We start from the raw sequence: 57,671 nt of genomic DNA, 5'->3' as shown, positions 1-57,671 counted from the left end.
TCAATTTAAGTTATTTTCAATAGCAACCATCTTTTCAATAAACCAATAAAATCTCTAAGGAACAGCTTTTCCTAAAATAAATGCTCCTATTGGTCATAGGCTTGTTTTTCACGTATTATATATAGTAAATATGATGAACAAAATTTAACGAATTTAATATGGAGGAGGGTAAACCTTCAAATATGTTTTTACGTTACGAACGAAGTATTAAAGAATTTATGGAATATTACCCGATTGTTTCTACCCTAGTAATAATCCATTTTGCGCTATGGCTTATTATAGATTTCTTGGCACTGCCACTAGGACATACATTGGAAAGCTGGGGTATTGGGATGAATTTCCTCATTGCCCAAGGCCAGTATTGGCGATTATTTACCCCCATTTTCTTGCACGGGGATTTAATGCATGCTTTATTCAATTCCTTTTCCCTTGTCCTATTTGGCCCAGCGTTGGAACAGATGCTTGGAAAATCCAAATTCCTACTTGCCTATTTCGGTGCCGGTATTATTGGTAACATTGGTACATTCTTTTTCGGTCCATTAAACTATTGGCATTTAGGTGCATCTGGTGCCATTTTTGGTCTTTTTGGGATTTATATTTTTATGGTATTAAATCGAAAACATTTAATAGACCAAAGCAGTGCACAAATGGTAAGCACCATTCTAGTTATTGGCTTAATTATGACATTCCTTCGATCTGGAATAAATATTTATGCCCATATATTCGGATTTATAGGCGGATTCATCATCGCACCACTAGTATTATCAAAAGCTCAGCCTTATTCACCATGGCGGAATCAGCGTCGACGCAGAAGGTATTCTGAAGGGGAAATTCAATTCGACCCAAACAGGTGGAGAAAAAAGAGATGGATTCCAGCAAAAATACGGAAAAATTGGCTGTTAATTGTTATTGGTATTCTGGCTTTACTTGGTTTATTAAGGAGATTCTTCTAATTTTACTGACGAAGTTCTTTTCCAGAAACAGGAGGCTTGGATTACAAATCCAAGCCTTTTATTTAGGCCCTTTTCTAAAGAATTGTTGCTTTTTGTAATATGACTTTGTTTCATATTTTATATAGAATGCGAATTACTTTAATTAAAGATAAATGTAGTGCCTTGTTGATTTCCGCTCCGGGCAGTCGCTTTCCGTAGCGGCTGATGAGCCACCTCGTGCTACCGCACTGTGGGGTCTCATCTAGGCCTATCTTCCCGCAGGACAAGGAAGGCTACGGCAGCATTACATCGCACGAAGAAAATTGCCCTTTATTTTCGAGGAGTCGACTGCCCTCCGCTCCAATCAACCTGCTTAATAGTGGTCGCCTTATCTATATCTATAGAGTCTTTATAACATGCTTGGAAGTTATAAAGCACCAAATTAGCGAAGGAAATACACGGAGACTCCTGCGGGAAGAAGAGCATCGGTGAGACTGCTTTGTGCGCCAGCACGAAGGAGGCTCACCAGCTCCCCGCGGAAAGCGTAGTGTATTTCCGTAGCGGCTGTAAAGCAGAGCACTATTCGGAACTAAATAAATCACTATCAACTACGCCATTAAAAAAGCAACAAAATATAAGAAAAGAGCCTTTTATTTATTACTGACAGAATAGGAATACCAATCCGCTAACTTGTCCGCATTCTCTTTATCCAACTCTTTTACTTTATAAACCTTACCCGCTCCCATTTTCCCCAGAACAGAAACTTTAATCGTAGCTAGGTTTTCTTTTTGATGTAGTTTATGCTGTTTTTCCTCAAAGGCCTGTATCCGTTTATGATATACCATAACTGTTGTTTTGCTTAAGTTTCGATACTGGATAATCAATCGGTTCTCATCTATTTGATACGCCGCATTTTTAAAGCGTAAGTAGCCTAGACCTAAAAATACAAGTAATACCGGAATGAGGAACCAAATAATTTTCGGTAATAAAAATATAGTTCCAATACCGAGTAAAACAAATATTAGACTGGCTCTTATAAGGTAATACTTTAATCCACGTTTCGGTACCAAAATGCTCTTACTTTGATCCATCTCCACATCATATCCTGGCAAAATAGCATCAAGAAATTGTTTTACTTCTGTTTTTCTTAGAATAGGAAAGAGTACTGTGGAAAAATCCTCTCCTTTATCCAAAGAACTTCCTGCTACTTCTGCGAATAACGTTACAAATCCAAAAGGCTGTCTTATAACACTCTCATTAATTCCAACTGCTTGAATCCTTTTAATTGGTATAGTAATCTGCTTCTTCTCTAATAATCCTCTCGTTATAAACAGTTCATCATCTTTTTTTGTGATAGTGAATTTCCAGTATTTTATCATCGTTCCTAGAATACCTAAAATCCATATGAAGAATAAAAGAAATATACCTAACGTAATGATAAAAATAAGACTTAAACCAATAATCCATGCAGTCATTGAATCATAAAAATGTTCAGGGATGAATTGTTCAATTTCAGAAAAGCCAACACCCACAAACGCTAAAATAATTCCTGCACTACCCGAAGTTGCACCAGCTAACCATAATCTTCTGGATGATATACTAAAAACAGGATCTGAATCTACTTCTGGCTGATCCTCTTGTTCAGGATCTATGACATGCCCTTTAAATTGATCCCGGATTCTTTCTCCTTCAGCTAGCTTAACGGCTTTCAAAGATGCTTCTGCATCTGTTCCACTACTTGCTGTTTCTATTTGTACTTTGGTTAAGTTAAAAATACGGTGGATAACTCCTTGTGTTAAGTCGATTGACTGTATTCGATTCTTTGAAATATACCGTTTTTTTCGAATGAGAATACCATATTCCATACGAAGTTCATCGGCTACAATTCGATAAGTAAAACGATACCAAGATAAAAAACTAAATGTAAAGATTATAAGCAGCAATGCCAATAAGCCCAAAATAAAATAGAGAATGGAACTGTCTCTTAATGCAACAAAACTGATAATAATATAAAATATCCAGCCTTTTAATCCTTGAACGAAATTAAATACAATAGCTGCAGGATGTAACCGTTTTGCTTTAGACATCATCTTCTTCCACCCTTGCAAGAGAAGAGATCCCATCCCTGAGGTTCGCAGCATCTTCCTCATGGAGAGCTGGAATGACATGTTTTGTTGCCGCCGTTGAAATGGTTACACTAGCAAGCTTAAACTTTTTCATTATCGGACCTTGTTCAGTATCAACATGCTGCACTCGTATCATTGGCACTAACGTTCGAGTTGTAATTAAAATACCATGCTGAATATATATTTCCTGTTCAAAGATTTCATATTTCCATTTCTTCCAGCGAAGTTCTGGAATAACAAAAATAAATAGATAAGTATTTATGGCATTTAGGATAGCTGCTGTTAAAATAATCCAAAATGGAAAATCAAAAATATAAAATAAGACTCCCACTGCAATAATCAAGAGCCAAAGTACTCCAATATAAATTGCCGCTGTTATTTTCCACACTTTAATAGCGTCCAATGCTATCCTATTCTTAGGTGGTTCTCTCATTTCTACTTCTCCCCCTTTAATTCCGTACGGGTACTAATACGACCCAGCACCGGAAAAGTTTCATGCTCTTCCTAATATCATAAATGTAAGCTAGAGCTAACTATTGTGAATTAAATAAATCAAGAGTTTCTATCAACTGTAAAATTTCAAAAAGCAACAAACTATACATAAATAGCCTCATAAAAAAAGCCCCTTTAATAAAGGAGCTTTTTCTTCCATTTACTTATTACGATTACGGCTCTTTTGGTAATTACCTTTGCGGTTTCTACCACCTTGGTTTCTTCCGCCTTGACCGCGTCCACCTTGTCCTCTACCGCCATAATAACGTTTATTATTATTTCTGCGTTTGTCTCCTTGTGCTTTCTTCACACTTATTGGTGCTACTGAAGAAATTTGGACAGGTGTATCTTTACGTTCTTTTGTTAACATTTTTAATGCAGCTGCAATAACCGTAACGGAGTCATTGTCCTGCAATAGGTCATTTGCTGCTTCATGGTAATCTTTTAAGTCCTGTCTTTCGATTGTCTTTTGAAGTTTTTCGATTGTTACTTGCTGTTGTCCTCTTTGTGCATCTTTATAAGATGGAGGCATTAAGCGTTTCATCTTACTTTTCGTTGTTTTTTCAATTAAATGCAGATGTGCCATTTCTCTTGGTGTAATAAATGAGATAGCCTCACCGGTTTTACCAGCTCTTCCTGTACGACCAATACGGTGTACATAGCTTTCCGGGTCTTGCGGAATATCGAAATTGTATACATGCGTTACACCAGAAATATCTAATCCACGTGCTGCCACATCTGTTGCAACTAAAACATCCACACGTCCATGTTTAAATTTATTTAAAACTGACATACGTTTCCCTTGTGTTAAGTCACCATGAATCCCTTCTGCACGGTACCCTCTTGCTTGAAGGCCTTCGGTAATTTCATCAACACGCTTTTTCGTGCGACTAAATACAATTGCTAAATCTGGTGAGTTGATATCCAAATGATTGTTCAACGTTTCAAATTTATGCTTTTCAGGGATTTCAATGAAATACTGGTCGATATTCTCTACCGTCATTTCTTTTGCTTTAACTTTTACTTCTTTTGGATCATTCATTAAGTTTGTTGCAATATCTCGAATTTCTTTTGGCATGGTTGCTGAGAACAGCAAGGTTTGATGACCTTCTGGAATATTCTTAAGAATTTCCCGGATATCATCAATAAAGCCCATATTCAGCATTTCATCAGCTTCATCTAATACAGCAACTTGTACCATACTGATATTAATGGTTCTTCTTCTCATATGATCCAGTAATCGTCCAGGGGTTGCAACTACAATCTGTGGTCCATCTTTTAAAGCACGGATTTGTCGTTCCATATGTTGGCCACCAAAGATTGCTAAGGCACGAATCCCTGTGAATTTTCCAATACGATTGATTTCTTCGGCAACTTGTATGGCAAGTTCCCTAGTTGGTGCTACAACAAGCCCTTGGATTTTCCGTTGCTTGGTATTAATCTTTTCAATCATCGGTATACCAAATGCTGCTGTTTTCCCTGTTCCTGTTTGAGCTTGCCCAATTACGTCGTTACCTTCCATACCTAGTGGAATTGTCTGCGCTTGTATTGGTGTTGCTTCCTCAAACCCCATATTGTTTAATGCTTTCATAATTGGGGCGGAAACACCTAGTTCGTTAAATGTTGTCACCTAATAGTCTACTCCTTTTTTTGTGAAAATTTCCGCAAAAGAGGCCTAAATATTTTCTCATACTTTAATTTAAAATTATTGTTTCCATCTTATTTAAACGTAAACTCATATCTTCAAATGAATAGAAATTCTTATATTTTCGTAATCAATTGTAAAGTATAAAAAAGGCATCACCATAAAATTAGCAATAAGTGGTAAGAGGCCTCTAAACTATGCACGTTTAATCATAACACACTTAAGTTATTGATTCTACTAGCCAGTTTCGTGATTTTTCCAATCGTACATGGTAAAATGAGTTTATTCACCATAATATTATATCCAAAAGTAGCTTCTTCTTACATAACACGACATCTAAAAGAACGAAAGGGAGGTTAACATGCGTATCCCTCCATTTAACCCATATATTGCAGTCGTTATAGGTGTTATCGCAGTTTCTACTTCAGCTGTTTTGGTTAAATTAGCAGGGGATGCCCCGGCGGCAATCATTGCAAACTATCGATTGCTATTTGCAGTTTTAATTATGTCTCCCCTCGTCTTAACTAAATATTTACATGAATTTCGTAACATTAGTAGTAAAAATTGGATATTATCGATTCTTGCAGGCGTATTTTTAGCGTTTCATTTCATTCTTTGGTTCGAGTCGCTAAATCATACATCTGTCGCTAGTTCTGTTGTCTTAGTGACCATGCAGCCTATTTTTGCATTTATAGGTACTTATTTACTTTTTCAAGAACGCTTCTCTTCAGGTACAGTCATTAGTATGATTATTGCTGTATTTGGTAGTGTCCTTATTGGCTGGGGAGATTTTCAATATAGTGGGATGGCACTTTTGGGTGACGCACTTGCTATTTTAGGTGCGATTGCTATGACCGTATACTTATTATCAGGTCAGCAAACACGTAAAAATCTGTCACTCATGACTTATACATTTATCGTCTACGGGGTAAGTTCCATCACATTGATCATTTATAATTTAATCGTACAAAATCCGTTCTTTGGCTACCCAACTGAGTATTGGTCCATCTTTTTAGCACTAGCAATTTTTCCAACTTTCTTTGGACATACCTTATTTAATTGGGCGCTGCGTTGGTTAAGTTCTTCTACAATATCCATGGCCATTGTATTTGAACCAGTTGGTGCCTCCATACTCGCCTATATTATTTTAGGCGAAGAAGTTACCTGGTCCCAACTATTGGGTGGAACCATCGTGATCTTTGGTCTATTCTTATTCATTTTAAGTACCTCACGAAAAACTAGTGTCACCATATCCAAGAAAGCAAACAAATAATTTAAAGCAGGTGAAAGACATGACTATACAATTAATGACTGACAGTGGTGCAGATATTCCACAACATCTCATTGATTCTTTGAGCGTAAAAATTGTTCCGCTCTATTTACATTTTAGTGATGGGCATTATAACACCGATGAAGTTAATCTAAACAGTTTTTATCAAAAAATCCGTGACTTAAAAGAACTGCCACGTTCTGCTGCCCCTAGCCCAAATGATTTTTATGAAGCATATAAGGAAATTGATCCTGAACATCCAATTGTTATGTTCAGTATATCAAAAGGCTTAAGCAGTACTTATGAGAATGCAGTAGCAGGAAAGAACTTACTGTTGGAAGAAGAGCCAAATCGTAAAATAGAGGTAATTAATACAAAAACAGCATCTTGCGGAGTTTCCTTATTATTGCATGAGGCGGATAGCAAATTGAAGGAAGGCTATTCACTGGAACAGCTTGTCCAACACTTACATGAACGCGTAGAACAAACTACTACTTTGTTTGTATTAAAAACATTAGAAAACCTAGTTATTGGTGGGCGACTAGATAAGGTAAAAGGAAAAATTGCCAAAACACTAAACATCCGTTTACTAATGCGAGCTAGCGAAGAAGGGACAATTGAAGTTCTGGAAAGAGTACGCGGCGATAAAAAATCAGTGCGCCGATTTATTGACCAAATCGGTGAATATACTAAAAATTTTGAGGATAAAATCATTTCTATGACCCACGGAAACGATGAAAACCGAGCAAAACAAATCCTCTCTGAAATCCGAAGCAAGTACGCTTTTAAAGATGCACTTTTAACGGAAACAGGTCCTTTAATTTCCACATATGGTGGAGAAGGTGCTATTGTTATAGCGTTTTTTAGAGATAAATAAACCCATCGTAAAAAACACTCGCAAAATCATACAGATTTTTGCCAGTGTTTTTTTGTAGATGGAGGGTTAGGTTTTTCCTGAGGAATGGGCGGTCATCCTAGGTTAGGAGCATGCTCTTCCTCTTTCAAAAAATCAAACACCATTTCATTCAAAGTATCTTTATCTTCTCCTAAACAAATTAAATGCTTGGAGCGCTCGAATAATACCAGTTTCTTCTGCTCGGAGTTAATTTCCTTGTCCAAATAATACACTGTTTTATATGGTACCATTCCGTCTTGTTGTCCTTGGGCAATCAACACTGGTACTTTTACTTTACTTAAGTAAGGCCTCGTAAATTTTACTAATTTCATAAATTCGATATTTGCCCTCATTGGTACCATCCCAAGCTTCCTTTTATAATGGTTATATAATTTATTATCATGAAGCGCACCCTTTACACCATCCCCTACTACCTCACCAATATCATGAGCTATTTGACGAAATGATAAGTACTTTCTGGCGGGAGCTAATAAGACCAGTTTCTCTATTTTGTATTTTGCTGTTAAATAGGCAGCAATCATACCACCCATAGAAAAACCAATAACATAGATTTTTTCATATTTCTCTTTCATCTTTTTTAATTCTTCTTCAGCTGCAATAATCCATTCTTTAAAAGAAGAATCCTTTAGATCCAGCTCACGACCATGACCAGGCAATGTTGGAATCTCTATATGCCAGTTTGTACGTTCCTTTAGAAATTTTGCTAAAGGACCGACTTCATATGGACCTCCAGTGAAACCATGAATTACTAAACAACCAATCATTTAAATTCTCCTCTAAAGATATATTCAATTAATTATCCTTATACTTCCTATTATCCAAGAAAATATTTGTTTTTTCCTATATTCTGCTTAAAAGATACTATTTAAATGACTTTTGATCTGGTAGCTAGCAGGACAGGTTCCTTCATCCCATCAGCCACCAATTATCTCCTATCAAAAAGGAAGCTGATTTCTTATACATGGTTATCAGCTTCCTGCTCTAAAGTTTTTCATAAATGATCCGAATTGTTGCACGATTGGAGCAACTTGATGGTACGTACTAGCAAGCTGACCTACTGTACCGAGGACCTTATCAAGATCTAATTGGCCATTTTCCTTTTGGAAATGTGACATGACATTAGGAGGGGTTTGAGGCTGCTGTGAAAATTGATTCTGTTCAAAAGGCACATTATTCGGCCAATTCATCGGTTGTTCGGGTTTTTGAAAATAATCGTATGGGGTCATGTTTGCTGATTGTCCGCCAATCGGTGCTTGTGGATAATTCATCTCCTGTGGTGCAGCAGGTGGATAATTTGAATAATCATAAGACCAATATTCTGGGTAAGGAGACGGACGATTATAATAAGATCTAGAATACATCATAACACCTCTTTATTCATTCATACCTATAAATAAAATATGCATTCACCGAAAATGTGTGAGATATTAACCCTTAAATCAAACTTACGGATACTCCTCGAAAATAAGATCAATTTTTTTTGCCCGATGACAAGCTTCTGAAGTATTACTTGTCCTACGGGAACAGCGTGTTGGAAGACACAGCAGCGAGGTACTAATTGATTCATCTTCTTTGATCCTTGCAATCAATAGGTAAAGGAGAGAAACAAAAATTTTACAGATAGTTAACAATAATTGATGTTCACGACAGAAAACAAACGTTTTTAGTTATAACCAAAAATAACGTTTGTAAATTAAAAGTAAAAATTTTATAAAAAGGCTGGTATTTTTTAGCAAGATAGTATTTAATAACTATGTAAGGTATTTTAATTTTTCTAATACATAGGAGGGCCAAAATGAGAAAGTTATTAAGTCTTTTGCTAGTACTTGCTTTGGCAATTTTTCTAGCAGCGTGTGGCGGATCTGATGAATCCGATTCAAGCAACGGAGGAGAAACAGAGGATTCTGGATCTGAAGAATCTGCTTCTGATGAAGAAAGCACCGAAGAAAGTGAAGGTATGATTCCAGAAACATTAGTTATAGGATTTGTACCATCTCAAGATTCTGATACAATTGCTGACACAGTCGAACCTTTAGCAGAGCGTTTAGGGGAAGAGTTAGGAATTGAAGTTCAAGGACAAGTAATGACTAATTACAACGCACTAGTAGAAGCTATGGGTGCTAATCAAGTACAAGTTGGATTTATCCCTGCATTTGGCTATGTTTTGGCAAATGAGCAATATGATGTAGAAGTTATCTTAAAATCCATTCGATATGGTTCTGGTACGTATAAAGCACAGTATGTTGTACGCTCCGATTCAGGTATTGAATCCTTAGCTGACTTAGAAGGAAAAATCTGGGCTTACGGTGATCAAACATCTACTTCTGGGTATTTATTCCCTGCCAGTCAATTGATGGAGGAATTTGGTTATGACACATCTGCTGAATTAGAAGCTAATTTCTTCAGTGGAACAACTCAAACTGGTGGTCATGACAACTCTGCAATTGCTGTTTACGAAGGAGAAGCTGACGTCGCAACTACGTTTGATGATGTTCGTACGGAATTAGAAGAAGAATATCCGGATGTGATGGATGAATTAACCATTCTTGGTTATACAGATGAAATTCCAAATGATACGATTTCTGTAACCAAAGAATTGGATAAAGAATTCGTACAACAGATTAAAGACGTCTTCTTATCATTTAATGATGACGAAGAAATGATTTCTATCATGAATGAAGTATACAACTGGGATGCTATTGATGAAGCAACAGATGAAGAGTACCAAGTTGTAAAAGACACGTATGCGAAGTTTAAAGATAATATTACACTAGAATAAATATAAAAACTTAAATCTATATAACTACTGTAAAGGGGAGATTGTACTCCCCTTTTTTTGCAGAGTAGATAATTTAAAAGCTGTTTTCTGCATAAGTATAACTTAGGCTAACAATGAGAAGCCTTTGTTTCTATCCTGAAGTTCAATGTAATATACATAAAAATATTGGGGGATTTTCACAGAATGATAGAGTTTAAAGATGTTAGCCTTGTTTACCCAAATGGCACACAAGGCTTAAAGAACATAAACGTAAAGATTAATGACGGAGAATTTGTGGTTATTGTCGGACTCTCCGGTGCTGGAAAGTCTACATTCATCCGCAGTATCAATCGTCTAGTTACACCTACCTCTGGCTCTCTATTAATAGACAATGAAGATATTCTTTCCTATCATGGGAAGAATTTACGCAAACTCCGGACAAAAACGGGCATGATATTCCAAAATTATAATTTAGTAAAACGTTCTAATGTGTTAAAAAATGTATTAGCAGGACGTTTAGGCCACACCGGGACATTGCGTTCTATTCTCAACCTCTATAAGAAAGAGGATATTGGACTAGCATATGAAAGTTTGAAACGAGTAAATATTGAAGAAAAACTCTATAATCGCGCAGATGAATTGAGTGGCGGACAGCAGCAGCGCGTCAGTATCGCACGTGTCCTGACACAACAGCCAAACTACATATTAGCTGATGAACCTGTTGCATCTCTTGATCCACCAACCTCACACCAAGTAATGACATATCTAAAAAAAATCAATAAAGAAGATAATATTACAACAATCGTTAATTTACACTTTATTGATATGGCGATGGAATATGCAGATCGAATTATTGGAATGCGTGCTGGTGAGGTCGTTTTTGATGGGCCAGTATCAGAGGTTAGTGAACAAACCTTTGAAGAAATCTATGGCCGTTCCATACGAGAGGACGACTTGCGTGGGGGGGCTAATAAATCGTGACAAAGGAAAAACCTTCTTTGACCGCTGATAAAACACCATCCATATATCCCGCCAAAACAAAAATGCAGGTAACACTTATCTTTTTCGTTATCATAGGAATTTACCTGTTTAGTATGTACTGGACACAGCGAGAAATGGTCGGTGGAATTGGCGGCGCATTAGGAAATATGTATGTTGTAATAGAGAAGTTCTTTCCGCCGAATTTCGCCGTATTACCAGCAATATGGGAACCAATGGCACAGACCATTCAGATGGCTATTTTGGCAACAACCGTATCTGCCATCTTAACTGTTCCACTTGCTTTGTTATCGGCGCAAAATGTAACAACATTTAAGCCTCTTTATTATTTAACAAGAACGTTCCTAAATATATTACGTACAATTCCAGACTTAGTTCTTGCAGTACTATTTGTCGGGCTATTTGGGATTGGTCTTTTCCCTGGGATATTAGCATTGATTGTTTTTTCGTTAGGAATATTAGCTAAGTTAATCAGTGAAACGATTGAATCCGTTGATATGAATCCAATGGAGGCTATGCGTGCATCTGGCGGAAATACGCTGCAAGTTATCTGGTATGCGCTCGTACCACAAGTAGCACCACAATTTGCATCACTAGTACTTTATGTATTTGAAATTAATATACGCGCATCTGTTGTACTTGGTTTAGTTGGTGCGGGTGGTATCGGGTTAATTCTAAATCAGCAATTAGGTTTCTATAATTATCCAAATGCTATGGCAATTATAATTCTTATATTCGTTGTTGTTATTGTCATTGAGTTTATTAGTAATAAGATAAGGGAGGCCTTGTTATAATGGAAAATTATTCCCTTCCTCCAAAACCGAAGAATTCGTTATGGAAAAAAATAAAAACAATAGTAATAACCCTTTTAGTAATTGGGTTGTATGTATGGACCTTTACAGGAATCGATATAGAATGGAGCAGGGTCATTGAAAGAGCGTTGAATAATTTTCAGCGAGTTATCCCTAAACTTCTTAGCCCTGATTGGTCAGCAACCAGTGAAGTTGCTCTTGCTATGCTAGAAACCGTCTTTATTGCATTTGCAGGGTCCCTTATGGCAGCAATTTTAGCAGTTCCAATAGCATTTCTAGCTGCTAACAATATGATGGGGAAATATCTGTCTGTCATCGGCAAATGGATACTATCTGCCGTTCGTGCATTTCCTGACATTATATTAGCCATTCTTTTCGTAGTTGCTGTTGGTCCTAACGCCTTTGCCGGGGTACTCGCCATTGCAATTGGTTCTACCGGTATGTTAGGGAAAATGTTCTCTGAAATTATTGAATCGATTGATATGGATATTGTGGAAGCAATGCAAGCCAATGGTGCTAACCGCATCCAAATACTTTTCTATGCGGTTATGCCACAAATTATTCCAGAATTTCTATCCTATGCTATTTATCGATTTGAAGTAGACATTCGTGCATCTTCCATTTTAGGTATTGTGGGTGCAGGTGGTATTGGAACGATGATTATTTTCGCATCCAATAATCGTAACTGGAATGAAATGGGCACCATACTACTAGCCATTATTATCGTAGTTACCATTATCGACTTTGCTTCTGCGAGAATTAGGCGTAAGATTGTATAATAGATAGGATCATGCCCCGCTTTTTTAAGTGGGGCATTTACTTACATGAACAAGAACATAAACAGAGCCGGATTTTTTTAGAAAGGATGTATTCATTTGCCTAAAGATAAAGCAACTATCACCGTCTTATATACAAGCGATGTACATGGTAATGCCATGCCTGTAATATATGGAACGAATGAACCAGCAGACCTTGGACTTGCCAAGTATGCCACTGCGGTTAAACAAATCCGAGAAAATAATGAACATGTCCTTGTTATTGACAATGGTGACTTAATTCAAGGAACGCCATTAATGACACATTATGTAAAAGAACATAACCGTCGTGAAAATCCCATGATTGCCATCATGAATAAAATTAACATAGATGCTGGTGTTATTGGCAATCATGAGTTTAACTTCGGAAAAAAAGTGCTTACTGATGCTGTTCAGCAGTCAAACTATCCTTGGCTCGCAGCTAATATTCTGGATAAAGAAACAAAGACTCCCTACTTTGGCCCTCCCTATATGATGAAAACTTTATCTAACGGAATAAAAGTGGCAATTGTCGGAGTAACTACGCATTACATTCCAAATTGGGAATCTCCTAACCATATTGAAGGATTGCAATTTGCCGACGCATTCACCAGCTTGCAAAAGTGGGTTCCTTATATTCGGGAAACAGAAAATCCTGATGTTCTAATTGTTTCTTACCATGGTGGTTTGGAACGAGATATAGAAACTGGGGAACCAACAGAAAATTTAACTGGAGAAAACCAAGGTTATCAGATGTGTGAGGAAATTGAAGGTATCGATATACTACTAACCGGCCACCAGCACCGCAAATTAGTCAGTGAAATCAATAATGTACTAGTTATCCAACCAGGAAACAATTGCCTTAACTATGGAGAAGTGCAAATTTCTCTTGAAAAAGAAAAATCTAAATGGAATCTCACACATAAAGTAGGTCATCTTCACTCTCTAGATAATACCGATTCGGATACGGAAATCTTAGACTACATGAAAGATGTAGAAGATTCCACTCAGAAATGGCTTGATCAACCAACTGGATACATCAAAGGAGATATGACCATTAAAGATCCTTTTAAAGCAAGACTAAAAAAGCATCCATTCATTCAACTTATACAAGAAGTGCAAATGAATGCAAGCGGGGTCGATATCTCCGTGACTTCTTTATTAAACAATGAATCTACAGGATTTAACTCCGTTGTTACCATGCGGGATATTGTCTCCAACTATATGTACCCAAACACGTTAGTCGTGCTCGAATTAACCGGCAAAGACATCAAAGCCGCACTAGAGAAAAGTGCTGCCTATTTCATACTTGATCCAAATGGAGAACTTAACGTTAATCCCTCCTACATCACACCAAAACCACAGCATTATAATTATGACATGTGGGAAGGAATCAACTATACAATTAATGTGAGACAACCAATCGGTTCAAGAGTAGAATCCATTTTTTATCACGGGGAACCACTAAAAGACGAAGCATCCTATCATGTCGTTTTAAATAACTACCGTGCCAGTGGCGGCGGAAATTACGATATGTTTAAAAATAAACCGATTGTGAAAGAAATACAAAAAGATGCTGTTGAACTAATTCGGGAATATTTTGAAAAGCACCAAACAGTGCATGCGACGGTTATAGATAATTTTGTTGTGAAATCTTAATGGGATGATAAGACGGCTAATACACTGATGGGTATGGCCGTCTTTTTATTACATTTTTTTGGGGTTGGTTTGGCACGGTGGCGGGTCTATCGATCGAATCTGGTTCTCTATCAACCGACCTGAGATCTCTATCAACCGCGACTTCCTTTCTATCAACCGACCTGGGCTTTCTATCAACCGCGACTTCCTTTCTATCAACCGACCTGGCCTCTCTATCAACCGCGACTTCCTCTCTATCAACCGACCTGGGCTCTCTATCAACCGCGACTTCCTTTCTATCAACCGACCTGGACTCTCTATCAACCGCGGCTTCCTTTCTATCAACCGACCTGGGAGCCCTATCAACCGCGACTTCCTTTCTATCAACCGACCTGGACTCTCTATCAACCGTGACTCCCTTTCTATCAACCGACCTGAGCTCTCTATCAACCGCGGCTTCCTTTCTATCAACCGACCTGGGAGCCCTATCAACCGCGACTTCCTTTCTATCAACCGACCTGGACTCTCTATCAACCGCGGCTTCCTTTCTATCAACCGACCTGAGCTCCCTACCAACCACCACCTCCGCTCTATCAACCGCCCCCACACTCCCCTAACACAACAAAAAATGCTGCCCGACCCTCCATGACAGCATTTTTACATATATCTTATTTTAATCATCATCGTCTTCTGTTTCAATCTCTATAACAAGAACTTCACCAGTATATGCATCAATTTCAATCTCTGCTTCACTGTTTCCTTTATACATTTCGATTTCATAAACTAACCGGCCGTCATCGTCATCTAATTCTAACTCTTCAATTGTGCCGTCAAAGTTTTGTAAGGCTATCTTCTTCGCTTGATTGCTACCTATAACTGTTTTCTTAGAAGAACTTTTATTGTCTTTTACATCATTGGTACTCTTTTTCGGTTTATCATCCTGCTTGGCATCTGACTTGGTCTTCGCCTTTTTATCATCCTGGCTGTCATCTGACTTGGTCTCCGCTTTTTTATTGTCCTCCGTCTTGACCTCTTCTGCCTTATCTTTGTTTGTTGATTCTTTTTTCTCGGTAATTTCTACTTTCTCTTTTTTCTGCTTATCATCAGCCTGCTTGTCGTCTTTATCATCTGACTTTGGTTTTGTTTTTTGAGAAATAACCTTTTCTTCTAGTTTTATTACTTCCCCTGTATCACCATCTATTTTTAATTCATATTCCTTACCCTCTAATTCAACCTCTACTTCGTATACAGAGTTTTTTCCTTTTTTATCTAATTCCAATTCTGTAATTGTACCTGGATATTCTGCATTTACTTGTTCTCGGATTTCATTCGCCGAAAGCTTCGGATCAGCATTGACAACTCCTGACTGAGAAAATGCAAAACCAATTGTTCCAGCAACAGCCATCGCACCAATTGCAGCTATAACTTTCTTCTTCATAGTGATTACCTCCTATTTATTGGTTACCTTTAGTCTAAACAAACTACATGAAAGGAGGATGTGATAAAGATTAGAATTTGATGAGAAAATAGTAAAGACTTATTATATAAGGCTTAACCTCAAAGTGAAAGTTGATCCTTCGCCAAGTTTACTTTCCACAGACAAAGACCCTCCATGTGACTCTGCTATTGATTTTGCAATTGCCAAACCTAATCCAGTGCCACCAGTATCCCTGCTCCTAGCTTTATCCACACGGTAGAATCGATCAAAAATTCTTTCCTGTTCTTCCTTAGATATTCCTTGTCCATAATCTTTTACACGGAAGACAGCATAATCATCTTGCTGATACGCCTGTATTTCTATTGCCTCTTTGCTGTACTTAATGGCATTATCAATTAATATATATATAACCTGCTCTAACTGATCGCTGTTGCCAGGAATAACTAAGTCTGAATTGTCCATAATAAGTTTCAAATCCCGGTCATGTATTCCGCGAAACATAGAAACAGTCTCTTCTATAATTTCCTTAACATTAACTTTTTCACTATAGTTAATCTGTTGATTTTTCGCTAAGGAAAGCATCTGTTCCACTAATTTTTTCATCCGTTCCGCTTCCGTGTCTATTGCTTCTATCGATTCCTTTGTAACCTCTGGATTTGCCGTTCCCCTTCTTTCTAATAACTGCGCGTAGCTTTTAATTATCTGGATTGGTGTCTTTAACTCATGAGATGCATCTGATACAAACATCTCCTGTTTTTCGTAACTTGTTTTCAGATAGTCAATCATTTCATTAAATGTTTTTTCCATTTCATAAATTTCATCGTGTGTTCGATTTTCTACATTTATCTTTTGCCAATTTCCTTGTTGCGTATTCCCTTTCATTGTTTTAATCAAATTTTGTATTGGTTTGAGTAAAAATTGACTCAATACCGAGCTTGCAATGATAACCGGGATTAACATAATGATGGATAAGATACCTAGAACATAAAGCAATGTATTCATTGTTTCATGGAGGGACACCATATGATTTGATACTTGAATTGTAACAATTTCCCCTTTGTGATTGCCTGTTGCCCATATCATTGGCTTTTGAATAACAGCAATATCAGGTGCATCTTTCTTTGAAACAATCTCCTTTGATTCCGATTGAGAAAATTCCCATCCAAGTGCTCGATAATCTTCTGACCTCATTGATTCCAACATGGCTACTTCGCTTTCTAATACGACACGAATCATCCCATTTGCTGGTAAATACGCTTTCAGTAAATCACCCGGATCGATCGTAGGGTTGTCATTCAAGGCCTTAATGACATCATTCGTCACCACTTCCAGTTCTTCTAGTTCCGTATTGGCACTCATTTTATAAAAGAAAAAATAAATAGAAGTATTAGCCATTAGTACTAACACAAGCATAAACACACTTGAAAAAACCTGAATTTTTGTTTTTAGTTTCATCTATCTGAATCCTTTATCGTATAACCAACCCCTCTAACGGTTTGGATATATGGCTTATCAAATCCTTTATCTATCTTCTGTCTTAGATAGCGAATATACACATCAACAACATTGGTTTCACCGTAATAATCAAATCCCCACACTTGTTCGATAAGCTGATCCCTAGTTAGTACTATATTTTTATTCTTTAACAAACAAACCAGTAAATCGAACTCTCTGACGGTAAGATCTATTAGCGTATTCCCTCTTTTCACTTCATGACTGTCGACATCAACAATTAAATCACCAACAGAGATTTGATTTCCTTCTACTTTTTTTACTTCTTTTGGCTTCCGTAAATGAACACGAATCCTTGCTAAAAGTTCTTCGATTTGGAATGGTTTAGTAATATAATCATTGGCACCTAAATCCAATCCACTCACCTTGTCATGGATCTCATCTCTTGCAGTCAACAAGAGAATCGGAGTAGTCTCATCTGTTCTTCGTATTCTTCGTAAGACTTCAAGCCCACTCAGTTCCGGAATCATAATATCCAATAGTACCAAATCCCAGTCCTTTTCTTTCATTAATTCAAGAGCAAGCTTTCCGTTATCTGCAATCTCGGTAATATAATTTTCATATTTCAGTTCAAGTTGCAGCACTCTGCTAATCTTCTGTTCATCTTCTACTATTAATATTTTTGCTTCACTCATCATTTCACCTGCTTATTCTCTAACTTTTGCATAGATACATGTATCACGTAAGTCTGCATGCTTGTTTCCAATGGAATTTTTCCGTAAAATCCCTTCTAGATTATATCCTAAACGCTCAGGGATAGCTCTGCTCTTCTTATTCTCTGAATCTATTCTCATTTCCACTCGATTCGCCAATAAAGCATAAAAGGCAAAAGTTGTCACCCCTTCAACCGCTTCTGTCATATATCCCTTGCCACTATATCTCGTATCAATCCAATAGCCAATTTCAAATTTTCTCACGGCCCAATCAATTCGGTGTAATCCAGTTGAACCAATAAATATACCATTTTCCCGTTGAAAAATATGGAGCCTCAAATCTTTTCTCCTTAGAAAATCAATGTGTGATTCCCTAACACTAAGTTCTGCTTCTTCTATTTCTTGTTCACCTCTGGCAAAGGTCAGCCACTTCGCCAATTCAGGCTGGCTCGCTTTCATCGCATCATACACCAGTTTACCATCCCCTGGTAAAGGCAAGCGCAGAAATAGACGTTGTGTATGAAATTCATGGGGAAAATCAATAAGCAATGGATTTTTCACCATATAACTCCTCCCATTCCCAGCTATCAACCTGTATTCAATTATCTTTTCTAGTTTCCATTATACAAAGAACCAATTATAATTACGATATAATCGTTTATATTTTCATATTATTAACAAATTGGAGGTTCTTTATATGTTAGCTTTAGATCATATCGTCATTGCATCAAGAAATCCTAAAGCAGATGCAGAGGAATTTGCTAGAAGGTTTGATGTAGAAGTTATAGAAGGAGGAAAGCATGAGATTTGGGGAACCTATAATTTTTTAGCATATTTTCAAAATGACTGTTATTTGGAATGGCTCGGAGTGATGGATATAGCTACTGCGAAACGTTCTGATAATCCACTTATCCATCAACTTGTTGCCGCCTTGGAAAATGGTATAGAAGGCACCATTCAATATGCATTGCGCACCAACCAAATGGATTATTACGTCCGATACTTCTATAAGACGGACATTTCTTTTATCGGTCCTATTCCAGGCAGCAGGAAAAAACCAGATGATACCATGTTGGAATGGAAAATGCTCTTTCCTATGGAATCATCCAATCTCCCCTTTCTAATCGAATGGAATAATGGAAAAAATATCCCAGCTGACAGCAGTTTGATTAACAATAGGCGTATAAAGGTTATGAAAACTCCAGCTGATGAAAATCAATTTAGCAATATATATCAAACTAAATTTATCAATAATAATAGTTCCTTAGAAAATTCCCTTATTCGAATAGGCGATCGAATGTCCTTTGAATTAAACTAGATTTGTTGTTGGATAGCAATATCGCTAAGTGGCTTTACTCGCATGTTCACCGTGTGTTGTCACATAGAACGGTTCTACACTATCTTTTCCTTGTATTAAAGCCTCTTGTCGTATTTTATGTTGCTATTGAATGTCATTGTTGATAGAAACTCCGAATATATTTAATTTCGAATAAATGACTAATGGAGCGATTCGTTAACACCGCTACGGAAATACACTACGCGCACCTTAGGGGAGCTGGTGAGCCTCCTTCGTGCTGAAAAGCGTGTGCGTGTGCGCCTGCGTCTTCCAGTAGTGCTTCGAAGCGGGCTTTCTCGGCGCAAGGGAACGAGGAAGATTATTCAAGTAGTTCCCTCACTACGTAGTCTCACCTATGCTCTTCTTCCCTCAGGACCAGGAACGCTTCGGCAGCGAAACATCGCACGCAGAAAAAAGTGGTCTTCTTTTTTCAAGGAGTCTTCATGTATTTCCTTCGCTAATTGGGTGCTATGAACTTCCTAATATGCTATTATGCTATGCCGATAAGTCTGTCCCACAATCAACAAAATACTAGATTAAATATTTATTCTTATTAAAGAATTAGCAATATATACAAAAACTAAGGCTAAGTCATGTCAAAAAGCAACAATCTTTGAGAAAAGAGCCTTTTAAAAAAACGCACAAAAGATATTTGCTATCTCCTGTGCGTTATTAAATACCTAATCTACTCTATTTTCTTTAACCTAATTGCTGATGCAGGAATTCTGTAACAGATTCTGGGGTCTTTGTGTAAGCACTATGCTGATGTGCTAGTTTTTCTCCATTTTGGAAAATAAGAATACTTGGGATTCCCATCACTTCATACTCTTCAGCGATTCCTTTTATTTCATCTGTGTTAACTTCATACCACTCATAATTTTTGAATTCCTCTAAAATGTCACCAATAAACATGTCCATTCGTTTGCAGTCTGGACACCAATCTGCAAAGAATTTTATAATGACAGGCTCTTCACTCGCTATAATTTCATTAAATTTTTCTTGTGTTTGAATATGTTCCATTTTAGTCCACCTCTTTTGTTTACTTTTTATTATCTTCCATATGCTCAAGCCTTTTCTTTATATTCTACTCTACCAAGAATATAAGCAACAAACAATCCCGCTGCAAATGTTGCAACACTAAGTATTAACAAAGGAGTTGTTGTCGGCCACCCAGGAAATACAACGAAAATCGATCCTATCACTAGTCCAATAATGATGGCAAAGGTCCCTGTGTAATAATTGGATAAAAAGTAATTGATTACTTTACTCATCACAACAATGCCCACAACGATTCCCATACCCGTTACTGCGATAATATCTAATTGCAAATTACTTATAGCTGAAATGATTGTTGCATACATACCAAGTAGTAGTAACATAAACGAACCACTAATTCCAGGAATAATCATTGCACTGCTAGCAACAAACCCAGAAAAGAATAACATCACATAGGTTGATCCTGTAACATCTTCTATAATTGTACCTTCATTCGGATTGAAGAAGCCCATAGATGCTACAATCAATACGCCTATTCCTAATAGGATCAAGTGATTCACTTTAAATGAGTGCTTTGCATCGGCTTTATAAAACAGGTAAGGTAATACGCCTAAGATTAATCCCAAAAAGAAAAATTGAGTTGGACCAGGATAATGTTCAAAAAGCCATTCAATAATATTAGCTAATAGAAAAATAGCTGTTAGAATTCCAATTCCTAATGGTATTAAAAACCCTAGATGTTTCTTCCATTCCTTGCTTAGAAAACCATTAATAGATGTAATAAGTCGATCATAAATTCCTAGTAATACAGCAAGTGTTCCTCCACTTACACCGGGAATTACATCACTTGCTCCCATTATTAAACCACGGTAAATATTCTTCCATTCCATTAATGTATATCTCCCTTACATTTCATCGATTCAAAACATATCCTCATCATACCAAAATTCACTTGATATTTATATATAAAAATGTATAATAAACCTAAGCTACTTTGTATTGCAAGGTAGCTTATCTAGGAATTTCTATATTGCAATACAAGGTAGATGAAAATTATGTCCCAACGAAGTCAATTACTAAAAGGTATCCTAGAGGGTTGTATTCTTTCCATCATAAGAATGAAACCAACGTATGGTTATGAACTCTCCATGAAATTGCAGGAGTTTGGCTTAACGGATGTCAGTGAAGGTTCCATTTATCCAATCTTACTAAGACTTCAAAAAGAAAACTTAATTATTGGGGAAATGGTAAAATCAGAATCTGGACCGAAACGAAAATATTATCAGTTAACGAGAGAGGGAGAAAAAGCTTTAGATTCGTTTATTTACCATTGGGAATCCTTAAAGAAACCAGTGGATACGATTATAAGGGGGGGAGATTAAATGATTGCCAAAGATTATATTCAATTAAATAACGAAAGAAGAAAGAAGTTAAATAAGGAAAATGAATCGCTTTACCTTGATATGGTTGTTTATATTCGAACAAACGCAAACAAATCAGAACAGCAAACCGAAGAAGTTTTATTAGAATTATTGGATCATTTATTAAAAGCACAAGCCAATGGGAAAACTGCAAAGGATGTTTTTGGGGAAGATTTAAAAGCATATTGTGATGAATTGATTCAGGAAATACCCGCTGAGAAAACTTCCAATCATGTTCGTTTTATACTTTTTATGATTCTCAATCTATTTGCGATTATCACTCTATTTACAGGGATAGGTGGCTATCTTTTACATCTATTATTTGATATCGGTTCCGGCAGTTTAACCTTTCCAATCGGATCAGGTATTTCCATTGTCATTCTCGATTTGCTGTTATTAACTATATGGATCATCATCCTCCTTAAATGGATAAAATCCTCCACTTTTAAAGAAAAAAAACCCAATAAATGGATCGAGTTTCTTCAACTCTGGCTTATTTGTACTGTATACATTGGTTTATCATTAGCTGTTTTATTTCTTATGCCTGATTTCGGAACTACTGTTAATCTTTACTACCCAGTTATTATTGGTTTAGGACTAGTTCTTCTCGTTGCAACTATCTTGTTCAACCATAAGTATCGAATGACAAAATAAAAATAACGGAATAGATTGCCTCTATACATGGAGGATGAGGCAATGTAGAACAAGCCTCTGCCGGGGAGTCTTGTCCGTTAACATTTTAGCGATCAGGCTCCATTAATTCTCTATGAATTCCAATTCAGGCATCCATTGAGACATATGATCCTTGATTTTTTCATAGTGGTTCTCTGCTCCTGAAAGTTCCTTGTTTGTTAACTGATACATTGGTACAACCTGATAATCCGACCAGTCCGAGTTGAATGTCACATATGTAGGTAAGAATTCAGGAGAGTGAACTTCTATATCGACTTCATCCCCTTTCTCCGTCTTTGTAACAGAGAAATTCAAAATCCCTCCAATACGTTTATATAAGCCTTGTTGATTGGATAAGAAGTTACCTAGTGAATAAGCGACCAAGGTTTTATTTCCGTTCTTTCCTTCCACCCAATCTAGGGGTTGAAGCACATGGGGATGATGCCCGATAACAGCGTGCACGCCTTGATCGGCTGCAAATTGGACCAGATCTTTTTGTGACTTATTAGGAAGCCGCTCATACTCATTGCCAAAATGCAGACTTAAAATAACGACATCTGCTTTATTTTTTGCTTTTTCTATCTCACCGGCAATCAATTCTTTATCAATAAGGTTGACTAAGAAATCTTTCCCATTTGGGACAGGAATCCCATTTGTACCATAGGTGTACGATAAAAACGCTACAGAAACTCCTTCTTTCGTCTTATAAACTCTTAACTTTTCTCTATCTTCCATATCTTTAAATGAGCCTGCATACATCATGTCAATACTTTCCCAATGTTCAATCGCACGTTGTATCGCCTTTTCTCCTCGATCCAATGTATGATTATTAGCGATAGTTACAACATCAACTCCCACTTCTTTTAAAGCATCCCCTACTTCATGCGGACTGTTAAAGGAAGGATATGTGGACAACCCTAGTTCTTCTCCACCTATCATCGTCTCTTGGTTCGCAATGGTTATTGTTTCCCTTTCTAAATAGGGTCGAACTTTCTCAAGCATCGGCACAAAATCGTAACCGCTTTCAGTCTTTGCATCGTGATAAACGGGACTATGTATGAGCATATCACCAATAGCTGAAAGTGTTATCTCGCGTTGGATGACCTTCTGTTCCTTCGCTTGCAAAGTAACTTCCTTGATTGCAGCATTCTCACTGCTAAGACTGACATTTGTATTCCCGCACGCTACCAAAAAGAAACTAAACATAAGAAGAACTGTAGCTATTCTTCTATACATATTATTACTCCTCTGCCTTTTTATTTTTATCATATCACGAATACTAGCGCTATATGACAAAAAACTATAGATAATGACAAAACAATCCACAAACACCATTTACGTATGTGAAACATTTTTCTAATTTCAAACGTATGGAACGAAATAACACTGGTTAGTAACCACCAGTAGATTTTGATTTTCGATATCATTCTACAACTGTATTTTTTTATTTGCTATACTATAAGTAGGTTTTAACATATATTCCTTTTTACGAATATACATATTGTAATAAAAGTCGTCTTACATTTAGGGGTGGTTTTTTTGAAACGCTATTTAACGTCTATATTTATCTTATTAAGTATCTTTTTTATTTTCATGGGAATTAAACTAGATTTGTATTGGAGTGGGATAGCTGGCTGGGGACTTGCGTTTATTTGTCTTATTTTTGCAGCGTATTACACCAAATATATTCCTAATGAAAAGAAGAAAAACAAACGAAAATAGTCTAACATCAGGTTAATTGGGAGGAAATAAAATGAAACAGAGAAACACAACTCAGAATACTAAAATTATTTGTCATAATGAATATAATCCACTAAAACAAGTTATCGTAGCACCCCCTAAATATATGGAAATTAAGGACGTTATTAATACTACCCAGCGCCATTACTTGGAAGAAAATATCGACACTGACATTGCTCTTGAGCAACATCAGCAATTTGTACATACATTGGAAACAGAAGGTGTAGAAGTTATCCAGTTTGAAGCAAGAAAAGCTTTAAATGAACAAGTATTCACAAGAGATATCGGATTTACCATTGGAGAAGAACTCTTTATAGCATCACTAAAGAAAGATTTAAGGAAACCAGAGGAATTGGTTTTGAAAGAGTGGTTAAACGAGCAGCGTATTCCATATCAAGATATTAAAGTAGCTCCTATAGAAGGCGGAGATGTCATTATTGATAATAACAAAATTTGGGTTGGTGTAAGCGATCGAACTTCTCTTCGGGCCATCCACTTTCTAAAGGAGACACTTCCTGCTTATGAGATTATTCCCGTTCGCCTTCGTCAAGATATATTGCATTTAGATTGTACTTTTAACATTATTAGTGAAGACACAGCAATTATTTTCAGACAAGGGATAGACAAAGAAGTTTATAAAAAGATTAAAAAAACCTACCAAAACCTGATTGAAGTAACCGTAGAAGAACAATTTACGATGGGGCCAAACGTACTTTCCATCGGGAACAAAAAACTAATCAGCCTTCCAGAAAATAAACGATTAAATGATGTATTAAGACAACATGGGTTCCAAGTGTTAGAAGTAGAATTTTCTGAGATAATTAAATCTGGTGGCTCATTCCGCTGCTGCTCCTTACCACTTGTACGTGAATAGAAGGATTTAAGATAGCAACCGATGTTTTTCTTTTAAAGATGGAGGAGCGACCTTCACCATTTGCTGCAACAGGAAAAGTGCTATTGTAATATCATCTACAATGCCAAAGAAAACTAAAAAATCTGGAATGAGATCGAATGGTATAATGATATAGGCAACCAATAGAATGACAAATAATAATTTAGTTGTCTGTTTCACTTCTTTGGATACAAAAAAATCCTTTAGAAATGGAATCGATCTATGGAATTTAAACAAGAACTTTAACCGATGCAAAAATCGTCGCATATATTCACCTCATTTAAAGAATGGAGCTGGTTGTGACCTGTAATGGAGTGGAGTGTAGTAGTATTATTAGCCGCCGTGAAAAGTGTATTTCCGGAGCGGCTAATAGCACTCAAGTTTCGTCTACATATTTTCCTGATTAAAGCAGTAAACTCTCATCTTTTAACTCTTCGTGCAAAATCGACAAACCGAAATTTATCTGGCCTATGTCTGGATTCTGAGTATTGAAATAAAGATGTATCCTCTAAATGAACGTGACTCTTAATAATAACGACATTATGATATCCTTCTAAGTCCATTAAATCTCTATCTTCCTCTGTTGGTTCTTCCACCACTATTTCTTTATGCGCAAAACTAATAGGTAGACCTAGTTCTTCTTCTAGATGTTTGTAAATGGAGCCCTCACAAATTTCCTTCATAAGTTTAGGGACAAACCGTTCATTATAATAATCTTTATCTAAAATGACTTTTTCCCCAGAAATCTCTCGGATTCTCGTAACGTTCCAAACCTTGTCCCCATCCGTTGCATCTAATGTTTCCAGTATTTCACTTTTATCTGTGTAATCAAGGTTTTGCACAATGGTTCTGCTGGATAATCCTAACTCCTCAACTAGTTCACTAAAACTTACAATACCTGACACTGGGAAGGAGAATTTATTGAAATCAATGACGACCGATCCTTTCCCTCGAACCTTTTGTATATATCCATTTTGTGCTAGCAAATTCAATGCCTTGCGAATGGTCTCTCTGGATGTGTCATACATAGATGCAAACTCATTTTCTGACGGTAGCAAGGAATTTTTAGTCCAAACGTTTGTTTGGATTTTTTTCACTAAATCATGGTAAATGGTTAAGTACTTTTTATTCCCCGACATAAAATTCGACCTCTTTAAATAATAATTTGGTTTCGTTTTCTATATGTATGTGTTCTCAATTTTTATAGGAAGATTCCCCATTCTATTGTCGAACGAGGAATCTATCTACATGTTTTTTATTTTATTCGATATACAATCGATTCATATGGTCTCAAGATTTGGTTGTTGCTGGCATCTGCATAATTACTAAGAAGTATTTCCCTATTATCATCCACTGGTAAATCAACTTCCACTTCTTTTGCGTAAAAATTACTTACAACTAACAGTTTTTCATCTTTCCAGTTGCGTGTATAGGCAAAAATTTCCGGATGATCTTCCATCAGAAGCTGGTAGTCTCCATAAGTAATAATATCATATTTCTTACGTAACTCGATTAACTTTTGATAATGATAAAAAATCGAATCAGAGTCTTGTAGTGCCTTTTCCGCATTGATTTCCGGATAATTTTTAGCAACATCAATCCACGGTGTTGCATTCGTAAAACCAGCATGATCAGCGTTCTCCCATTGAACCGGCGTGCGGGCATTATCACGTGACTTTTGCTGCAGGATTTCCAGTATCTCCTGTTCAGACTTACCTTCATCTTTCAGCATTTTAAATGCATTTAGTGATTCGACATCACGGTATTCATCAATCGAAGTGAAATTTGGATTGGTCATTCCGAATTCCTCTCCTTGATAAATATACGGAGTTCCCTGCATCATATGCAATGTAGTTGCGAGCATTTTGGCAGATTCCTTATGATATTTCTCTTCGTCACCAAATCTGGATACCGCACGTGGTTGATCATGGTTACACCAGAACAACGCATTCCAACCGTTTCCTTCATGCATCCCTACTTGCCATTCTGATAAAATTTGTTTTAATCGGGTAAAATCAAATGGGGCCTTAGTCCACTTCTCCCCGTTCGGATAATCGACTTTTAAGTGATGGAACTGGAATGTCATGTCCAATTCTTTTCGTTCCGGATTCGTGTATAATACACAATTCTCTAATGTTGTGGAAGACATCTCTCCTACGGTCATCATGTTATAAGGAGAAAATGCAGCTTGATTTATTTCATGCAGATATTCGTGAACACGCGGGCCATCGGTATAAAATTTACGCCCATCTCCAGTGTCATCACTAGGAAAGCTTTGGTCTTTAGAAATTAAGTTGATGACATCCAGTCGAAAACCATCTATTCCTTTCTTTGCCCAAAATTCAATCATCTCCACTAGTTGTTTTCGTAATTTCTCATTTTCCCAATTTAAATCTGCTTGTGTTACATCAAACAAATGTAAATAATATTGTCCAGATGCTTCATCATACTTCCAAGCTGAACCACCAAACTTAGACTGCCAGTTATTTGGTTCTTTTCCATCGACTGGATCTTTCCAAATATAGAAATCACGATACTGATTATCCTTTGAGGAAGATGCTTGTTTAAACCATTCATGTTCTGTTGAGGTATGGTTAATGACTAAGTCCATAATCAACTTCATGCCACGTTTATGTGTTTCGTCTAATAATTCTTCAAAATCACTCATAGTTCCGTACGTAGGCTCTATCGAATAATAATCACTTATATCATAACCATTATCTTTTTGAGGAGATTGATATACAGGGGTTAACCACAATACATCCACACCTAATTTATGAAGATAATCTAATTTTTCAATGATGCCTTGAATATCGCCTATCCCATTTCCCGTAGTATCATTAAAACTCTTGGGATAAATTTGATAGATGACTGCTTTTTTCCACCATGGTTCATTCATAGCTTTTACACACTCCTCGATTCTAGTTGTTCTTTGTTATGTTTATTCAGTGGGGAAATCCCCCACTGAATAATGATCACTTATTGCGTTTTGCAATAATGAATGTAATGATAAACGGTATTACAATAACAATGACCATCCCAATGAGGAACGAAACCACACCAGATGCAATAGAAAGTGGTGCCGGAATCCCACCTACACCGATTGAAGATGCTTGAACAGATTGGATAGTAATCCATGCTCCTGCAATAGCGGTACCGATAAGTGCTGCATAAAATGGATATTTATATCTTAGATTAACCCCAAACATTGCTGGTTCTGTTACCCCGAGATATGCCGAAAGACCAGATGTACCTGCTAAACCTTTCAGCTTCTCATCCTTCGCTGTTAACATCATCGCAAATACGGCGGAACCCTGTGCAATATTGGATAATGCAACAATTGGCCACAAGAAAGTTGTTCCCGTACTACCAATTAACTGTAAATCAACCGCAAGAAATGTATGATGCATACCTGTGATAACTAATGGTGCATAAAGTGCTCCATATAACAAACCACCTACTAAAGGAACTGCCTCAAATACACTTACAACTCCACCTGTTATCCAGTTACCTATCGTATACGTAACAGGTCCAATAATAATAAAAGCTAAGAAGCCTGTAACTAATAAGGCAATAGGAGCAACCACTAATAACTGTAAAGAGTCATGAACACGTTTTTTCAGCCAAAGTTCAATCTTAGCTAGAACCCAAGCAGCCACTAATACAGGCAATACTTGGCCTTGATAGCCTAATTGATCAATTTGAAACCCAAATACATTCCACGTAGGAGCAGTTCCCTCTAATTCTAATTGAGCAAATTCACTTGCTGGAGTAAGGGCTGGATGTACCAGAATCAATCCTAATACGATACCTAATAACGGACTTCCTTCAAATCGTTTGACGGCAGACCAACCAATTAATGCAGGAAGGAACGTAAATGCTGTATTCGCAATAAGATTAATTATTTCCGCAACACCTGCTACATTTGGATACATTTCAACTAATGGCAAGTCTGTAAAAATAGGATTTACTAATAAATTATTAATACCTAAAAGTAAACCGGCAGTTACAATAGCTGGCAATATCGGAATAAAGATATCTGCTAATGTTTTAATTCCGCGCTGTAAGGCATTCTGATTATTTTGTGCCCCCGCTGCCTTTACTTCATCTTTTGTAGCTTCTGTAATTCCTGTTTCCTGAATCATTGCTTTATACACTTTATCTACAGTACCTTGTCCAATAATGACCTGGAACTGCCCACTGGAAGCGAATGAGCCCTTAACAATACTCATATCTTCAAGTGCTTTTTTATCTACTTTATCCTCATCTTTTAACGCAAACCGTAATCTTGTTACACAATGGGTAGCCATGTCGACATTACCTTCGCCACCAATTGCTTTAACTATTTCTTGTGCCTCAGAACCGTACTGAATAGAACTTGACGGTTTGCTTTCATTTGATGTTTTCTTTTCTTCTTGTTGCGCAGGCTTTTCATTAACTTCAAATAATTTAGTTTGACCTGCAATAGCGTCCGTTTCATCCGCTATATTTTGTGGTACAAAATCGTTTCCATTTGTAATAATTACAGGTGTGATGTGACTGGATGCATTCTTTTTAATAAAGTCTAAATCGAATGTAACGAGGGTATCACCCGTTTTAATCTGATCACCTTGTTGTACATGTACCTCAAAACCTTCACCATCCAAGGCCACCGTTTCTAATCCAATATGAATTAGAATTTCTACACCAGAACTTCCTTTTACTCCTACAGCATGCTTCGTCCCTGCTACAAGCATAATTTCTCCATCTACTGGAGATACAACTTTCCCTTCCGTAGGCTCAATTGCCATACCGTCCCCCATCATTTTTTGGGCAAACGTTGGGTCAGGGACATTCTCTAAACCTGTAATCGCACCACTGAGGGGCGCGTAAATTATTTCATTGTGTGACAATGCAGTTTCCTCCCTTTATTACCTTCTTCTTTATATCAGGAACATGTATATACAAATTTCGCAACTCTCAGTATAACTTGTATATACATATTTTGCAATTGCTTTCACCTACACTTACTATTCCCTAATTTAGTTCCCTCATAAGAATTAATTGAAACAAAAGGTACTTTTAATATAGAGGTAATTTTTTAAAATTCTGTCGTACAGCACAAACACGGAATTATACTGGAGGTCCACTTGAAATCTGTGGTGATGCGCCTATAAGTTATGGTTAACGCCACTGAATTACGAATAGCGCTTATAAATCATCGTTAACGCCTATAAATATCCGCTAACGCCTATAAACCTACGCTAAACGCCTATAAACCTCCACTAACGCCTATAAGCAGCCAAACAAAAAAAGCCAGCAGAAATTTCTGCTGACTTTTTTCATTAACCGATTTTATTTCGTTTTGCGGCTTTTTCACGTTCGTTTTTATTTAGTATCTTCTTACGTAAACGAATGGATTCTGGAGTTACTTCACAGTACTCATCTTCATTCAAGTATTGTAAAGCTTCTTCCAAGGACATGGTACGAGTTTTACGAATGGTAGATGTTTGGTCTTTGGTTGCAGAACGAACATTGGTTAAATGTTTTTCTTTTGTAATATTAACAGTTAAATCATTTTCACGGTTATGTTCTCCAACAATCATTCCAGCATAAACTTCTGTACCTGGATTGACGAAAATTACACCACGATCTTCTAACTGCATAATTCCATAGGTTGAAGCTTTACCTTTGTCCAATGCAACTAGAACACCTTCACGACGACCGCCAACTTGTCCTTTAATAACAGGTTCATATGCCTCGAACGTGTGATTAATAATACCATATCCACGGGTTTGAGACATGAACTCTGTAGAATATCCTAGCAACCCACGAGATGGAACTTTAAATTCTAAGCGAACTTGTCCATTACCATGGTTTACCATATCCAGCATTTCACCCTTACGCTCACCTAAGGATTCCATAACAGCACCAGTATATTCTTCTGGAACGTCAACTTGTACTCGTTCTACTGGCTCACATTGTACACCGTCGATTTCCTTAATGATAACTTTTGGCTTGGAAAGCTGTAATTCATAACCTTCACGACGCATGTTCTCAATCAATATGGATAAATGGAGTTCTCCACGTCCAGAGACAATCCATGCATCAGGGGACTCCGTAGGATCGACACGTAAGCTTACATCTGTTTCTAATTGTTTCATTAGGCGTTCTTCGATTTTACGGGAAGTAATATATTTTCCTTCTCTTCCTGCAAACGGACTGTTATTAACTAAGAAAGTCATTTGTAATGTTGGTTCATCAATACGAAGCCATGGTAGTGCTTCTGGTTGATCTTGTGGACAAACCGTTTCCCCAACATTAATATCTTCCATCCCAGAGATAGCTACAATATCTCCTGATTTTGCTTCTTCTATTTCAATCCGTTTTAGACCAATAAATCCAAATAGTTTCGTTACACGGAAATTCTTTTGTGACCCATCTTCTTTCAAGATAACTACTTGCTGACCAACTTTTATCGTTCCACGAACTACACGACCAACTCCGATTCGTCCAACATAGTCGTTGTAATCCAAAAGAGTTACTTGAAATTGTAGTGGTTCCTTACTGTTATCAACAGGTGCTGGTATATGATCTAATATGGTTGTAAATACTGGATCCATTGTTTCTTGCTGGTCTTCCGGTTCTGATCCAGATGTACCATTTAATGCAGAAGCATAAACAACTGGAAATTCTAATTGTTCATCATCTGCGCCAAGCTCAATAAATAAATCCAACACTTCATCTATTACTTCTTGAGGCCTAGCATTTGGACGGTCAATTTTGTTTAAGACCACAATTGGTGTTAATTTTTGTTCCAGTGCTTTCTTCAAAACAAACCGGGTCTGCGGCATCGTTCCTTCATAAGCATCAACAACTAAAGCAACACCATCTACCATTTTCATGATACGCTCTACTTCTCCGCCAAAGTCAGCATGTCCTGGAGTATCTAGGATATTAATGGTTGTGTCATTGTATTTCACTGCTGTATTTTTCGCTAAGATGGTAATTCCACGTTCGCGTTCTATATCACCAGAATCCATTGCTCTCTCATCAACATTTTCATTTTCACGAAATGTTCCGGAGTATCTTAATAACTGATCGACGAGGGTTGTCTTCCCATGGTCAACGTGCGCAATAATTGCGATATTGCGAATATCTTCTCTTAATTGCATAAACGTACGCTCCTCTTATATAACAAGATGCATTAAACCAAACTATTATATCACAAATACTGTATGATAATAGGTTTTTCCATAAAAAAATTTATTAATCCTTATTCTCAGGTAATGTAATGACAAATTTTGCTCCCCCTAGAAGAGATTGGGTAACAACAATTTTTCCATTAGAATGTTCAATTATTGCACGGGCGATAGCTAATCCTAAACCTGTTTCTCCATCTTTCCCTTTTACAAAACGATGGAATATATTTGGTGCTATCTCCTCTGAAATACCAGTTCCATCATCCTCTACTATGATGGTTGTCCATCCATTATAATTTGTCGCTTCTATATTCACCTGAGTCTGTGCATGTCTGATTCCATTAAAGACTACGTTCAAAAGGGCCCTTAACAGTTTTTCTTCATCTGCAAATATTTTTATATTATTTTCTACTTGTTGATTCAAAGCTATTCCTTTTTCATTCACTAAAGGTAATGCCCGATCAACGACAAGCTCTATTAGCTCTTTCGCTTTTACTTCCTTCGGCTCATATGCAGTCGGTTCCGTATCTAATTTTGCAAGTAAAATCATTTCATTAATAATCCCTTTTAACCGATTCACTTCGGTTACCATGACTTCCAATCCTTTTTCCGTCTCTGCTTTATCAAAAATTCCGTCCTTAATCCCTTCTGCATATCCTTGTATCGTCATAAGTGGCGTCTTTAGTTCATGACTAGCATTTTGGAAAAAAGTTTGCTGAGAATTCATGTACCGCTGCAGTTCTCTTGCCATATCATAAACACTATCGGCAACTTCTTTTATTTCACCCGTTGCTTTAATATGCTCTATGTTATCAAATTGCCGTTTTTCAATTTTCTTCAGTTGTCGTTTCAATTGAGATAACGGAGTCACTAGTTTTCTCGTGAAGTAATAAGCCAATAGAACTGCTATGGATATACCAATTAGGAAGATTAAAAACAAACGAAGGAAAAAGTTTTGCTGAACTACCTTTAAATCATCTAATGGCGTCAATAAAATTAACTCAATACCTGATAACTCTGGTAAAAATAAAATTCTCGATGTAACATACTTTTCGTTTCCATAATTCCAAAGAGAATCATTCGTATTAGCAAAATCATTGTTTTCATAAAACCCTTGCACAACGGGAGTAGCCATCGTGGAAAATAATACGGAATCACGGTTCCTGTCATACAAAAATAACTGTAAATCCTGATCTTCCAAAACCTTATAGAACTGCTGAATATTGTTGGAAGAACTATATTGCTCATTTAATATATCAACCAATATCTCACCAGTTTGTTCGAGTTGTCGTTGCTCATCTTGTATTAAAAGACTCAAAATAAGCGAGTAAATCACATACCAGACAATTGTCATTATTACTAATAGTAATGAAGTAAATGCAATACTAAGTTGAGATTGTAGTTTCATACTTAATCCTCATCATTTCTCATTCGATATCCATATCCCCAAACTGTCTCTATGGGAATATCATTAAGTTTTTTCCGAATTCGTTTAATTAAATCATCTACAGCACGATCACTGCCAAAATAGTCGTTTCCCCAGATTTTCATTAACAAATCCTCGCGTGAAAAAGCACGATTTGGATTTTCAGCAAGTAATAGTAACATATCAAATTCTTTTGTCGTAACTTCGTACTCTTTATCGTGCCAGAAGATTCTTCGTTCATTTTTATGAATAGCTAATTCCTCTATTTTTACTAGATCATCATTTTCAGAAGGGGTCATTTGTTGTATAACCATTGTCCGTTTAAATAAACGTTTAACTCTAGCAACCAGCTCCCTGGGACTAAACGGTTTGGTTAGATAATCATCGCCACCTAGTTCTAACCCAAGTATTTTATCTATTTCATCATCCTTTGCTGAAATAATAATGATAGGAACTTCACTTTCCTTCCTTATCCTTTTGCAAAATTCATACCCATCCATACCAGGTAGCATGATATCCAAAATCCACATATCTGGTGGATTATCTTCCCAAAGACTTAAAGCATCTTCAGCAGAATCGATAACTTCAACTTTATAACCTTCCTTTTTCAAGTAGGCAGACACTATGTTTTGGATATTAGAATCATCTTCAACCAAACCAATATAATTGTTCATATCATTCACCTTTTCGCTATATTTACTAGTTTTATTTTGACATATTTAAAAGAATGTTTACACCCTAAAGCATTCATTACTTTACACATTTATGCCACATTTCTTCCTAATCCATCCCGCTAGCACGGGCTATACTATAAATAGTATAATTATTATAACAAAAGAAAAGGAAGTGATTTTCATGGAACACAATAACAATCATTACCCCAAAAATCCTGAGCAAAACAATCAGGAAAACCTAAGTGATTCTGTGGAAAATCAGGAAACTCAACCTAATAAACCAGATTCAGAATATCAAACGACAGAAGAACTTAGTGATTCTCAAAGAAATATTTATGAAAAGAATCCTATAGAAACGTCAAGTAGCAGTCCTTATTCGGAGAGTAACTACACTACTACAAAAGAATATAACTCTGACCATCAAACACCCCAACCATCAAAACAGAAAAGCAGTTTTAAAAGTGGAATCGTTGGTGGGATAATCGGTGGGATTATTTCTGCCGTTATTGTCACATTGTTATTTACTGGTGGAATCCTTAATATTCAGAGTCCATCTTCCAATGTCTCTTCTTCAACCAACCAAAGCCAGGATGCCGTAGAAGTCGATGGAACACCTATGATAGAAGAATTATCTTCAGAAGATGCAGAGGTCTCATCCAATATACAGGAAGTCTCAAAAGCAGTTGTAGGTGTGGTTAACCTTCAGCAGCAAAGTGTTTGGACAGGTAGCCAAGAAGCAGGAACAGGTTCCGGTATAATATATAAAAAAGAAAACGGAAAAGCTTATGTCGTCACCAATCAACATGTTGTTCATGGGGCACAACAAGTAGAGGTTGTTATTGCGGAAGAAGAAAGAATTCCAGCAACTGTCCTCGGAGAAGATTCTTTAACCGATTTAGCTGTATTAGAAATTGATGGTGCAAAAATTGATACGGTTGCAAATATCGGCACTTCAGAGGACCTTATTGTAGGTGAAACTGTGTTAGCTATCGGAAATCCATTAGGGTTGGAATTCGCCAACTCTGTTACGAAAGGAATCATAAGTGGATTAAATCGTTCTGTCGAAGTCGATACAAATAGTGATGGGCAAGCAGATTGGGTAACAGAAGTTTTACAAACCGATGCAGCAATTAATCCTGGGAATAGTGGTGGGGCATTAGTAAATGCCGATGGCGAAGTAGTTGGTATTAATTCGATGAAGATTGCTCAGGGCGCTGTTGAAGGTATTGGTTTTGCCATTCCAGTTAACGCAGCATTACCAATCATGGAACAATTGGAAACTAACAGGGAAGTCGTTCGACCCCAAATCGGAATTTCCACCGCACCTTTATACCAAGTACCTCCTCAAGTTCGTTATGAAATCAACTTACCAGAAGGGATAGAGGGAGGAATGGTTATAGCAAGTGTGCAACCAAACTCTCCAGCCGATCAAGCAGGTTTACAGCAATTTGATATTATAACAAAAATTGATGGAAACGAAATAACTTCCATTTTAGAGCTAAGAAAATACTTATATTCGGAAACCACCGTTGGAGATGAAATAGAGATTGAATATATCCGTGACGGAGATACGCAAACAACTAACTTGGAACTAGCAGAGATGGAAAACGGGGAGTAATTTTGAAAGAGATCGCGATGGCGGTTGGCAGAATTTAATAAAGCCACTTTCTAAATAAAAAAGAACAGGTTCCTCTCAAGAATGAGAGCCTGTTCTTTTATTATCCAAAGAATAAATCCATTAGGTTGCTTCCTTTGGAACTTTGCTTGTTGTAAAACTCTGAATACCCGCAGTCTTCACAGTAAACTACTAAAAATTGGTTGTTTTGGACATCAAACATTTTTGATAATCCAGTACCTGTCATTGCTACCTCTTTTTGATTCGCTCTCGTGCTACCGCATTTTATACATCCTTTGTTATCACGCATTACACATCACCTCTTCATTGTAATACGTTAACTTCAGAAGAAAAGTTTCAGAATTCTTCATTTTCCTCATCATCAATTTCAAACTTTTTATGGTTTGGAGTTACACCGGCAAATTTACCATCAATATCTGCTGCAGCAAATTCCTCATAATCCTCTACGGATCCAACATTTTCATCACTGTTCGGATACATGTCATCGTAATTTTCAATATCTCCATAGAAATCTGCTGTTGTTTCACTTGTACCATACCTACTTACATCTTGCCACGTGTCTTCTGCATCATAACCTACTTGTTCTTCATCTGTTACTTCATTCGGATTGATATTAGGAGAAAAAACTTCCTCTTCCATTGCACGTGGGTGATCGAACGTGTTGTTTTTCGCATGTTCTACACAACGGTCGGCTGTAGGAACAGCAGCTAAGCGTTCATAAGGGATATCCGCACCACATTTCGTACAAATTCCGTATGTCCCCTCTTCAATGGCATGAAGCGCTTCATTAATCTCTTGCAATTCTTTTTCCGCGTGTTCGTTTAACGCTGTATCTTTTTCTCTTTCAAACAGCTCCGTCCCCATATCACCTGGATGGTTATCATAATTGGATAGTTCTCCAACAGATTCTTTAGCCATCTCGAGTGTTCTTCCGTAGTGGTCCTGTATATGATTAATTAATTCATTTTGTCTTTGGATTAAGCTATTTTTACACTGTGATAGTTGCTCATTTGTGATCATTGTGACCAGCCTCCATTAATTTTGGAATATGTGTGGCTAAAAATGATTACTATCTATACTATGTGTAACTCCCGTAGATTGATTCTTTATCCGCGTTTCCAAATCATGTCTATATGGGGAATCCCATCCTCTATGTATATTTCGGAAATTTGCTTAAATCCTAAGGAAGCATAGAAATCCTTTAGACGATTTTGTGCTTGGATTTTTATTTTATCGCTTTTCCATTGGTGATTTATATAGTTAATGGCCTTTTCTAAAAGCCGCCTTGCAAATCCTTGATTACGATATTTTTCCACAACCAGCACCCTCCCGATGGATGCTTCTTCAAATTTGCTATGTTCTGGCAATAATCGAACATAAGCGGCTATGTTTCCATCAATTTTTAAAAACATATGTACGGAAACTTGATCATAGTTATCTAACTCAGGATATGGGCAGGTTTGCTCTACAACAAAAACATCAACTCTTGCCTTGATTAATTCATACAATTCCTCTATGGTTAAATTCTTAAAATTCTTTACATACCAATTCATACAGTTATCCTCTCCCCTATTATTGTAAATATAACATTAAACACGATATTATTAGAATATATAGAATTACATAAATAGGAAGGGGTTTTTTAATGATTACGCAACAGAATAAAATAGGGTTTGTTGGTATAGGGGTTATGGGGAAGAGCATGGCTGCCAATTTACAAAGCGAGGGATATTCCATCAATGTTTATACTCGTACAAAAGCAAAAGCGGAAGAACTTATACAAAATGGTGCTGCTTGGAAAAGTACCGTAAAAGATTTAGCAAATGATTCCGATGTTATTATTACGATGGTTGGATATCCTTCCGACGTAGAAGAAGTATATTTCGGATCAGAAGGAATTCTTGAAAATGTAAAGCCCAATTCCTATGTAATTGATATGACAACCTCTAAACCAAAATTAGCAAAAAAAATATATGAAGAAGCTGCAAAGAAAAATATCTATTCTTTAGATGCACCTGTTTCTGGAGGAGATGTCGGTGCAAAAAATGGTACACTTGCAATCATGGTTGGTGGAGATGAAGCTGCCTTTCAAGAAGTTCTCCCTCTTTTTGACATTATGGGTGAAAATATTGTACTGCAAGGAGAAGCTGGTGCTGGGCAATATACGAAATTAGCAAATCAAATTGCCATTGCATCCAACATGGTTGGTGTCTGTGAAACCATTGTATTTGCCAAAAAGGCTGGATTAAATCCAAAAACTGTTTTGAAAAGCATATCAACTGGTGCTGCAGCAAGCTTTTCACTATCCAACCTAGCTCCACGCATGTTAAAAGAAGATTACGCTCCTGGATTTTATGTCAAACATTTTATAAAAGATATGTCCATTGCCTTGGAGTCTGCAAAGGAACTCGGATTATCTACCCCTGGACTCGAGCTCTCCTTAGATCTGTACAAAGAGCTTGCTGAAAAAGGGGAAAAAGACAGTGGTACACAAGCATTGATTAAGTTATTTGAGGAGTAATAATTATAGTGAAGTGGGGACTTAGTTTCTTCCCCGCTTCTCTATTTCACTCTGGACAATAAAAGCTAAATCATCATTTCCAAAAATTTGTAACACATTTAAAACCGTTTCATCCGCAATTTCTTCTGCCTCATTTTTCGGGATAGTTTCCTCTAAGACATCCGTTAGAATTTGGTTTTTAGGTTGATTGGGATAGGCGTGAGCATACAACTTCTCCGGATTCAGGTCATGATTGACGCACCACTGCGCGAAAATCAGAATCATCATCTTCTCATTCTCTTGATAATTTTGAATTACTCTTTCATCCTTGTTATTCATTTATAATCACCAACTTTTAAATGTATTAAACAGCATTTACCACTTAGATTAAATCCGTTGTTCCTAAATGCGGCACCGTAAGTGTGAAATTTAGCATGTTAACGTTTCACACCCGTATTTTCTCAACGCCGTCAACTCCAAAATTTAGGTACATCAAAAAAGGTTTATCCCATGAATGAGATAAACCTTTCATATCATCTTTGTTTTATAGACGAGTTACATTAGCTGCTTGTGGTCCACGGTTACCTTCTACGATTTCAAATTCAACATCTTGACCTTCTTCAAGAGTCTTGAAACCTTCAGCGTTGATTGCTGAGAAATGTACGAATACATCGTCTCCATCTTCGCGTTCGATGAAACCGAAACCTTTTTCTGCGTTAAACCATTTTACTTTACCAGTCATTAATATGACCTCCTTATAACGTTTTGCTGCAAAGTAATTGAATCAAAAATACTTACAGCTCCCTGTCAGGAGGTCGTAAAGTATTGCTCCAATTTCCTTTTGCTATTTTAACTTTACCCTTTTCTATATTAAAATGCAAGCGTTTATAAAAGTTTTTTGCAAAAATTTCCTGTATAATCAAACATTGTAACATTTTTTTAATATAGTCTTATTTACAGATAAAATTCTACATCGTCATTCAATGGCGGATAAAACTTTATCTGAACTAAAAACCAATATTCACTTCAAAGATTAAGAAGCCTATGCATGTAGCACAGGCTCCTATTTTGTTTGTTGTTTACCCTATTTTCCGCATTCTTTTTTTGGATTTTACGGTTTGGGTTAAAACATTGTTAATGATTCTTTTCTGCTCTACTTTATGAACAAGTGGGTCTCCTTCTGATGGGCTTGCCATGTCTGGTCTACCGTTATAGGCTATTTCTATATCTTTCGGTGCTAATTCCTGTAAACGCGGGTATATATATGACCATGCCCCCATATTTTGTGGTTCTTCTTGTGACCATACAATTTCTTCCAGATTTTCATATTTGTTTAGCACATGACTAATTTTCTCTTTCGGAAATGGGTATAGCTCTTCTACCCTTATAATATCTAACCAATCATAAGCATCCTTATCCTTTGCTACAGTCTCTGATAACTCAACAGCTAAGCGACCAGTAGTAAATACAATTCGTTTGACTTTCTCCGGATTCGTACCAAGACCTGGCTCTTCTATAATTGGTTCAAATCCTCCATTGGTTAATTCCTCTAGATAAACTCCTGCTGCAGCATTTCTTAACAGACTCTTAGGAGACATAATAACAAGCGGGCGAACCTCATCTGTTTGCAATAGAGCTGCTTGCCTTCTTAAAATATGGAAGTAGTTACCGGAAGTTGAAAGGTTAGCAACTGTCCAATTGTTCTCAGCTGCTGATTGCAGAAAACGTTCAAGCCTTGCACTGGAGTGTTCCGGTCCCTGACCTTCGTATCCATGTGGGAGAAGCATCACTAATCCAGATTTCTGTCCCCATTTCTCTCTTCCGGATGCGATAAATTGATCAAATATCACTTGAGCACCGTTAGCAAAGTCACCAAATTGTGCTTCCCAGAAAACAAGTGTTTCCTTAGCAAAAACATCGTAACCATACTCAAAGCCTAATATAGCCGTTTCTGAAAGTGTGCTATTATGAACCGCAAAAGAGGCTTTAGATGTACCTACCGTGTGAAGCGGGCTAAATTTTTCTCCCGTCTTTTCATCCGATAAAACAATATTGCGATGAGAGAATGTCCCCCGCTCGGAGTCCTGACCAGTTATTCGTATAGGTGTACCATCTTTAAGTATCGAAGCAAAAGCTAATACTTCTGCATGTCCCCAGTCAATCTTCTTGTGATTGTCTACGGCATCTTTTCTGCGATTTAATATTTTTTTCAGTTTACCAAACACGTTAAATCCTTCTGGCCATTCTAATAATTGATTATTGATTTGGCTAAGTGTCTCATTATCTACCGTTGTATCCACCTTAGGAAGGTCACTTTGGTATGCTGCATGACGCTGCGCAATGGTACGAACAGGCTCTTGGTCTTGATTTATATTTTGATATGCAAGGTTTAATTTATCTGAAATTTCTTTTTCCATTTCCTTTATTTTCGACTCTGATAAAACTTTATTTGTTAAAAGTTGCTTTTTATAAATCTCGGTAATGGTAGGATGCTGATCAATTGCTTGATATATTAATGGACTTGTCGTACGTGGTTCATCCATCTCATTGTGACCAAGCCTGCGATAACCAATCAAATTGATAAGCACATCTTGATGGAATGTTTGCCTGAATTCAAATGCTAATTTCACAGCTTTCATACAGTTTTCTGGATCATCTGCATTAACATGGATAATCGGGACATTATATCCTTTGACAATATCACTTGGATATTTAGTCGAACGATCATCCTCTGGTTCTGTAGTGAAACCAATACAGTTGTTTGCGATAACATGTATCGTACCACCTGTGCCATATGCTTTTGTATTGGCGTAATTCAGAATTTCTGTTACTACCCCTTGCCCAGTAAATGCAGCATCTCCATGTACCAATACAGCTACTGCCTTCGATACATCTTGTTGCGGATACCCTTTCTCCGTACGAACCTCTTGCGCAGCTCGTGTATAGCCTTCTGCAACGGTACCAGAAAATTCCAAATGACTTGGATTATTTGCCAACGTTACCGTAATTTTTCTGTCATTTATTTTCTTCTGTTTCTTTGCACCTAGATGATATTTCACATCCCCAGTTTCACCTTCTGTGAGTTCTAGGGTTAAATCTTTATTTTTCCACTCAGAATGTTGAAATTGAGATAACATCGCTTCATATGGTTTATCCAGAACGTGTGTCAGTACATTAAGCCTTCCACGATGAGCCATCGATATCATGACATCATGGATATTATCCATTGCTGAAAGCCTAACAATCTCATTCATAACGGGAACCAATGACTCTAATCCTTCCACAGAAAATCGTTTCTGGCCAACGTACGTTTTACCTAGAAATTGTTCAAAAGCTTCCGCTTCAACTAACCCTTTTAAAAGTTTTTCTTTCTCCTGATTTGAAATAGCTTCATTCGTAAAAGTAGATTCTATTCGCTTTTGCAGCCATTCTTTCTTCTCTGGCTCCAAATGCCGGACTTCAAAACCAATAGCAGATGTGTATGTTTGCTTGAGATATGCTATTGCTTCCACACCATCGTTTAAATTGTTGTTTTCTTTACAAATAAATTCTGCTGGTATTTCTCTAAGATCTGCTTCCGTTAGTTGGTAGGATGCTAAATCTAATAAGTTATTGGTTGGCTGTTTATCTAATGGAAATATATCAGCTTCTGTATGACCATATAATCGAATATTATCAGCTAAGGAGATGGCTGCTACCAATTTCCTCATTTTATTAAACAAAATATTAGGACTTATAAAGGACCCTTCTGAATCATGCGCTCCACTATCCTCAAAGGATGGTTCACCCCATTGATCGAATAATTCTCTGAAACTTTGATCCACTGATTCAGGATTCATTGAATATAAATCATATTGCTCTAAAAGATAGCCCATATTCGGTCCACTCACATCTGCCCATGGATTTGTCCCGTTGTTATCATTCATCTCAATTACACTCCTAAGATTTATTATATAATGTTTTATTTTCCCATCATTACAATTCCCAATTTACGTTTCTTATAATCAGTAAAAGGTAATTTTATAAAGAATTTATGACATTTCGTATTTAGAGTACTCTCCAAAGAATGTCGTTTCAAATTATCCTATGATGTTTTGTGCTTTTGTTATAGTAAACGAACCCAGTGCCATTACAAAATAGCTAATAATCGAATAGATTTTTTCAGTAAAGTAATTGAAACCTTCCGTTGCGTTTTGGTTAAAATGGATGCAAAATTCCTTTTTCATACCAAATACTTTTACTTGCTATGACAGTCCCCAGTACGTCATCCCAAAATAGCCATTATAATAGAGCTCGTTACGATATACAAGAACCTATTCCCGCTAAAATTATGGTAGAGTTATCACCTTCCAATGTAAGTGCTTACATAATTTTTCAAACAATAAGCTTTATATTTAAACTTATCCTATTCCATTCTATTCAATTATGAAAGGACAACCACCCATTTGCATTCATTTTACCTTATTTTTCACTATTAAGGTAGTATTTAACTTATAAACGTGATAAAATATTTTCTTGCAAGATAAAAATCAAATCGACTACCAATAACATTTGTATCTTGCAAATATAAATGGAATAGGTGGTAATAAAATGGAAAAGAAAGATTATCGTGTTTTACTGTACTATCATTATGTAGATATTGAAGACCCAGAAAGTTTTGCGGCAAGTCATCTTACATTCTGTAAAGAACTTGGTTTAAAAGGACGTATCTTAATTGCCCATGAAGGCATTAATGGTACTGTATCAGGAACGGTTGAGCAAACAAATGCTTATATGGAAGCTATGCGTAATGATGAACGTTTTGCTGATATTGTCTTTAAAGTAGACGAACATGAAGGTCATGCATTCAAAAAGATGCATGTACGCCCACGTAAAGAATTGGTTACTCTTCGTTTGGAGGAAGAAGAAGATGTTAACCCACAAGAACTTACTGGTGAATATCTTTCTCCAAAAGAATGGTACGAAGCAATGCAACGTGAAGATACCGTTGTGGTGGATGCTCGTAACGATTATGAATATGACTTAGGACATTTCCGTGGTGCAATTCGTCCGGATATCGAAACTTTCCGCGAACTGCCGGAATGGGTCCGTAAAAATAAACATTTAATCAAAGGTAAAAAAGTCCTCATGTATTGTACTGGTGGAATTCGCTGTGAGAAATTCACTGGCTGGATGATTAAAGAAGGCTTTGAAGATGTTGCTCAATTACATGGTGGAATTGTCACTTATGGAAAAGATCCAGAAGTACAAGGTGAATTATGGGATGGACAATGCTACGTATTTGACGAGCGCATTTCCGTACCAGTAAATCAAAAAGAACATGTTGTAGTCGGCGTGGACTATTTTGACGGACAACCTTGTGAACGTTATGTAAATTGTGCAAACCCTGAATGTAATAAACAAATACTTTGTTCCGAAGAAAATGAGCATAAATATATGCGCGGATGCACGCACGAATGCCGTGTCCACCCTCGCAATATGTATGTAAAAGAACACAACCTAACAAACGAAGAAGTTCAAACTAGATTAGAAGCTCTTGGTGAAACATTAGAAACTCAAGAAGCTTAAGTTTCAATGGATGAAACGCTCAGGATATACTTGAACTGCACCCCAATTGTTGGACACAAACAATTGGAGGTGCAGTTTTTATATGGCTAAATTTACTGAAGAAGATAAAATAAATGCAGTTCAAAGTTATTTAGAAGGAAAAGAAAAAATAGGAGTCCAGATATTTGTATAAATATTTTGACTTCTATACTTTTTCATTGATATCCTATCCTAAAGAAGGAGGAGAATTCCAATGAGTATATATAAATTTTCAGCAACTACGATAGACGGAGAAGAAAAATCATTTGAAGCGTACAAAGGCAAAGTGCTGCTTATTGTTAACACGGCGAGTAAATGTGGATTCACACCACAATTTGAAGGACTTGAAAAACTTTATGAAAAATATAAAGATCAGGGATTGGAAGTTCTTGGCTTCCCTTGTAACCAGTTTGGCAGTCAGGATCCTGGAACAGAAGAAGAAATTGCTAGTTTTTGTCAAAAGAACTACGGAGTTAATTTTCAAATGTTTAGTAAAATCGATGTAAATGGAGATCATGCACACCCTTTATTTAAATACCTTACCACACAAGCAAAAGGATTACTTTCAGAGAAGATTAAATGGAACTTCACCAAATTCCTAGTGGATAGAAATGGTGATGTGATCAATAGATTTGCTCCACAAACAAAACCCGAGAGCTTGGAAAAAGATATAGAGAAATTGCTGAATGCATAGTTAGTTAAGGGGTTGTCCGTGATGGTGGGCAACCTTTTGGGTTGTACCTATTCTTCCATTTATAATATCTATCAAGTGTCTCCGTCTTTCTATCAAGCTCCTTGCTCTCTCTATCAACCGACTCGTGCTCTCTATCAACCGCTTTCGTGACCTCTATCAACCGCTTCGTGCTTTCTATCAACCGCTTCGAGCTCTCTATCAACCGACTTGAGCCCTCTATCAACCGACTCGTGCTTTCTATCAACCGCTTCGAGCCCTCTATCAACCGACTCGTGCTTTCTATCAACCGCTTCGAGCCCTCTATCAACCGACCAGCGCTCTCTATCAACCGCTTCGAGCTCTCTATCAACCGACCAACTCTTTCTATCACCCAGCATCTCCATAAATTAAAAAAGCCACCCCATAAGAATAGAGTGACCTCCTTTTTTTATAGGACTTTATCTAAAAAGTCTCTAGCTCGGTCTGTTTGCGGCTTTTCAAAAAATTGCTTTGGATCTGCCTCTTCTAACAGAACTCCATCATCTAAAAATAGCACCTTATCAGCAACCTCTTTCGCAAAGTTCATTTCATGCGTCACAATTACCATCGTCATTCCGGTATTCACTAAATCTTTCATAACATCCAGTACTTCTTTAACCATTTCTGGGTCAAGAGCGGATGTCGGTTCATCAAAAAGCATGATTTCTGGTTCCATCGCTAAAGCTCGAGCAATAGCCACACGCTGCTTTTGCCCACCGGATAAACGATTGGGATAAGCATCCTCTTTATCGGTTAACCCCACTTTTGCAAGCAGGTCTTTTGCTATTTTTTCAGCTTCTGTTTTGCTTTGATTCTTCACCTTTTGTGGTGCATATATGACATTTTCCAGTACCGTCATATGAGGAAATAAATGAAAGTGCTGAAATACCATTCCAATATTTTTTCTGATTTCTAATTTGTTTGCCTTTTTATCATTTATTTTCCTATCTTGAATAAAAATCTCACCAGATGTTGGTTCTTCCAATAGATTTAAACATCTTAAAAAGGTGGATTTACCTGATCCAGAGGGTCCGATGACTGTGACAACCTCACCCTGATTAATTGTTGTTGAAATATTCTTTAATACGGTATTTTTACCAAATACTTTAGTGATGTCTTTCGCCTTAATCACTCTGTCTCATCCTCCGTTCCACTGCTTGCCCGACTTTAGTCAATACGAAAATCATGATCCAATAAATAGCACCAGCTACTAATAAAGGTTCGAAGTTACGATAGATATCTGCCCCAACGATTTGCGCCCGTCGCATCAAGTCTAAGTAACCAATCGTCGAGACAATGGCAGACTCCTTCGTTAATGTAATGAACTCATTCATTAATGCGGGTAAGATATTTTTAATCGCTTGCGGCAAGATGATATTGAACATCATTGGTCTATAAGGAACGCCTAATGCCTCTGCAGCCTCGGTTTGTCCTTTGTCTACCGCCATAATTCCTGCACGAATAATTTCAGAAACATATGCAGCTGAATTCAGACCAAATGCTAAAATTGCTGATAAAAATGCTGGAATATCATAGCCCGTAAGCTGCGGTACTGCAAAATAGATAATCATCAATTGCAGAATTAGAGGAGTTCCGCGAAAGATGGATGTGTATACGTCAGCTAGTCCCTTTAACAAAGGAGCTTTAGTGATTTTGCATAATGCTAGTAACGTTCCTAGCACTAATCCTATTAAAATTGACACAATAACAAATTCTAATGTAGCCCATATTCCTTCTAACATAAAAGGAATATAAGGCACGATTTGGCTAAAGTCCAAATTCATGCCCTAACACCTCATTTCTAGTTCTTTGCTGTTTATTCTTCCGTTAGTTCCCATTTTTCTTCTAACTCTGTTATGGTTCCATTATCAATTAACGTTTCTAAAGCTTCATTAATTTCATCGATAAGCTCACTTCCCTTAGGAAAAGCAATAGCCATTCCTGGGGAGACGGTTGTTGGATCATCAAAACCAGCTAAATCCTGTTCTTCAATAAAACCTTCCGCAACCGTTTTATCCATATAACCGACATCAATACGATTCGAGTTAAGCTCTTGTACTAAAAGTGCTGCTTTATCAACCTTTTTCACTTCAAAACCATATTCTCCACTAAGCTCATCAGCACCTTCTTCTTGAATGGTACCTAATTGTACACCAACAACTTTTCCTTCTAAATCTTCTAAACTTGTAATCTCAGCATCCTTTTTCGTTACAAACATTTCACCTGAACGATGATATTCAACGGAAAAATCTACGTTTTCTTTCCGTTCGTCTGTCGCACTCATTCCTGCCATAACCATGTCTACTCGTCCACTTTGAAGAGCGCCAATTAATCCATCAAAGTTCATATCTTCCATTTCTAATTCATAGCCTAATTCATCTGCAATTGCTTGGGCTATATCAATATCGAAACCTTCAAAGTTGCCTTCCTTATCAAAGGATTCAAATGGTGGAAAGTCAGCGGAAGTAGCCATTTTCAACACTTGTTTTTCTTCACTGTCTGTTTCTGCAGCTTCTTCTGTTTCCTGCGTGGTATCCTCTGCACCATCTGCATTACCTGATGCATCTTCCGTCTCACCTGCTCCACACGCTGCAAGCAGTCCAATTAATAATGCCATAAAGAATAATTTAAGTGATAATTTCATTTTTCTCTTCCCCTTCTATTTTGTTTTATTATTTTGCTCAAATTCTTCTTTTATCATTTTTAATAGACTTTGATCTGAAATAATATCCAAGCCAGTGTGCGCTAAAGCAAGTGCACCACTTGTTAATGTTTCAAGTCCATCCTGCGAAACAGTCTTATCTGCAAATTCCTTTGTATGGTGTATTAAACCTGGTTGATTCAATCCAATATACGGGTGAATCGCTGGTACGACATGACTGACATTTCCCATATCAATCGAACCATTATCTTTTTTGGCTGGGATTATTGGATGTCTGCTCGTCTCTTTCAAATTTTTGGTAAAAGCATTCGATAAGGTTTGGTTGGTAATCATATTGTCATAGCTTAATTCATAGTTTGATATTTCTAATGTTGCACCAGTCATAGCTGCTGCACCCTTTGCTATACTCTCTACTTTCCCAACTACTTCATTTAAGTATTGTCTATCTTTCGCGCGAACGTAAAATTGAGCAACTGCATAATCTGGGACCACATTAGCGGCATGTCCACCTTCTGAAATAACTCCGTGGATTCGAACATCTGACGTAACATGCTGCCTCAATGCATTTATTCCATTAAACAATTGAATAACACTATCCAATGCATTAATACCTTGTTCAGGAGAAGCTGCAGCATGAGCAGTTTTTCCTTTGTAAGCAAATTGAATGGCATCCATAGCAAGAGAATCGCCGCTTTCATAGGACTGATCACTCGGATGCAGAATCATAGCAACATCAATGTCATCAAATATATCTTCTGCACTCATTGGTACTTTCGCTCCATTTGTCTCTTCAGCTGGGGTTCCCAGTACAACAACCGTTCCGCCAACTTCCTGAACCACTTTGCTAAGTGCAATACCTGCTCCAACACTCATTGTTCCTATTAAATTATGACCACATCCATGGCCAACACCTGGCAATGCATCATATTCAGCAAGATAGGCAATGGTTGGTCCAGATTTGTCACTTTTATACACTGCTTTAAAAGCTGTTGGTCGATGAACCGTTCCTGTCTCCACCTGAAATCCATGTTCTTTAAGAAATCCTGTTAATCGTTTCATAGACTCAAATTCTTGATCACCTAATTCAGGGTTTTCATACAATTGATTATTAATTTTCCAAAGTTTTTCTTGAATATTTTTTATTTCCTTTTCCAATTGTCCCTTCATGATGGCCTCCACTAATTTGTATATTTATAAGTTTTTATGCATATTTATAAGTTAATATGTATATTTATACCATGATGCGACAGATTGTGCAATAGTTTTTTTAAACTTTCATTATTTATTTGATATTGCCTTTTCTACTTTGTCCGGAATAATTGAATCTATTTTAAGTCATTTGATTTGGGGTACAGATGTATGTTTCATGATCGGTGAGGAAGGATAAACTATTAGTGTAGCAATTGCTATATACATACTTGGAGAAAGGAGCAATAAAATGAATAATTTTATTGGTATTGTAGGGACAAACTCAGACAACTCTACAAATCGCATGTTGTTGCAATTTATTCAAAAGCATTTTGCAGATAAGGCAAACATCCAACTTTGTGAAATAAAGGATTTGCCTGCTTTTAATAAACCGGAAGACAGAAAAGCGCCTGATAAAGTGCAACAACTATCGGATAAAATTACAGAAGCAGACGGAGTAATTATAAGTACTCCAGAATACAATCATTCTGTACCAGCAGCTTTAAAAAGTACATTAGAATGGTTATCTTATACCAATCAGCCATTAATTGATAAACCAGTAATGATAACTGGTGCTTCTTATGGAAGATTAGGTTCTTCCCGCTCCCAAACGCATTTACGACAAATGCTTGATGCACCTGAATTGAAAGCACGAATTATGCCCAGTTCCGAGTTTTTATTAGGATTTTCCTTACAGGCCTTTGATGAAGAGGGTAATCTAAAGCATCAAAATAAAATAGAAGAACTTGAACAAATCTTCGATGACTTTGTACAATTTGTTGATATTACGAATCAATTAGTCAAAACGAATCATTCTCCTAAGAAACAAACAAAAAGCTTCTCATGGGAAGACAATTAAACAAATAGGAGGTATTTAGATGAAAATCGTAGGAATAGTTGGATCAAATGCAGATTTTTCATATAATCGTCTATTGTTAAAATTTATAGCTAAGCATTTTAATCAAATAGTGGATGTAGAAGTTTTGGATATACAAGATATTCCTTTGTTTAATCAATCAAATGATCAAACAAACAGTGAACCAATTCAGCGGTTAAATAGAAAAATTATGGGAGCAGATGGAGTCATCATTGCCACACCCGAATATAACCATACAATCCCATCTGCATTACAGAGCGTTTTAGAATGGCTATCATTTAAAATACATCCTCTCGATGGAAAACCAATCATGATTGTGGGAGCTTCTTATGATGTACAAGGGTCTTCCCGTTCCCAATTACATTTGCGGCAAGTATTAGATGCCCCTGGTGTAAATGCAGTAGTCATGCCAGGAAATGAGTTTCTGTTAGGAGAAGTGCATCGAGCATTTGATGAGAATGATAACCTGAAAGATAAAGAAACCATCCAATTTTTAGAAACCTGCCTGAAGAAATTTATTCGCTTTATTAATGTAGTCAACGTGATGGACTCTCCTGAGGGTATGAAAGATTTATCAAGTACAGAGGATTTACATGCTACTGGAAAAATCGAAACAACGATTGAAGATATTGATATGTTAGCCGATGACTGGGTAGAACAAGCATCTGACAAAACGAAAGCGGTTGAAGGCGATACGTATGTGAAATTAGATCGAGGAGTATTAACGGTTAATCAGTTAAATTACTTCTTAAAATCTATGCCAGCAGAATTAACTTTTGCGGATAGCAACAATCAATTCTTGTACTATAACTATAAGTATGAAGACGAAGATATGTTAGCAGCTCGCAGACCCGAACAGGTAGGAAATCCATTAGCTAATTGCCATCCAGAAAGAGCCTTTAGCAGTGTAGCTTGGGTTATTCAACAATTACGAAATGGGAAAGAAGATGTGGTCAGAACCCATGTACCAACACATGGACCAGACAAGTTTGTTGTTCATAGTTACCAAGCAGTCCGTGATGAAGATGGCAATTATGTCGGTATCAATGAATATGTGAAAGATATTAAACCAATTATTGATTGGTATTTAGAACAGACAGGACAACAATTAACAGGGGGCGAAGTAGACGCAGTATCCGGAGCAACTTCTAAAGTAGATACCGTTTCAGGGGCGACTGTTAAAGATAATTAATTAAAAGAGGTCTTTATGGCCTCTTTTTACCTAATAGTTTTGCCTAAACTACGAAAGGGGGATTATAACAGAAATGGAAAGCCGTGAAATACATAGAATGGGGACAATTATCCAATTATCCATACAGCATAACCATGCAAATGTAATTTTGGATGAAATAATCGACCGTTTAAAACGTTATGAGAAGCGTTTTAGCGCCCATGATTCTGCTTCAGAATTAATGGAAGTAAACAATAATGCAGGATTGAAACCAGTGAAAGTAAATCCAAGTTTGTACGAATTAATTAAAATTGGAAAGATACATAGCTCTGCTCCCAACAGTTCCTTAAATATTGCAATTGGCCCTCTCGTTAATGCTTGGCGTATTGGACTTGAAGATGCTAAGGTTCCATCACAAAGGATGATACAAACTCTTCTAAGCAAAACGCAAGTTCGTAACATTATCCTTGACGACCAGAATCAAACAGTTTTTCTAAAACACAACGGGATGTTTATTGATTTAGGCGCGTTAGCAAAAGGATATATTGCGGACCTTCTAATCCATGATTTAGAATCACTGAATGTTTCATCCGCTTTAATTAATTTAGGTGGAAATGTCATGACATACGGAATTTCCCCCAATCGAAAGGATGGTTACTGGCGAATAGGAATACAGCACCCTTTCCTTCCACGAGGAAATTACATCGCCATTTTGAAAGCTCTTAATCAATCCGTTGTTACCTCTGGAATTTACGAAAGAACGTTTACGATGAATAATCAAACCTACCATCATATATTGGACCCTAATACTGGCTATCCAATAAAAACAGAAGTCGCTGGCTTAACCATTGTTTCAGAGAAATCAGTCGATGGAGAAATATGGACTGGGCGATTATTCGGACAGACTCCACACCAAATCATAGATACGTTAAATCAATTAAAAGATATTGATGGAATTATCATTACTAAGAATAGTGAACTTCTTTACACAGAATCTCTTAAAAGCTATTTGACGGAAGCTGTTTCGTAATTTCCAGGAGGATACCTATAATTCCTGTATCCTCCTTCTCTATGATTCAACAAAGCAACCTAATCGTTTACACCTACGATTTTTTTATCTAAGAGTTTTTGTCATAATAAAGTCCGTTTGTTCTTCATCACCCATATAAAATGAGTGGGAGCCAGTATGAACAAATCCCATTTCTTTGTAAAAAGATATAGCATTTTCATTTTTTTCCCATACTCCTAGCCAAATTTTCTTTTTATTACCTTCCATTGCAATTTCAATTGCTTTATTTAACAAATATTTGCCTAGTCCTTGTTTTTGGAAGTTCTTTCTTATGTAAATTCTCTCCACTTCAAGCGAATCATCACCTATTTCTTCCGTTTGAGCCTCATTCGTATTTACCTTTAAATAACCAGAAATTTCATTATTTACATAGACAAAAAAGAATTGCGAAGCAGTATTCAATAATTCCTTTTCCAACTGTTTTGAATGAAATGCTTTGTCCAGATAGGCTTTCATATTTTCAAGTGAATTCTGGTCTTTAAATGTATCATTAAATGTTTCTATACTTATTTTTTGGAGAATCTGCAAATCTTCCCTTTTACACTTTTCTATTTGCACAACCATTTTAATATCTCGCCCCTTTACATTCATTAATAACCTCTCTTGGTTCCCCTTTATTCTAAATTAATTTCCTAAATGCCAAAAAACAAGCGCCATTACTGACTGACGCTTGTTTGATCTTAATATGCTTTTGCCCAGTAAACCATTTCTTTTGCTTCTTTTCCACAGCATACACAGGTATCAGTAACTTTTTCTTGTTCAAATGGAATACAGCGGGATGTTGCCGTTGTGTCTTCCTTAATTTTCTCTTCACATGCGGTATCTCCACACCACATCGCCTTAATAAATCCACCTTTTGAATCAAGGGTTTGTTTGAAGTCCTCCATGTTAGTTGCTTCAGAGGTCATTTCATTACGATGTTCTAATGCTTTATTGTATAAGTTTTCCTGAACTTCTTCTAATAGCTTAGGAAGGCGTTCTTCCAAGTCGCTAAGCGCAACGAACTCTTTTTCACCAGTGTCACGGCGAACTAATACCACTTGTTCTTTTTCGATATCCTTAGGACCCATTTCAATTCGCACTGGGATACCTTTCATTTCATATTCATTAAACTTCCAACCAGGCATTTTATCACTTGCATCAATATCTACACGTACAAGATCTTTTAATTGATCTCTTAAGGCATAAGCTTTATCCAGTACACCTTCTTTGTGCTGGGCAATAGGGACAATCATCGCTTGTGTTGGAGCAATTCGTGGCGGAACAACCAATCCGCGGTTATCTCCGTGAACCATGATTAACGCACCCATAATACGAGTGGATAGTCCCCAGGATGTTTGATGTACAAACTGACTTTCACCATTTTCATCCAGATAAGTGATATCAAAAGCTTCGGCAAAACCAGAACCAAAGTGATGGGATGTACCAGACTGCAATGCTTTTCCATCATGCATGAGACTTTCGATTGTTAAGGTATATTTTGCACCAGCGAATTTCTCTTTGTCTGTTTTTCTTCCTCTAAGTACAGGAATCGCTAAATAATCCTCTACTAAATCTGCATATACACCCAGCATTCGGTCAGTTTCTTGTGATGCATCTTCATCCGTTGCATGTGCTGTATGCCCTTCTTGCCAATGGAATTCAGAGGAACGCAAGAATGGACGTGTTGTTTTTTCCCAACGTACCACATTCGCCCATTGGTTATAAAGCTTAGGAAGATCACGATAGGAATGGATATTTTTAGAATAATAATCACAGAAAAGCACTTCTGATGTTGGGCGGAATGCCAATCGTTCTTGAAGCTTTTCCTCCCCACCATGTGTAATCCAAGCAACCTCAGGAGCAAATCCTTCTACATGATCTTTTTCTTTTTGCAGTAAGCTTTCAGGAATAAAAACTGGAAAAGCCACATTGGAGTGTCCTGTCGCTTTTATCTTTTTATCTAATTCTTCCTTAATGTTTTCCCAAATGGCATACCCATATGGTTTAATAATCATCGTTCCGCGTACTAAGCCATAGTCCACTAGTTCTGCTTGTTTTACGACATCGGTATACCACTGTGCGAAATCATCTTCCATAGCAGTAATTTTTTCGACAAACTGTTTATTTTTCTTACCCAAAATAGACACCTCTTTATATTTAATTTTCATTTTTAACACAAAAAAATCCTCCATCCGAAAAGGGACCGAGGTTTGGCGTTACCACCCTTGTTTGCAAAATAAAGGAGTAATCCTTCAGTTTGCACTCTCTACTTTGTAACGGTAAGGAACCGCGCACATCTTACAGCTAAAAAGCCTTTCCAATGGCGAACTCTGGAGGCAGGTTCTAACAAGTATCTCCCGGAAATTCTCACCAACCATTTCCTCTCTGATAAAGACATCATGTTATACTAATCCTCTTCAACGTTTCGTATATGGTCAATATAAACTAATATATATGGACTGCTTTATAAAGTCAAGATTTATGGGCGGTTCTTCTAGTGTTATAGGCGTTTGGCCTGGGTTATGGGCGCTCAACTCTTACATTATGAGCGTTTATGAGTGCCCAACCATAAAGTCATTAGCGTTCTTTCCTGATAAGAACTTCCCCCTCATTTATCAACCTTTTTAAAGCACTTTTCATAGGCCGAAAATCTATCCCCGTCCATTTCTACATACTTTTTAAAAGTAAATCCTGTCTCCTGATATAGATGATTCAATATTGGATTATCTGCAACACAATCCAAGCGAATACATCTATCTGTAAGTCGAATATTCTCATCTATCCAATGTAGAAGTTTTCTCCCAAGATTTTGATTTTGATATTCTCGATTGATAGCTAGTCGATGGATATAATAAGCTTTGTCATCTAGTTTACCCCACATTTCCACGTCCCAATCATTTTGCTTGGATGAGAAATTAAAGGTTGCTGCTATTTTGTCCTTCTCTTCTACTATATAAGTAACACCATTTGAAATATCGCGAATTATTTCTTCGTTTTCCTCACCAGTAAGTAGATGCTCCCATTGCGAAATTCCTTTTGATTGCAGCCACTTTGCTGTATTTGCTAGCAAATCTATGATTGCATCGGAATCTTTTGCGTCAGCAAGTCGTACTCTATACTTCTTAAAACTTGTACTTTTGAAGATTTCCTTCATTAGCAACCTCCTCTTTCACCTGACCATTGCTCCTAATGAATCTCTAAAATGCCCCAATGCCCATTCGTGCCCTTGCTTATTAAAGCTCGCCACTGCATCTTTATGAATGACGATTTGAAACCCTTTATTATACGCATCTACTGCGGTATGCAAAACACAGATATCCGTGCACACGCCAATAATATGGACTTCCTCAATTCCTCTTTCACGTAATTTTATTTCTAAATCAGTTCCAGCAAATGCGCTATACCGTGTTTTATCAAAATAATAGACATTGTCTTTTCCTACATTTTCTGCGTAAACATCGGCTAATCTACCATATAAATCTCTGCCTGAAGTACCAATGATATTGTGCGGAGGGAATAATTTCGATTCTGGGTGAAATTCATCCCCTTCCTTATGAGCATCTATAGCAAATACAACATAATCTTCAGCATGGATGAATTCCTGTGTTAAACCGACTACTTTTTCTTCAATCGCTTGCCCTGGCTCCCCACATGTTAAAGCCCCATCTGTTGCAACAAAATCATACGTATAATCAACATTAATCAATGCACGCTTACTCATTTGCAAAACTCCCCCATTATTGTAGTGTGTCAATCTTAATCTTATAGGCTTCCCCGTATTTTCTCTCAGCTGCATGATAGGTCGGTCCTACGATTTCGGTATAAGAAAAACCATGTTCAATAGCTGTTGTTACATAACTTTTTGCACGTCTGACTGCTTCTTTCACCGGTAATCCTTTCGTTAAATTGGCAGCAATTGCTGCAGAATAAGAGCATCCCGCTCCACTAGTATGAACCGTGTCTATTCGCGGTGCCTCGTAGGTTGTGATGGTTTCTCCATCATATAGTACATCAATGGCTGGACCTTTTAGGCGACCACCTTTTACTAGAACATTTGGAGCTCCAAGTTGATGCAAATCTACTGCCGCCTTCTGTAAATCTTCTATAGTATGTAAAGGTCTATCCTCTAATAAAACAGAGGCCTCTGGAACATTTGGTGTGATAATCGTGGCTAACGGAATAAGTTTTGTTTTTAATGCTTCTATCGCATCATCTTCCAATAATTTAGAATTCATTTTTCCTATCATAACAGGATCAACAACTATTCTTTCTACTCCTGAACGTTTCAATAAGCCGGCAACAGTCTCAATAACTTCTTTTGAGAAAAGCATTCCCGTTTTTAGCCCGTCAACCCCAACCTGTTTTATTGCTGTTGCAAACTGCGCTTCAATTGCTTCAATACTCACAGCATGTACATTTTTATTTGTTTCAGGATGTCTGCCAACAATAGCAGTAATGATACTCATGCCATAAACATCTAATTCCTGAAACGTCTTCAAATCAGCCTGAATACCAGCACTACCACCTGCTGCAGATCCTGCAATACTCATTACGCGTGATGGATGTTTCATAATATACTCCTTTCTTACTTGCTAAAAAATAATGACAACAAAAAACCAGAAAATCATCACTAATTGAACAAGAACCTTTGCTGCAGATCCTCCTAAAAATCCAAGCAGCGACCCAACAGATGCACGTGCAGATTCTTGAGGTGTACGTTTTTGAATCAATTCAACGAGAAAGACCGTGATAAAAGGAACAATAATAATTCCAAATGGCGGTACAATAAACGAACCAACAATAACTGCTATCGCTGCCCCTCGTTCCCCCCACTTACTTCCTCCATATTTTTTCACAAAATAACTGTTCGCCAATATATCTGCAACAAAAAGGAAAATCGTGAAAATGACCATGACAATCCAAAACGATGCCGTCAATTCATTCGCATTTATGATGAACTGATAAAGTAAAAACCCCACCCATAAAACAAGAACAGAAGGAATAATCGGGTAAAGTATTCCGACAAAACTTAATACAAATAAGGCGATAATCACAATCCAAATGATAAAATCCAGCACGAAAGTATCCTCCTATTAAGAAATCTTCTTTTTATACATACTCGAAAGTCTTGTTTCTTGCTTTTTCATAATACGTTTATAGTTTTCCAAATGTTTCATAAAACTTAATACAGATAGAAATAATACGACGATCGCTGGCTCTACTCCAAAAAATACAGCTGTCGTTATTAAAAAGGAAACGTACATGAATAAAACACCAATAACCAGGTAGTCCGTTGCAATGGTGAATAGTAGCAAAATCCCAATTCCAATGACGGCCACTTTCCAATCTATAGCTAATAGAGCCCCAACTAAAGATGCTGTTCCTTTACCGCCGCTAAATTTCATCGTTATTGGATAATTATGACCGATTATCACAAAGAGTAGAGTGATATAAATAAGCAGTGTCTGCAAGTCACCAGTAATTCCATTTTCGTTCAGTATATATAATACTAGCAGGATAGCCAATGTAGCTTTGAAAATATCAATAATTGCAACAAAAACACCATATTTCCAGCCTAACAGTATAGTTGTATTGGAAGCACCGGCATTTTTAACCCCAGAATTTTTAATGTCTATCTTCTTTAGTTTACCAACTAGCTGTGAACCATGCAGACAACCAAACAAATACCCAACCAAGCTAACAATGAGAAAATACATCCTCATTCTCCCCCTTGTTCATTACTGATTACTAGCTGACTGTATCATTTTACTATTTTATTAGCGCTTATTATAGGCGTTATCCTTGATTTTGTCGGCGCTTTTCTCCGTTTATAGGCGCTTCCTATCTTTTATAGGCGTTCACGCTCTTTTATAGGCGCTCACAGCTTTTTATAGGCGCTCACAGCTTTTTATAGGCGCTCACAGCTTTTTATAGGCGCTCACAACCTTTTTATAGGCGTTCACAG

The 57,671-nt window shown here is 37.0% G+C and carries 58 protein-coding genes and 1 other annotated feature; of the genes, 20 read left to right on the top strand and 38 right to left on the bottom strand.

The features are described from left to right. Nucleotides 1-182: 182 nt before the first annotated feature. The gene (locus tag D8M06_RS14965; protein WP_121205351.1) at nucleotides 183-953 is read left to right on the top strand and encodes a rhomboid family intramembrane serine protease; all 771 of its coding nucleotides are present in this window, start codon (nucleotides 183-185) and stop codon (nucleotides 951-953) included. A gap of 629 nt (nucleotides 954-1,582) precedes the next feature. Here D8M06_RS14965 and D8M06_RS14960 read toward each other — a convergent pair. From D8M06_RS14960 to cshA, 3 genes are all read right to left on the bottom strand, one after another. Further along, a complete protein-coding gene (locus D8M06_RS14960) occupies nucleotides 1,583-3,019 on the bottom strand; it encodes a PH domain-containing protein (protein ID WP_121205391.1) in 1,437 nt (478 codons plus the stop codon). Beyond that, complete coding sequence (locus D8M06_RS14955; protein ID WP_121205349.1) at nucleotides 3,012-3,491, bottom strand: PH domain-containing protein; 480 nt, start codon at nucleotides 3,489-3,491, stop codon at nucleotides 3,012-3,014. The genes D8M06_RS14960 and D8M06_RS14955 overlap by 8 nt, the downstream gene beginning before the upstream one ends. Before the next feature lie 219 nt (nucleotides 3,492-3,710). Then, nucleotides 3,711-5,180 (bottom strand): degradosome RNA helicase CshA, encoded by a 1,470-nt coding sequence (cshA, locus tag D8M06_RS14950; protein WP_121205346.1) that lies wholly within the window; start codon nucleotides 5,178-5,180, stop codon nucleotides 3,711-3,713. A 376-nt stretch (nucleotides 5,181-5,556) separates the two neighbouring features. On the opposite strand from cshA, the gene D8M06_RS14945 reads away from it, so the two are divergent. Together D8M06_RS14945 and D8M06_RS14940 are read left to right on the top strand one after the other, a co-directional pair. Then, nucleotides 5,557-6,468, top strand: a complete 912-nt coding sequence (locus D8M06_RS14945; RefSeq protein WP_121205344.1) for a DMT family transporter — start codon at nucleotides 5,557-5,559, stop codon at nucleotides 6,466-6,468. A gap of 19 nt (nucleotides 6,469-6,487) precedes the next feature. After that, a complete protein-coding gene (locus D8M06_RS14940; RefSeq protein ID WP_121205342.1) occupies nucleotides 6,488-7,342 on the top strand; it encodes a DegV family protein in 855 nt (284 codons plus the stop codon). A 92-nt stretch (nucleotides 7,343-7,434) separates the two neighbouring features. On the opposite strand, the gene D8M06_RS14935 is transcribed toward D8M06_RS14940, so the two are convergent. Together D8M06_RS14935 and D8M06_RS14930 are read right to left on the bottom strand one after the other, a co-directional pair. Next, the gene (locus D8M06_RS14935; protein ID WP_121205340.1) at nucleotides 7,435-8,145 is read right to left on the bottom strand and encodes an alpha/beta hydrolase; all 711 of its coding nucleotides are present in this window, start codon (nucleotides 8,143-8,145) and stop codon (nucleotides 7,435-7,437) included. A 204-nt stretch (nucleotides 8,146-8,349) separates the two neighbouring features. Further along, a complete protein-coding gene (locus tag D8M06_RS14930; RefSeq protein ID WP_158591799.1) occupies nucleotides 8,350-8,742 on the bottom strand; it encodes a YppG family protein in 393 nt (130 codons plus the stop codon). Between the two features lie 434 nt (nucleotides 8,743-9,176). On the opposite strand from D8M06_RS14930, the gene D8M06_RS14925 reads away from it, so the two are divergent. The 5 genes from D8M06_RS14925 to D8M06_RS14905 all read left to right on the top strand — a co-directional run bounded on the left by D8M06_RS14925 (nucleotide 9,177) and on the right by D8M06_RS14905 (nucleotide 14,403). Next, complete coding sequence (locus tag D8M06_RS14925; protein ID WP_121205335.1) at nucleotides 9,177-10,160, top strand: phosphate/phosphite/phosphonate ABC transporter substrate-binding protein; 984 nt, start codon at nucleotides 9,177-9,179, stop codon at nucleotides 10,158-10,160. 183 nt (nucleotides 10,161-10,343) lie between these two features. Then, nucleotides 10,344-11,120 carry a phosphonate ABC transporter ATP-binding protein gene (phnC, locus tag D8M06_RS14920; RefSeq protein WP_121205333.1) on the top strand — a complete coding sequence of 259 codons (777 nt, stop codon included), beginning with the start codon at nucleotides 10,344-10,346 and terminating at the stop codon, nucleotides 11,118-11,120. Between the two features lie 62 nt (nucleotides 11,121-11,182). Beyond that, on the top strand, nucleotides 11,183-11,932 hold the full coding sequence (phnE, locus tag D8M06_RS14915) for a phosphonate ABC transporter, permease protein PhnE (protein WP_121205389.1): 750 nt from the start codon (nucleotides 11,183-11,185) through the stop codon (nucleotides 11,930-11,932). After that, nucleotides 11,932-12,729 carry a phosphonate ABC transporter, permease protein PhnE gene (phnE, locus tag D8M06_RS14910; protein ID WP_121205331.1) on the top strand — a complete coding sequence of 266 codons (798 nt, stop codon included), beginning with the start codon at nucleotides 11,932-11,934 and terminating at the stop codon, nucleotides 12,727-12,729. Before phnE (D8M06_RS14915) ends, phnE (D8M06_RS14910) begins: the two co-directional genes overlap by 1 nt. A gap of 96 nt (nucleotides 12,730-12,825) precedes the next feature. Further along, a complete protein-coding gene (locus D8M06_RS14905; RefSeq protein ID WP_121205329.1) occupies nucleotides 12,826-14,403 on the top strand; it encodes a bifunctional metallophosphatase/5'-nucleotidase in 1,578 nt (525 codons plus the stop codon). Between the two features lie 48 nt (nucleotides 14,404-14,451). Here D8M06_RS14905 and D8M06_RS14900 read toward each other — a convergent pair whose 3' ends face one another. From D8M06_RS14900 to D8M06_RS14880, 5 genes are all read right to left on the bottom strand, one after another. Then, nucleotides 14,452-14,979 (bottom strand): hypothetical protein, encoded by a 528-nt coding sequence (locus tag D8M06_RS14900; RefSeq protein WP_147404983.1) that lies wholly within the window; start codon nucleotides 14,977-14,979, stop codon nucleotides 14,452-14,454. 76 nt (nucleotides 14,980-15,055) lie between these two features. After that, the gene (locus D8M06_RS14895; RefSeq protein WP_121205324.1) at nucleotides 15,056-15,820 is read right to left on the bottom strand and encodes a PepSY domain-containing protein; all 765 of its coding nucleotides are present in this window, start codon (nucleotides 15,818-15,820) and stop codon (nucleotides 15,056-15,058) included. A gap of 102 nt (nucleotides 15,821-15,922) precedes the next feature. Then, complete coding sequence (locus D8M06_RS14890) at nucleotides 15,923-17,275, bottom strand: sensor histidine kinase (protein WP_121205322.1); 1,353 nt, start codon at nucleotides 17,273-17,275, stop codon at nucleotides 15,923-15,925. Then, nucleotides 17,272-17,967 (bottom strand): response regulator transcription factor, encoded by a 696-nt coding sequence (locus tag D8M06_RS14885; RefSeq protein WP_121205319.1) that lies wholly within the window; start codon nucleotides 17,965-17,967, stop codon nucleotides 17,272-17,274. Before D8M06_RS14885 ends, D8M06_RS14890 begins: the two co-directional genes overlap by 4 nt. A 12-nt stretch (nucleotides 17,968-17,979) precedes the next feature. After that, entirely contained in the window at nucleotides 17,980-18,549 is a 570-nt protein-coding gene (locus D8M06_RS14880; protein WP_121205317.1) for a GNAT family N-acetyltransferase, read from the bottom strand. A 133-nt stretch (nucleotides 18,550-18,682) separates the two neighbouring features. Between D8M06_RS14880 and D8M06_RS14875 the strand changes: the two genes are divergently transcribed. Further along, a complete protein-coding gene (locus tag D8M06_RS14875) occupies nucleotides 18,683-19,303 on the top strand; it encodes a VOC family protein (RefSeq protein ID WP_121205315.1) in 621 nt (206 codons plus the stop codon). Nucleotides 19,304-20,020: 717 nt separating this feature from the next. Here the strand turns inward: D8M06_RS14875 and D8M06_RS14870 are convergent. Together D8M06_RS14870 and D8M06_RS14865 are read right to left on the bottom strand one after the other, a co-directional pair. Next, nucleotides 20,021-20,371 carry a thioredoxin family protein gene (locus D8M06_RS14870; protein WP_338322987.1) on the bottom strand — a complete coding sequence of 117 codons (351 nt, stop codon included), beginning with the start codon at nucleotides 20,369-20,371 and terminating at the stop codon, nucleotides 20,021-20,023. A gap of 14 nt (nucleotides 20,372-20,385) precedes the next feature. After that, nucleotides 20,386-21,207 carry a DUF368 domain-containing protein gene (locus tag D8M06_RS14865; protein ID WP_121205310.1) on the bottom strand — a complete coding sequence of 274 codons (822 nt, stop codon included), beginning with the start codon at nucleotides 21,205-21,207 and terminating at the stop codon, nucleotides 20,386-20,388. A 165-nt stretch (nucleotides 21,208-21,372) separates the two neighbouring features. Between D8M06_RS14865 and D8M06_RS14860 the strand changes: the two genes are divergently transcribed. Next, entirely contained in the window at nucleotides 21,373-21,699 is a 327-nt protein-coding gene (locus D8M06_RS14860; protein WP_121205308.1) for a PadR family transcriptional regulator, read from the top strand. After that, the gene (locus D8M06_RS14855; protein WP_121205306.1) at nucleotides 21,700-22,392 is read left to right on the top strand and encodes a DUF1129 family protein; all 693 of its coding nucleotides are present in this window, start codon (nucleotides 21,700-21,702) and stop codon (nucleotides 22,390-22,392) included. Between the two features lie 102 nt (nucleotides 22,393-22,494). On the opposite strand, the gene D8M06_RS14850 is transcribed toward D8M06_RS14855, so the two are convergent. Further along, entirely contained in the window at nucleotides 22,495-23,646 is a 1,152-nt protein-coding gene (locus D8M06_RS14850) for a CapA family protein (protein ID WP_121205304.1), read from the bottom strand. Nucleotides 23,647-23,949: 303 nt separating this feature from the next. Between D8M06_RS14850 and D8M06_RS14845 the strand changes: the two genes are divergently transcribed. Beyond that, nucleotides 23,950-24,132: a hypothetical protein gene (locus D8M06_RS14845; RefSeq protein ID WP_121205302.1), complete on the top strand. Its 183-nt coding sequence runs from the start codon at nucleotides 23,950-23,952 to the stop codon at nucleotides 24,130-24,132. A gap of 31 nt (nucleotides 24,133-24,163) precedes the next feature. Next, on the top strand, nucleotides 24,164-25,024 hold the full coding sequence (locus D8M06_RS14840; protein ID WP_121205300.1) for a dimethylarginine dimethylaminohydrolase family protein: 861 nt from the start codon (nucleotides 24,164-24,166) through the stop codon (nucleotides 25,022-25,024). A 6-nt stretch (nucleotides 25,025-25,030) separates the two neighbouring features. Here the strand turns inward: D8M06_RS14840 and D8M06_RS14835 are convergent, their stop codons facing one another. The 7 genes from D8M06_RS14835 to D8M06_RS14805 form a co-directional block, all read right to left on the bottom strand. Then, nucleotides 25,031-25,309 carry a YkvA family protein gene (locus D8M06_RS14835; protein WP_121205298.1) on the bottom strand — a complete coding sequence of 93 codons (279 nt, stop codon included), beginning with the start codon at nucleotides 25,307-25,309 and terminating at the stop codon, nucleotides 25,031-25,033. Between the two features lie 152 nt (nucleotides 25,310-25,461). Beyond that, nucleotides 25,462-26,181 carry a trehalose operon repressor gene (gene treR / locus D8M06_RS14830; protein ID WP_121205296.1) on the bottom strand — a complete coding sequence of 240 codons (720 nt, stop codon included), beginning with the start codon at nucleotides 26,179-26,181 and terminating at the stop codon, nucleotides 25,462-25,464. 116 nt (nucleotides 26,182-26,297) lie between these two features. Next, a complete protein-coding gene (gene treC, locus D8M06_RS14825) occupies nucleotides 26,298-27,941 on the bottom strand; it encodes an alpha,alpha-phosphotrehalase (protein ID WP_121205293.1) in 1,644 nt (547 codons plus the stop codon). Nucleotides 27,942-28,017: 76 nt separating this feature from the next. After that, nucleotides 28,018-29,934, bottom strand: coding sequence for a PTS system trehalose-specific EIIBC component (gene treP, locus D8M06_RS14820; protein ID WP_121205291.1), 1,917 nt, complete (start codon nucleotides 29,932-29,934; stop codon nucleotides 28,018-28,020). 432 nt (nucleotides 29,935-30,366) lie between these two features. Next, complete coding sequence (gene typA / locus D8M06_RS14815) at nucleotides 30,367-32,196, bottom strand: translational GTPase TypA (RefSeq protein WP_121205289.1); 1,830 nt, start codon at nucleotides 32,194-32,196, stop codon at nucleotides 30,367-30,369. Nucleotides 32,197-32,290: 94 nt separating this feature from the next. Next, nucleotides 32,291-33,631, bottom strand: a complete 1,341-nt coding sequence (locus D8M06_RS14810) for a sensor histidine kinase (protein WP_121205287.1) — start codon at nucleotides 33,629-33,631, stop codon at nucleotides 32,291-32,293. A gap of 2 nt (nucleotides 33,632-33,633) precedes the next feature. Next, the gene (locus D8M06_RS14805; RefSeq protein ID WP_121205284.1) at nucleotides 33,634-34,323 is read right to left on the bottom strand and encodes a response regulator transcription factor; all 690 of its coding nucleotides are present in this window, start codon (nucleotides 34,321-34,323) and stop codon (nucleotides 33,634-33,636) included. A gap of 181 nt (nucleotides 34,324-34,504) precedes the next feature. On the opposite strand from D8M06_RS14805, the gene D8M06_RS14800 reads away from it, so the two are divergent. Next, nucleotides 34,505-35,941 (top strand): S1C family serine protease, encoded by a 1,437-nt coding sequence (locus D8M06_RS14800; RefSeq protein WP_121205282.1) that lies wholly within the window; start codon nucleotides 34,505-34,507, stop codon nucleotides 35,939-35,941. A 100-nt stretch (nucleotides 35,942-36,041) separates the two neighbouring features. On the opposite strand, the gene D8M06_RS14795 is transcribed toward D8M06_RS14800, so the two are convergent. The 3 genes from D8M06_RS14795 to D8M06_RS14785 all read right to left on the bottom strand — a co-directional run bounded on the left by D8M06_RS14795 (nucleotide 36,042) and on the right by D8M06_RS14785 (nucleotide 37,512). Then, nucleotides 36,042-36,248 (bottom strand): zinc ribbon domain-containing protein, encoded by a 207-nt coding sequence (locus D8M06_RS14795; protein ID WP_121205280.1) that lies wholly within the window; start codon nucleotides 36,246-36,248, stop codon nucleotides 36,042-36,044. Between the two features lie 47 nt (nucleotides 36,249-36,295). After that, entirely contained in the window at nucleotides 36,296-36,979 is a 684-nt protein-coding gene (locus D8M06_RS14790; RefSeq protein WP_121205277.1) for a TraR/DksA C4-type zinc finger protein, read from the bottom strand. An 86-nt stretch (nucleotides 36,980-37,065) separates the two neighbouring features. After that, nucleotides 37,066-37,512 carry a GNAT family N-acetyltransferase gene (locus tag D8M06_RS14785; protein ID WP_121205275.1) on the bottom strand — a complete coding sequence of 149 codons (447 nt, stop codon included), beginning with the start codon at nucleotides 37,510-37,512 and terminating at the stop codon, nucleotides 37,066-37,068. 92 nt (nucleotides 37,513-37,604) lie between these two features. Between D8M06_RS14785 and D8M06_RS14780 the strand changes: the two genes are divergently transcribed. Further along, complete coding sequence (locus D8M06_RS14780; RefSeq protein ID WP_121205272.1) at nucleotides 37,605-38,480, top strand: NAD(P)-dependent oxidoreductase; 876 nt, start codon at nucleotides 37,605-37,607, stop codon at nucleotides 38,478-38,480. A gap of 21 nt (nucleotides 38,481-38,501) precedes the next feature. On the opposite strand, the gene D8M06_RS14775 is transcribed toward D8M06_RS14780, so the two are convergent. The 3 genes from D8M06_RS14775 to D8M06_RS14765 form a co-directional block, all read right to left on the bottom strand. Further along, a complete protein-coding gene (locus tag D8M06_RS14775) occupies nucleotides 38,502-38,798 on the bottom strand; it encodes a hypothetical protein (protein ID WP_121205270.1) in 297 nt (98 codons plus the stop codon). A gap of 205 nt (nucleotides 38,799-39,003) precedes the next feature. Beyond that, nucleotides 39,004-39,201 carry a cold shock domain-containing protein gene (locus D8M06_RS14770; protein ID WP_090867773.1) on the bottom strand — a complete coding sequence of 66 codons (198 nt, stop codon included), beginning with the start codon at nucleotides 39,199-39,201 and terminating at the stop codon, nucleotides 39,004-39,006. 337 nt (nucleotides 39,202-39,538) lie between these two features. Next, nucleotides 39,539-42,385 carry a 2-oxoglutarate dehydrogenase E1 component gene (locus D8M06_RS14765; protein WP_121205268.1) on the bottom strand — a complete coding sequence of 949 codons (2,847 nt, stop codon included), beginning with the start codon at nucleotides 42,383-42,385 and terminating at the stop codon, nucleotides 39,539-39,541. Nucleotides 42,386-43,049: 664 nt separating this feature from the next. Here D8M06_RS14765 and trhO point away from each other — a divergent pair. Further along, nucleotides 43,050-44,027: an oxygen-dependent tRNA uridine(34) hydroxylase TrhO gene (gene trhO / locus D8M06_RS14760; protein WP_121205266.1), complete on the top strand. Its 978-nt coding sequence runs from the start codon at nucleotides 43,050-43,052 to the stop codon at nucleotides 44,025-44,027. A 232-nt stretch (nucleotides 44,028-44,259) separates the two neighbouring features. Further along, nucleotides 44,260-44,739 (top strand): glutathione peroxidase, encoded by a 480-nt coding sequence (locus D8M06_RS14755; RefSeq protein ID WP_121205263.1) that lies wholly within the window; start codon nucleotides 44,260-44,262, stop codon nucleotides 44,737-44,739. A 4-nt stretch (nucleotides 44,740-44,743) separates the two neighbouring features. Here the strand turns inward: D8M06_RS14755 and D8M06_RS19735 are convergent, their stop codons facing one another. The 5 genes from D8M06_RS19735 to D8M06_RS14730 are packed head-to-tail and all read right to left on the bottom strand — an operon-like array spanning nucleotide 44,744 to nucleotide 48,586. Then, complete coding sequence (locus D8M06_RS19735; RefSeq protein ID WP_147404982.1) at nucleotides 44,744-45,109, bottom strand: hypothetical protein; 366 nt, start codon at nucleotides 45,107-45,109, stop codon at nucleotides 44,744-44,746. Between the two features lie 57 nt (nucleotides 45,110-45,166). Next, nucleotides 45,167-45,889: an amino acid ABC transporter ATP-binding protein gene (locus tag D8M06_RS14745; RefSeq protein ID WP_121205257.1), complete on the bottom strand. Its 723-nt coding sequence runs from the start codon at nucleotides 45,887-45,889 to the stop codon at nucleotides 45,167-45,169. Then, nucleotides 45,882-46,541 (bottom strand): amino acid ABC transporter permease, encoded by a 660-nt coding sequence (locus D8M06_RS14740; protein WP_121205255.1) that lies wholly within the window; start codon nucleotides 46,539-46,541, stop codon nucleotides 45,882-45,884. Before D8M06_RS14740 ends, D8M06_RS14745 begins: the two co-directional genes overlap by 8 nt. Before the next feature lie 32 nt (nucleotides 46,542-46,573). After that, nucleotides 46,574-47,401 carry an ABC transporter substrate-binding protein gene (locus D8M06_RS14735; RefSeq protein WP_241558963.1) on the bottom strand — a complete coding sequence of 276 codons (828 nt, stop codon included), beginning with the start codon at nucleotides 47,399-47,401 and terminating at the stop codon, nucleotides 46,574-46,576. Between the two features lie 15 nt (nucleotides 47,402-47,416). After that, nucleotides 47,417-48,586, bottom strand: a complete 1,170-nt coding sequence (locus D8M06_RS14730; protein ID WP_121205253.1) for a M20 family metallopeptidase — start codon at nucleotides 48,584-48,586, stop codon at nucleotides 47,417-47,419. Nucleotides 48,587-48,857: 271 nt separating this feature from the next. Between D8M06_RS14730 and D8M06_RS14725 the strand changes: the two genes are divergently transcribed. The 3 genes from D8M06_RS14725 (at nucleotide 48,858) to D8M06_RS14715 (ending at nucleotide 51,685) form a co-directional block, all read left to right on the top strand. After that, entirely contained in the window at nucleotides 48,858-49,466 is a 609-nt protein-coding gene (locus D8M06_RS14725; RefSeq protein ID WP_121205250.1) for an NADPH-dependent FMN reductase, read from the top strand. Nucleotides 49,467-49,485: 19 nt separating this feature from the next. Next, on the top strand, nucleotides 49,486-50,676 hold the full coding sequence (locus tag D8M06_RS14720; RefSeq protein ID WP_121205248.1) for an NAD(P)H-dependent oxidoreductase: 1,191 nt from the start codon (nucleotides 49,486-49,488) through the stop codon (nucleotides 50,674-50,676). 73 nt (nucleotides 50,677-50,749) lie between these two features. After that, nucleotides 50,750-51,685, top strand: coding sequence for an FAD:protein FMN transferase (locus tag D8M06_RS14715; protein ID WP_121205246.1), 936 nt, complete (start codon nucleotides 50,750-50,752; stop codon nucleotides 51,683-51,685). An 84-nt stretch (nucleotides 51,686-51,769) separates the two neighbouring features. On the opposite strand, the gene paiA is transcribed toward D8M06_RS14715, so the two are convergent. From paiA to D8M06_RS14680, 7 genes are all read right to left on the bottom strand, one after another. Continuing rightward, nucleotides 51,770-52,288: a spermidine/spermine N(1)-acetyltransferase gene (gene paiA / locus D8M06_RS14710; protein ID WP_121205384.1), complete on the bottom strand. Its 519-nt coding sequence runs from the start codon at nucleotides 52,286-52,288 to the stop codon at nucleotides 51,770-51,772. Between the two features lie 116 nt (nucleotides 52,289-52,404). After that, nucleotides 52,405-53,844 (bottom strand): proline--tRNA ligase, encoded by a 1,440-nt coding sequence (proS, locus tag D8M06_RS14705; protein ID WP_121205382.1) that lies wholly within the window; start codon nucleotides 53,842-53,844, stop codon nucleotides 52,405-52,407. A gap of 57 nt (nucleotides 53,845-53,901) precedes the next feature. Next, nucleotides 53,902-54,136, bottom strand: a binding site (T-box leader). A gap of 178 nt (nucleotides 54,137-54,314) precedes the next feature. Then, nucleotides 54,315-54,860, bottom strand: a complete 546-nt coding sequence (locus tag D8M06_RS14700) for a GNAT family N-acetyltransferase (RefSeq protein WP_121205244.1) — start codon at nucleotides 54,858-54,860, stop codon at nucleotides 54,315-54,317. A 15-nt stretch (nucleotides 54,861-54,875) separates the two neighbouring features. Continuing rightward, a complete protein-coding gene (locus D8M06_RS14695; RefSeq protein ID WP_121205242.1) occupies nucleotides 54,876-55,427 on the bottom strand; it encodes a cysteine hydrolase family protein in 552 nt (183 codons plus the stop codon). 16 nt (nucleotides 55,428-55,443) lie between these two features. Beyond that, nucleotides 55,444-56,277 carry a bifunctional hydroxymethylpyrimidine kinase/phosphomethylpyrimidine kinase gene (thiD, locus tag D8M06_RS14690; protein WP_121205240.1) on the bottom strand — a complete coding sequence of 278 codons (834 nt, stop codon included), beginning with the start codon at nucleotides 56,275-56,277 and terminating at the stop codon, nucleotides 55,444-55,446. 21 nt (nucleotides 56,278-56,298) lie between these two features. Continuing rightward, nucleotides 56,299-56,784: a DUF456 domain-containing protein gene (locus tag D8M06_RS14685; protein ID WP_121205238.1), complete on the bottom strand. Its 486-nt coding sequence runs from the start codon at nucleotides 56,782-56,784 to the stop codon at nucleotides 56,299-56,301. 15 nt (nucleotides 56,785-56,799) lie between these two features. Further along, nucleotides 56,800-57,423: a glycerol-3-phosphate acyltransferase gene (locus D8M06_RS14680; RefSeq protein WP_121205236.1), complete on the bottom strand. Its 624-nt coding sequence runs from the start codon at nucleotides 57,421-57,423 to the stop codon at nucleotides 56,800-56,802. Between the last annotated feature and the right edge of the window lie 248 nt (nucleotides 57,424-57,671).

This window comes from Oceanobacillus halophilus (assembly GCF_003628505.1).
Classification (GTDB): Bacteria; Bacillota; Bacilli; order Bacillales; family Amphibacillaceae; genus Oceanobacillus; species Oceanobacillus halophilus.
This window is presented reverse-complemented; position numbering and strand designations above follow the sequence as displayed.

Coding starts and splice junctions, on each gene's coding strand:
- typA (WP_121205289.1), bottom strand. CDS start 32,196: ATGCAATTAAGAGAAGATATTCGCAATATCGCAATTATTGCGCACGTT.
- D8M06_RS14865 (WP_121205310.1), bottom strand. CDS start 21,207: ATGGAATGGAAGAATATTTACCGTGGTTTAATAATGGGAGCAAGTGAT.
- D8M06_RS14880 (WP_121205317.1), bottom strand. CDS start 18,549: ATGGTGAAAAATCCATTGCTTATTGATTTTCCCCATGAATTTCATACA.
- D8M06_RS14960 (WP_121205391.1), bottom strand. CDS start 3,019: ATGTCTAAAGCAAAACGGTTACATCCTGCAGCTATTGTATTTAATTTC.
- D8M06_RS14890 (WP_121205322.1), bottom strand. CDS start 17,275: ATGAAACTAAAAACAAAAATTCAGGTTTTTTCAAGTGTGTTTATGCTT.
- D8M06_RS14740 (WP_121205255.1), bottom strand. CDS start 46,541: ATGAATTTGGACTTTAGCCAAATCGTGCCTTATATTCCTTTTATGTTA.
- D8M06_RS14835 (WP_121205298.1), bottom strand. CDS start 25,309: ATGCGACGATTTTTGCATCGGTTAAAGTTCTTGTTTAAATTCCATAGA.
- D8M06_RS14725 (WP_121205250.1), top strand. CDS start 48,858: ATGAATAATTTTATTGGTATTGTAGGGACAAACTCAGACAACTCTACA.
- D8M06_RS14885 (WP_121205319.1), bottom strand. CDS start 17,967: ATGAGTGAAGCAAAAATATTAATAGTAGAAGATGAACAGAAGATTAGC.
- D8M06_RS14840 (WP_121205300.1), top strand. CDS start 24,164: ATGAAACAGAGAAACACAACTCAGAATACTAAAATTATTTGTCATAAT.
- D8M06_RS14945 (WP_121205344.1), top strand. CDS start 5,557: ATGCGTATCCCTCCATTTAACCCATATATTGCAGTCGTTATAGGTGTT.
- D8M06_RS14925 (WP_121205335.1), top strand. CDS start 9,177: ATGAGAAAGTTATTAAGTCTTTTGCTAGTACTTGCTTTGGCAATTTTT.
- D8M06_RS14770 (WP_090867773.1), bottom strand. CDS start 39,201: ATGACTGGTAAAGTAAAATGGTTTAACGCAGAAAAAGGTTTCGGTTTC.
- D8M06_RS14800 (WP_121205282.1), top strand. CDS start 34,505: ATGGAACACAATAACAATCATTACCCCAAAAATCCTGAGCAAAACAAT.
- thiD (WP_121205240.1), bottom strand. CDS start 56,277: ATGAAACATCCATCACGCGTAATGAGTATTGCAGGATCTGCAGCAGGT.
- D8M06_RS14695 (WP_121205242.1), bottom strand. CDS start 55,427: ATGAGTAAGCGTGCATTGATTAATGTTGATTATACGTATGATTTTGTT.
- D8M06_RS14700 (WP_121205244.1), bottom strand. CDS start 54,860: ATGAAGGAAATCTTCAAAAGTACAAGTTTTAAGAAGTATAGAGTACGA.
- D8M06_RS14780 (WP_121205272.1), top strand. CDS start 37,605: ATGATTACGCAACAGAATAAAATAGGGTTTGTTGGTATAGGGGTTATG.
- D8M06_RS14875 (WP_121205315.1), top strand. CDS start 18,683: ATGTTAGCTTTAGATCATATCGTCATTGCATCAAGAAATCCTAAAGCA.
- D8M06_RS14805 (WP_121205284.1), bottom strand. CDS start 34,323: ATGAACAATTATATTGGTTTGGTTGAAGATGATTCTAATATCCAAAAC.
- D8M06_RS14735 (WP_241558963.1), bottom strand. CDS start 47,401: ATGAAATTATCACTTAAATTATTCTTTATGGCATTATTAATTGGACTG.
- D8M06_RS14935 (WP_121205340.1), bottom strand. CDS start 8,145: ATGATTGGTTGTTTAGTAATTCATGGTTTCACTGGAGGTCCATATGAA.
- D8M06_RS14790 (WP_121205277.1), bottom strand. CDS start 36,979: ATGATCACAAATGAGCAACTATCACAGTGTAAAAATAGCTTAATCCAA.
- treR (WP_121205296.1), bottom strand. CDS start 26,181: ATGTCGGGGAATAAAAAGTACTTAACCATTTACCATGATTTAGTGAAA.
- trhO (WP_121205266.1), top strand. CDS start 43,050: ATGGAAAAGAAAGATTATCGTGTTTTACTGTACTATCATTATGTAGAT.
- D8M06_RS14730 (WP_121205253.1), bottom strand. CDS start 48,586: ATGAAGGGACAATTGGAAAAGGAAATAAAAAATATTCAAGAAAAACTT.
- D8M06_RS14855 (WP_121205306.1), top strand. CDS start 21,700: ATGATTGCCAAAGATTATATTCAATTAAATAACGAAAGAAGAAAGAAG.
- D8M06_RS14860 (WP_121205308.1), top strand. CDS start 21,373: ATGTCCCAACGAAGTCAATTACTAAAAGGTATCCTAGAGGGTTGTATT.
- phnE (WP_121205331.1), top strand. CDS start 11,932: ATGGAAAATTATTCCCTTCCTCCAAAACCGAAGAATTCGTTATGGAAA.
- D8M06_RS14895 (WP_121205324.1), bottom strand. CDS start 15,820: ATGAAGAAGAAAGTTATAGCTGCAATTGGTGCGATGGCTGTTGCTGGA.
- D8M06_RS14850 (WP_121205304.1), bottom strand. CDS start 23,646: ATGTATAGAAGAATAGCTACAGTTCTTCTTATGTTTAGTTTCTTTTTG.
- D8M06_RS14785 (WP_121205275.1), bottom strand. CDS start 37,512: ATGAATTGGTATGTAAAGAATTTTAAGAATTTAACCATAGAGGAATTG.
- phnE (WP_121205389.1), top strand. CDS start 11,183: ATGCAGGTAACACTTATCTTTTTCGTTATCATAGGAATTTACCTGTTT.
- D8M06_RS14965 (WP_121205351.1), top strand. CDS start 183: ATGTTTTTACGTTACGAACGAAGTATTAAAGAATTTATGGAATATTAC.
- D8M06_RS14720 (WP_121205248.1), top strand. CDS start 49,486: ATGAAAATCGTAGGAATAGTTGGATCAAATGCAGATTTTTCATATAAT.
- D8M06_RS14755 (WP_121205263.1), top strand. CDS start 44,260: ATGAGTATATATAAATTTTCAGCAACTACGATAGACGGAGAAGAAAAA.
- D8M06_RS14940 (WP_121205342.1), top strand. CDS start 6,488: ATGACTATACAATTAATGACTGACAGTGGTGCAGATATTCCACAACAT.
- D8M06_RS14810 (WP_121205287.1), bottom strand. CDS start 33,631: ATGAAACTACAATCTCAACTTAGTATTGCATTTACTTCATTACTATTA.
- D8M06_RS14765 (WP_121205268.1), bottom strand. CDS start 42,385: ATGAATGATAACAACGGGACAAATCCATGGGCAGATGTGAGTGGACCG.
- D8M06_RS14795 (WP_121205280.1), bottom strand. CDS start 36,248: ATGCGTGATAACAAAGGATGTATAAAATGCGGTAGCACGAGAGCGAAT.
- paiA (WP_121205384.1), bottom strand. CDS start 52,288: ATGGTTGTGCAAATAGAAAAGTGTAAAAGGGAAGATTTGCAGATTCTC.
- D8M06_RS14775 (WP_121205270.1), bottom strand. CDS start 38,798: ATGAATAACAAGGATGAAAGAGTAATTCAAAATTATCAAGAGAATGAG.
- treC (WP_121205293.1), bottom strand. CDS start 27,941: ATGAATGAACCATGGTGGAAAAAAGCAGTCATCTATCAAATTTATCCC.
- D8M06_RS14930 (WP_158591799.1), bottom strand. CDS start 8,742: ATGTATTCTAGATCTTATTATAATCGTCCGTCTCCTTACCCAGAATAT.
- phnC (WP_121205333.1), top strand. CDS start 10,344: ATGATAGAGTTTAAAGATGTTAGCCTTGTTTACCCAAATGGCACACAA.
- D8M06_RS14715 (WP_121205246.1), top strand. CDS start 50,750: ATGGAAAGCCGTGAAATACATAGAATGGGGACAATTATCCAATTATCC.
- D8M06_RS14680 (WP_121205236.1), bottom strand. CDS start 57,423: ATGTATTTTCTCATTGTTAGCTTGGTTGGGTATTTGTTTGGTTGTCTG.
- D8M06_RS14955 (WP_121205349.1), bottom strand. CDS start 3,491: ATGAGAGAACCACCTAAGAATAGGATAGCATTGGACGCTATTAAAGTG.